The sequence below is a fragment of the Tsukamurella conjunctivitidis genome (assembly GCF_007858475.1).
Taxonomy (GTDB): Bacteria; Actinomycetota; Actinomycetes; order Mycobacteriales; family Mycobacteriaceae; genus Tsukamurella; species Tsukamurella conjunctivitidis.
This window is the reverse complement of the sequence record NZ_VIGX01000013.1, coordinates 53,811-100,523: the sequence shown is the minus strand read 5'-3', so window position 1 is coordinate 100,523 and position 46,713 is coordinate 53,811. Positions and strand designations below refer to the sequence as shown.

Below are 46,713 nucleotides of genomic sequence, written 5' to 3'. Positions count from 1 at the left end.
CTCGGAAACGATGTTCACGAGCAACCATCAGGTGGGGCCAGATCAAACCGTCGCAACACCACCGGCGAGTCGCAAACGGGGCCAGGTCTAGCCGTCGAGCCGGGGCCTCTTCAAGCTGTCATAGCCACCCGATCCGGGTGCGGCGGCGTTGTCGCGAAGGAGGCCTCCGTGCCCGCAACTGTCCTGTCCCGTGTCCTGCTGTTTGCCGAGCCCGCCGACGCCGCCGAGATCGTCGTGGCACTCGCCGCCTTCGCAGGTGCCGACCACGTGATGTGGCTGCCGTACATCCACGGCGACGGCTCCGAGACGAAGGCGACGACGCTGCGTGTTGGTGAGTCCACCGTCGACGTTGCTATCGGTTGCCGGGCCCTGCCGGCGGTGCTTGAGGTGATGGTGCCGGACCTGCCGTGTGCGCTGGAATGCGTTCTCGGGGTGGGGTTCTCGACAGCGACGTGGCCCGCCGCGGGCGCGCTGGAGGAAGTGACTGTCGTCGCCGGCGGCATGCAGATCAGTGCGGTGAGCGAAGCCGCGCTGATCGAACGGCGCGGTGTGTAGGCCGCGACGAGGTAGCTGTCTGGATGCTCTCATCGCTCGACGAGGATGTACTTGTGATGCTCATTGTCGTCGACGATGACCGTGATGGTGGAGCCGACCGCCGGTACCTTTCTCGGCTTGAACCACCAGCCGTAGGTCTTGGTGAAGCGCAGCTGCTCGTGCGTGTTTGGGTGTGTCGCTCGGAATTCGACTTCCCAGGAGGTTTGCTGGTCTCCGTCGACGTTGCGGGATCTCGATTTCGTCAGCTCGCCCGCCGTCGCGGTCAGTTCGAGCCCCGTCAACGCGAGCTGTACCCGCCGCTGCCGTTCGCGGCGTAACCAGAGGAGAACGCCACTCCACAACGCTAGCCACAGCAGTGCTCCGCCGACCATAAGAGTCGGCAGCCACCGTTCACCCCAGTTGTCGAGTGCGGCTCGCGACGGATCATCGGGTGAGTATTTGACTGTCACCCGATCTCCTACCGAGCGGTCCTGCGTGGAGGAGCCCCGCTCGGTGAACCGGTGCACGTGACCGTCGACCTGATACTCGATCACGCGCTGATGCGTCGTAATCTCACGTCCCGTCGTGGATGAGTCTGTTCGGCTGCGCTCGACACGCGACTCGACATCGACGACGCGCCCCTCGACCGTCCGCGCGGACGCCCAGAAGGCCGTCTCCTGAATGCTGAACGCCGCAGATCCGACCAACCACACGATTCCCACAACGAGGAACAGCCACGCCATCGCACCGCCGTCCGACTTGCGGGCAAGGCGGACCGCCTCCTGACGGGCCGGCGACTGCGGGTGCGGGTGCGGGTGCGATTCCATCAAGCTCCTTCGTTGTCGAGGCCTGCTCCGCGGACGTCGCAGCGGTTCAGCGTGAACGACGAGATCACAGCCCATGCCCGATCCGACACGCCGAGCAGCAGGTCAGAGGTGATGTGCAAGTCATCGCCGACGGCGCCGTGGATGTCGATCCACGTGAAGGCGAGCACACCCGAACCCTGCACCTCGTCACGGCATTGCTCGTCGACGGTGACGCGACAGTTCGGGTTCACCGTGAATCCCGTCAACCTGGTGGCCTCTATCGCGGCGAGCAACCGCGGTGACACCAAGTACACGGGGAAGGAGCTGATCAGGTCGTCGCCCTGCCAGTCCATGACCTCGTATTCCAGTCGGGACAGAAGCGGCGGGTGCACTGACGTGTCCAGCACCGATCCCTCACCGAGGCCACCGGCAACTTCGGGCTCAAGTACGTACGGCATCCCGGGGCTCCGCGTCGCGCTCAACCTCCGCACACGGCACGGGCGCCGGCTGCCCCTGCCGTGTGCGCCAGTCGCCGAACACCGCCAGCGACACCGCCCCCAACCCGAACGCCGCCAACACGAAGCCCGTCGCCCACCGCCCATACGCCAGCTCCCAGGCCGCGAATCCAAAGACCGCAACCGGCGTACCAATGAACAACGCACGCCAGGCAGGGGTCCTCGAAGGACGGCCCGACTGGTCCCAGAAACCGGCGCTGACAACCAACGCTATCCCCGCAACCAGAAGCTGCCCCAGAACCAGCGCGAGCACCGCAAGTGAGCCCGCAACAAGAGCAGGCGCCATCCACTGGCTACGGTTTCGCGCATGATTGGTCATAAACACAGGAAGGCGGCCTCCCATCGGACTCGCCCCCAACGCGCGGCGAAGCAACATGTCCCAGAGCGCGACCGGGCCGGTCGGTGTTGCTTTAGTTGACGACCGTGGTCGGAGCGGTGGGCATCACTGCGGGCTCAGACGTGAACACTGCGATCTCCTCGGCGGCGACCGCACGCCGCGGATCGACCCGCGCTCCGCCCTTGTTGGTCGTGGCCAGTCGCAGTCCGCCGCCGGCGCGTGCCAGTACATCCCGCAAGCTCACATACATGGTTGCCTGCCGGGTCGCCGGTACGCGATCATCGGTCGCCTCGGTGGCGATTCCCACTGCTGCGCCATCGGACAGGCGCATCAGCGGGCCGCCGCTGTCACCGGGGCGGGACTTGATGTCGGTCAGAATCCGGTTCGGTGTCACAGCGCGCACCACACCGCAACGCCATCCCGAGCTGATCCCCTGCTGGCACACCCGATCCCCGACCCGGGCGTCGCCAACCACGCTCTGCCGCACAGGCCCGCGCGTTGACACTGTCGGAACCGACGGCAGCAAGTCCACCACCGCCCAGTCCGGCGAGGTGAAGTCGTTCTCTGCCGGGTTCGATGACTGCGACACCACCCCCACCTGGCGCAGCGCACCCGCGCGTCCCGGCATCGGAGCACCCACCAGCTGCCCCCGGCGGCCACAATGCCCCGCAGTCACAGCAACCCGGCGACCATCAGGCCGCTCCGCCACAAAACCCACCGTGCAATCACTCGCGCGAACACGCCCGTCCGCACGCCGCTCCCGCACCACCCCAATCTCCGACCCCGGCCCCACCACGGGCATCGCCACGCGAGCACCACCAGGAGACGGTGCGGGAGCGGCCGACGCCGCACCCGGAACGGCAAGCCCGGCAAGTGCAGACGGAACAGCCACCGCCAGGACGGCGGCGCGAGTCAGGGAACGCATCATCTCTTCTCCAGTCACGATGGGGGCCGAAGCGCCAAGGACACAACGACCGGGCTAATCCCAGCAATCTAGCACTTCAAGAAACTAAATCCAGCAGGTGGTGGTGGTCGGTGGCCGTCGCCCGCGACCGCAACTTGGGTGACCTCGCCCAGCAAGCCCCATGGGAAGGCGGTGACGAACAACCCGACCCCTGAACCAAGCCATTATTCGCGATCACGTATCGTTGATACGCTACCGACATGTCGACTTCTCTGCAGTCTCCCGCGCACGACATGTCGCGGTCGCCCCTTCGGTCCCCGCTGGTCCTGGCGGCAGCACTTGTCTCGGTTTCGTTGCTGCTCGCGGGCCTGATGGCCTGGCATCCCTGGTCCGATGCCCCCGAGGCGCGGCACATCACCGTGACCTCGACCGATCCGTCGGTCACCAGGCACGGTAAGCCGATAGTGACCTTCATCGTCGACTGCGTCCAGGCGGGAGATCAGCTCACGTGCGACTGGGAAAACAACCGCAATCCCGACCGCTACTAGCTCTCGGCCAATCGGTCTCTCCACGCGATCAACTGCGGCAGCACCCAGGCGACTGTGCCTTCAGGCGGGCAACCGTAGCCGGTCAGCCACCGCTCGGCCGCCTCTGCGAGCTGATCGTCGGTGTCGGTCGCGGAGACCGGAACCCGCTGCGCGACGGCGTGGTCAAGGTCGAGCGGCTCCCCGACCGGAACCCATTGCAGCCAGACCGCGTCAGCGGTCTCCCAGGTGCGCATCCGTCCCGGCATCGGGCAGGTCGGCTGGCTGCGCGCGTGCGTCTCGGGCGCAGGCTTGCCGCCGAGGTCGGCCCGCATCGCATACAGCTCCCGGCGCCACGACTGAACCTGCTCCGCGAGACGTTTGTGGACGAGGGCGGCCTGCTCGCGCTGCGCCGCGAGGATCGTGCTCTCGATGTCGAGGTCGGTGCTCGCCGCGGAGACGGTCAACTCGACAGTGCCGCCGCCGCGGACGAGATCGGTCAGGGTTCGGGTCTCGGACACCAAGGCTCCTTGCTCATGGGATCGGCGTCGCGCCAGCGGAGTCCATTCACGAGCCCATGCGCGAGGGCGGGCAGCGCCAGGGCCGGGGTGTAGAGGGACTGCCACTCGGGACTGAGGAGCGCCGCACCGAGGCCGGCGACCGGGAGTAGCGCCGCGGAGACCGCGGAGGCGAGCAGGGCGGTGCGCTCCGCTGCGGCGGTCACCGCTTACCTTCCGCGTCCTCGGGCCAGATGGCGCGGTGCTCATCCTCGGCATACCACGCCGCCGTGGTGTAGCTGCCGCTCTTCGTGTAGACGGAGCCACGACCTCGTAATGCGCTGCCCGAGAGGCGGACCTGTCCTCCTGCCACGCCCCACAGCCGCAGCGCCGCGGTCAGGATGGCCGGACCCTGGGTGCGCCAGTCGTCGAGCGGGTAGATGGTACGACTTCCTGTCCGGAGGGATCAGCCTGGAGGTGATGGCTGATGACCGGGAGCGCGTTCCCTCGCTGCTGCAGTTCGTCACCGCTGACCTCGACACCGCGCTGGAACATGTTCTGGCGGCCGGGTTCTCGGCGCGCACCTGGCCGCGGGAGGGGCAGGCGGAAGACATCGTGATCGAAATCGGCGAGCTGACCGTCTGCGTTGCCCGTCGCGGGTCGAGCTAACGCCTGGGGTGCCGGCGTCGTGATGGCGCCGGCACTTCCGTGGGGGTGGCGTCTACGTGGTGTCCGTCCGGTAGTGGGAGGGGGACACACCGATATGGCGCTTGAAGGTGGTGGCGAAGTGGCTGGGGCTGGAGAACCCGGCTGCGGCGCTGATGTCGGTGATCGTCATCGTGGTGGTCGACAGGAGGTGGCGTGCGCGGCTCAGCTTCCGGTCGCGCAGGTACCGATGTGGAGTGACGTGGAAGGTAGCGGCGAACGCCCGGCCGAATTGATCCACCGTCAGTCCGGTCGTCGCGGCCAGCTCCTGGAGCGTCACGTCGGGATCCCAGGCTTGGTGGAGGCGTTCGAGGACGAGCCTTTGAGATTCGGGGCTCAGTGTGCGCGGCGTGGTTCGCGTCGCCCGCGGCTTCAGGCTGTAGATGTCAACGATGTGCATGTGAGCCGCATTCAACAGGGACTCATGGAGGAGCTTTCCGACGGCGTCGACCCGTGTGGCCGTGCTTGCGATCCGCTCCACGAGGTAGTGCAGGAGCCGATCCTGTGTGCCCGCGGTGGGGCGGAGTTCTGTTGATCGAGTCGTTGGTGGCGGCAAGGTGATGCGGGCGATGTCACAGGCGCAGTGCTGCGCGATCGCTGCGGTTCGGAATCCTGCGGGGATCACCCAGACGTTGCCTGGGGCAGGGGTGATCGCGCCCCGCGGTCCGCTTTCGAACTCGAACTCCTTGGCGTGGGCACTTCCGCGCCGCCATACGAGAATCTCGTGATCGGGCCCGGCGAACTCCCATTCCATCGAGTCGGCGTGTTCGTGACGGACGAACGACACTCCCGCAGCGGTATCCACCACGCAATGCTAACGAGTACACGGAATACGAGCCCTCGCGCAGCCTGGTGCTGAGCGTCAGACAGGGAACCGGCCTCCGGCTCGCACAGGGCGTCTCACTGGGCGTAGGGAGAATTGATTAGCTCCGTCAATTGATTCGCGTTTGCGTCATCACCGCTTCGTGTCGGCCGGGTGATATGCGAAGCGCCGAGTTAGCGTCATGTCCGGAAAGAGGGGGTACACGCATATGTCTGGGGCCGTTTCGGATCGGGAGTACGCGGACGTTCTCGGTCGTCAACGAAGCGCCGCTCACCGTCACAGCCGCTTCGGGTCCGTGGCCCCGCGAAGAAGCGGACGTTCGTAATGGGCGGCGCGAACAGGAGCCGCCGCACGGAGGCGGGATCACTCAGCCCGCGGCGATGGGCCGGGGTGATCGTCGTGACCTTGTTTGTCATTGCCGCCGCGGCCGTGGTGGTGTGGGGGCGAACAACAGAAACGGACTCGCCCGGCGCAGCCGACCCCGCCGCCGTGTCGACACACCAGTACCTGGACGTGCCCGGCGTTGATCCGGAGACGCTGAGCGGTTTCCTGTTCCGGCCGTCAGCGCACAGCGCGACCGGAGCGCGACCGACGATCGTCCTGATCCACGGGGGAGGCTGGATCAAGGGCGCGACCGCTGAGTACGTACGCCCCGCCGCGCAGGCGCTCGCCGCCCGCGGCTTCTTCGTGTGGAGCCTGAACTACCGCCGCGCTGGCGACGGCGGCGGCTGGCCGACCACCTTCACCGATCTTGCCGCGGGCGTCGATCACCTTTCCCGTCTGCAGGAGTCGATACCGGAAATCGACCTCGGCCGCGTCACCGTCGTGGGGCATTCCGCGGGTGGACAGCTCGCGGCGTGGACGGCCGGCCGCGGCACCCTCCCCGATGGTGCCCCTGGGGCGAATCCAGCGGTCCGGCCGCACGCGGTCGTCTCCCTCGCGGGCGTTCTCGACATGCGTCTCTCGCTGACCAAGAACGACCACGTCCTGCGGGTCATGGGCGGCACGCCCGAGCAGTACCCGGATCGCTACCGGCTCGTGGATCCACTCGAGCGCATGGACCCGCGAGTACCGGTCGTGGCGATCACCGGCACCGACGACACCGTCGTGCCGCCCCGCGAGGCCGCCGAGTACGTCGAGGCTCTCCGACGTAAGGGCGGCAGCACCGCGCTGATCGAGATCCCCCAGACTGGCCACGGTGAGGTCATCGACGTCCGCAATGCGTGGTGGCCCATGATCGCGAGCGCTATCGCCACCGTGGCCGAGCACGGGCCGCGGGCCGTACCCGCCGGCACCGGCGCCTGAGTCCACCGAGAGCGGGGATCCTCGAACCAGTTGCCGATCGACACCACATCTCCAAGTCAAGGAAGGGAAACACCATGGTGCGCAAGCGCTCCACCGCAACAATCGCGAGCATCGCCGCGCTCGTCCTCCTCACCGCAGGATGCTCGGACGATTCCGAGCCCGCCTCGAACAGCTCCTCGGCACCGTCGAGCTCCGCGACCGCGACCCACCACCAGGGGCCCGCCGCGGGACAACCCGCCAAGCCCACGACGGGGAACGGCGGCAATGCAGGACCGACGAAAACCGTCACCCAACACCCCGGGACCACGCGCACCGTCACCAAGCCGGTCCCGACCCAGGCACCGGACAACGGTGGCACCTACAACGTTCCGTGCACCGGCCCCGACCAGGGCACCATCTGCACCAACCCGAACCACGGCGCCGGTGACAACCCGGGTGAGAACGGCACAGCGCCGACCACCACCGCGCCCAAGGTCCGCGACGACGACCCGGGCGGGAAGCCCTGCACCACCGGCATGGGCGAGTCCGGGACCTACATCTACTCTGACGACACCAACAGCTGGGTCTGCCAGATCGGTTGACCCGCGGTCGCATCAGCGGCGTACGTGCACTCCGTCCGCGACGACGTCACCGACGTTCACAGGTGCCTGAATCGACTGGATCCGGTTCGCCTGCAATGGAGTCGCGCCGCCGCGAAAGCGGTGAACGAGCCGACAAGCAAGAGCCAAGCAGCCGGGCGAGTGGGAGGTCAGAGCCGGAGAAGGGCCTGACTGCATGCGGCTCTCCATCTGCGTCAGGCCGATTCGACGGTCCTGAAACAGCGAGAAGTGCCTTCATCCGGTCGGACGAAGGCACTTCTCGCTTGGACTGCTATTGAGGCGCGACTTGCGCGTACAGCTTGGTGTCCTGGAACTCTGTGATGGCAGTAGGGCCGCACAGGAGGCCGTAGCCGCTCTGCTTCAAGCCGCCTTCCTCGAACGCCTCGTGAATCACGCCCCAGCAGTTGGTCCACACGAAGCCTGCTCGCATGTTGCGGGTGACCCGGCGGGCGCGCCATTCGTTGGTTGTGAAGACTGCGGCTCCGAGGCCGAAGGCTGTTCCGTTCGCCATTCGGACTGCATCGGCCTCGTCGTCGAAGATCTCGAATGTTTGTACCGGGCCGAACAGCTCGTCCTGGACGAGCGGCACGTCCAGCCGGTCGACTTCGACGAGGCTTGGCTGGTAGTACGCGCCGCCGGGGCGTTCGTCGTCGTCTACGACTCCGCCGCGGACGAGGATCGTTCCGTAGCTCGCCGCGTCGGCGACGATGCCGTCTACGCGACGGGCGCTCGCGGCGTCGATCAGCGGACCGAGATCGCTGGTCGGATCTTCGCTGGGGCCGACTCGAAGGCTGCTGAGCGCCTCGATGACCATTGGCCGCAGCTTGTCGGCGAGACTGCGTTGCACGAGGAGCCGGGATCCGGTGAGGCAGAACTGCCCGTTCATTAGCGTGCATGCCGCCACGATGTTCTGCATGACCACATCGAGGTCGGCATCATCGAAGACGATCAGCGGCGTCTTGCCGCCGAGTTCGAGGCTGAGTCGTTTCAGGGTGTCGGCGCCGGCCTTGGCGATCGCGCGACCGACGTGGGTACTGCCGGTGTAGCTGATCATGTCGACGTCGGGCGAGTCGACGAGCGCCGGCGCGACGGCGTTGCCGCCTTCGGTGAGAATGCTTACCACTCCCTCGGGGATCGACGTGGTCTCGGCGATCACCTCGGCTACGAGGGTGTTGGTGAGGGCGGTCTGGCCCGGCATCTTCACGACCATCGTGCAGCCTGCGGCCAGGGCGGGGCCGATCGATCGCATGGAGAGGATGACGGGCGAGTTCCATGGTGTGATGATGCCGATGACTCCCATCGCCTCACGGCCGGTCTGGAAGTACACGCCGGGCGCGACTTCGGAGGATCGCCCGCCATCGAGGATGATCGAGGAGGCTGCGGCGTAGCGGAGCCAGTCGACCGTGGTGGACACCTCCCATTGGGTCTCTCCGATGCGCTTGCCGTTTTCTCTGGAGAGACTCAGTGCGATCTGGTCGACGCGTCGTTCGAGATTGTCGGCGAGCTCGTTGATGGCGCGAGACCGGCGACGTGGGTCGCGCGACCAATCAGTCTCGTCGAAAGTCTTGCGCGCAGAGTTGATCGCAGCGTGCGCCTCAGCGGTTCCTGCGCTGGCGTACGTGCCGATGCTCTGTCCCGTCGAAGGGTTGATTGTCTCGAGGCGCTCGCCGGCATCACTCCAGCGACCTGCGATGAGATTGCGGCCGACCGACTGAGTCGTCGCGGATATCGAGTCGGTTGTCATTGAGGTTTCACCTTTCAGGTGTCCAGGCCGGTGCTGGGTGCACCGCTCGACTTCGTGGTTCGAGCGCCATCGATGTCGCTCTCGGCAGGTAGCCACTGCTGTGTGACGTGGCACACCCGCCATGTCACGATGGCCTAGTTCAACGTGAATGTCAATAACTCAACAAACACGTTGACAGGTGCGCAGGGTAGGGCCTACCGTTTCGGCATCGCTCGCCGGATGGGTGAGGCGAACAGTGAAGGAGTGGAGCGAGAATGAGTGTTGTGCAGACGCACGCGGGTCGGGTCGCGGTGGTCACGGGGGCCGGTCAAGGTTTCGGCCGCGCCATCGCGCTGGAACTCGCTCGGAGAGGCGCGGACATTGCCGTGATCGACCTCAACGATGCGCACGAGACCGTCGCTGAGGTGCAGGCGCTAGGGCGTCGCGCGATGGCCGTACAGGCGGATGTGTCCCAGCCCGAAGCCATCGGCGCGGCCGGTGAGAAGATCCTCGAATCGTTCCGCTTCGTCGACATCCTCGTCAACAACGCCGGGACCTACCCATTCCGAGACTTCTTCGACGTCGACTTCGACTACTGGCGCAAGATTCAGGCGATCAACCTCGACTCGCAGTTCCTCACCGCGCGTTCGTTCGCACCGTCGATGCGAGAGCGCGGATGGGGCCGAATCGTCAACCTCGCATCCAACTCTCTCGGCTTGGCAGTTCCCGCGCTCTCGCACTACATGGCCAGCAAGGGCGGAGTCGTCGGCTTCACTCGCGGACTTGCAACGGACCTCGCGCCCTACGGCATCACCGTCAACGCCGTGGCCCCGACCGCTTCGCGGACTCCCGGCGGAGAAGCGAACATCGCCGGCGACGTACTCGACGGCGTCGCATCGATGCAAGCAATCAAGCGCGGCGGCGTCGCCGACGACATCGTCGGCACTGTGTGCTTCCTCAGCAGCGACGACTGCGCATTCGTGACCGGACAGACCATCATGGCCGACGGTGGGCTGGTGCGGCTGTAGGTCCACGAGGCTCCCCTCAGGCCACGACAGCGCAGACGGAGTTTCGTTCAACGATGGAGGCAACGCGCAGAATTTCGTTGTGGCTATAGCGCGGCAGGCGTGGTTCTCGGCGTTCGGATCTGTGGAGAGCAACTCACCACCTGTGCCAACAAGCCTCATCAAGTGGAGGTAGGGAGAGGGCCTCGCGCCCGATAGCTATGCCAGAGTGTTGTACTTACTCCGAGGCGAGTGGTGCGACACAGCAAACCACGTGCACTCCGAGCAGAACGCTCGGAGTGCACGTGGCACCGAAAGCCCCCGCCGTATCGCTGACAGCGCATTGCTCCCCCGCGGCTAGTCCGTGGCGAGCTGGTCCCGATGCTGGCGCAACTGAGGTGTGATCCACTCGACGGTGCCGGAGGGCGGGCAGCCGTAGCCGGTGAGCCACTGCTCGGCCGTAGCTGCGAGCTGCTCGTCCGTATCGGTCGCGCTCACCGGCACGCGCACTGCCTCCACATTGTCGAGATCCATCGGCTTCCCGGGCGCAATCCAGCCGAGCCACACCGCATCGAGGGTCTCCCGTACTCGCATCCGTCCCGGCATCGGGCAGAGCGGCGGGCTGCTCGGGCGAGGCTGCGGTGCGGGTTCTCCACCGAGCTCGGCGCGCATCGCGTACAGCTCCCGCCGCCACGATGCGACCTGCTCGGCCAGGCGGTTGTGCACAACGGTCGCCTGCTCCTGCTGCGCCGCGAGCACCATCTCCTCGACGTCGAGGTTGGTCGAGGTCGCGGTGACGGTCAGCGAGACAGTGCCGCCGCCGCGGACGAGATCGGTCAGGGTCTTGGTGTCGGTCACAGTGCTTCCTTGCTCACGGGATCACAGGCGCGCCAGCGCAGTCCGGTCGCGAGACCCTGCGCGAGCACGGGCAGCACGAATGCGGGCGTGTAGAGGGACAGCCACTCGGGGGCGATGAACGCCGCGCCGAGGCCGGCGACCAGGAGCAGCACCACGGCGACCGCAGCGGCGAGGAGTGCGGTGCGCTCCGCTGCGGCGGTCACTGCGTGGACTCCTCGTTCTCGGGCCAGATGGCGCCCTCGGCATCGGCCGCGTACCACGCACGTGCGGTGTAGCTGCCGCTCTGCGTGTAGACGGTGCCGCGCCCGCGCAGGTAGCTGCCCGAGAGGCGAACCTGTCCTCCTGCGACGTCCCAGAGGCGAAGCGCTGCGGTGAGGATCGCCGGACCGCGGGTGCGCCACTCCTCGATCGAGTAGGTGCTCTCGACCAGCTCGGGCCCGCTGCGCTCGACGAGGACGACGCGGTCGGCACGCGCGGCGAGCGCGGCCGGGTGCAGCTCGTAATAGCCGTGCAGCTCGTCGACGGCCTCCATGAGCTCTTCCAGGCGACCGGAGACTCGCATCGAAACGTCAAATCGATGCTCCGGCGCTCCCTTTCGCATCAGGTTCAGCACCTGTTCGTGAACCATAGCCATCTCGGCGTCGACGGCGTCGAGCAGCGCGACGAGGCGGTGGTAGAACTCGGTCTCAGCCATGATCCGCCTCCGACGTCAGCTCGTCCGCGACGCGCTTCGCCTCCGCGACCGCGGCGTCCACCGCAGCCGTGATCCGGGGGATGGCCTCGGCGACCACCAGCGCGGTGAGTGCGCCCCGCTCCCTCTCCGGAATCAGCGCGAGGAGCAAGTCCGCGACCGCCTGCATCTGGGCGTTCGTTCTGATCGCGTGGGCGAGGGAGTACCTGGCCCACGCTGCCCCGGCGCGGTCATCACGCGCCTCGGCGTCGGTGAGCATCTGGCCGAGCTGGGTGACGAGGTCGCCCGGCGAATGCTGCTTGGCCTGCTGTCGGGCGATGTCGTCGAGCTTCGTCCTCAGCCCAGGCATCGGGTGGTGCAGCATCGCTTCCGCCACCGCGGTCATCAGGTCCAGCTCGGCGGGCGACCTCGGTGTCGCGAGCATGTCGATGAGCGCTTCCGCCGCGCGCACAGTGCCCGCTGCCCGGAGCTGCCGGCGCCGCTGCTCGAGCTCCTGGCGTGCCTCGTCGGTGGAGGCGAGGCGGGCGAGCTCGCGGTCAGTGGTCTGCGCGGTGATGCGGCTGTCGTCCGTCATGCGCTGATCCTCTCTTGAGCGGCTGACGAGTTCCACCGGCCATGAGCGGCTGCAGGTTTCGACGCAGGTGCATCCGTAGCCTGCATCGGAAACGCCGTCGACACTGTCAGCCCCTGCGACGATGATCGGGGCATGAACGACGAGGACCAATACCCGGAGTTGACGCCGATCCTGAACCGGATCGCCGAGGCCCGGGGGAAGTACATCGGCGTTGGCCCCGGCTGGCACTCGATCCTGATCGACCTCGACAAGGCGCTCGCCGAGGTCGACCCGGCCTACGTGGTGCACCAGATCAAGCAGGAGTGCGGCGAGCTCGACGTTCGCGTCGACACTGCCCACAGCGACCGCTACCAGGAGATGCGGGCGCTGATCCGGGACGCCGAGCGGCGCGCGTCCCACATCTGCGAGGCGTGCGGCGCCGCGGGCGTGCTGCATGTGTCGCGCGATGGCAACGTGTGCCGGCTCTGCGGTCAGTGCGCCGCCGCAGCGCAGGAGGGGTACGAGGCGGTGAGCAGCGACCTGGAGACCCGCGCGAGTCTGCACCGTGTCGCGATGCAGGCCGCCGCGCTGCATCGCACGCTGAGGTCGCTGCCGCCGGATGCGAACAGGCGGATCACCGGGGGTGACCTCGATGCGGTCTCTCAGCTCGCGTCGCGCGCTCTCTGGTGCTCGACGTCAGACCTGTACGAACGCGGGGAGCACGACTACGCGGCGCAGGTGGTCGAGCACGCGCGGGCGATGGAGCCGGAAGGCATCAGCAAGCTGCGCCTCATCACCAACAGCCTCGCAATCAGCGAGCGGTTCTGGCGCGCGATCTACCCCGACGCGGCGGTGGAACGCGACGGTGGCGGGCTTCGGATCACGCCGCCCGCCGGACCGGCGCTGCTGTTCATCGAGGCGCTCGCTGCGCATCTGATCACCACCGTGGACATGGAGCTCGCCGTGGATGCCGGCGCCGCAGACCGGCTGCGGGAGGCGGGTTTCGACGTATCGAGCGACGGCCGCTATGTCGTCGATGTCAACGCGACGGAGTCGACGGTCCGGATGGAGGTGCGGCCGTGATGACCGTTGGTGAATTGCGCGCGCTGCTCGCCGGTCTGCCCGGTGACATGCCGGTGCTGGTGAGCAGCTACGAGTCAGGGTTCGCCGCGGTGGCGCACGCTGGCGTTGCCGAGGTCCAGGAGCTGGATCGCGGCGCAGCTCAGGCGTACCTCGGCCGGTACGTGACGCCGGCCGACGCCGCCGAGGAGGTCGACGGTCGTGGTTCCGAGTGGACGAACACGGTCGGGGGAATGCGGCCTCAGCTAGTCGGCGAGCCGATCACAGCCGTTGTTCTGAGTCGGGAGGGACGATGAGCGTCGGCAGAGGGGGCGGCCGCTGGTGGAGGAGCTGCGGCGGGACCTCGCCGCAGTCGGCGCGGAGCTGATCCAGGTGAGCGAGAAGTACGGAGTGCTGGATGGCGCGATCGAGCCGTGGAGCCCTGCCGCGCAGGAACTGCTCGACGCGGCGGAGCGGCGCAGCGGCGGGATCTGCGAGGAATGCGGCCAGCCCGGCCGCGAGGTCACGCTGCCGAGCGGCTGGGTGAAGACGCGCTGCGAGGAGCACGCCGCGGTGGAGCGGGATGACAACTACTGGAAGGGCATGAGCAGGTCGGTCGAGCGCGGCGAGTACACCCCCGTCGGCCCGGTCGAGCTGGGACCGGCCGCGGCGATCCAGCGGGGCGAGCACGAGGGCGAACTCGAGCGGGTGAACGAGGAGGACGAGTCGTGAGTGTCCCGTGGCCGATCACGGCGGTTGAGTCCCGCGGCGGCACCGTGGTGCGCCTGCTCCACGCCGACGGCGCGGTGGCGGACCACGACTTCGAGTACCTGCTCGGCAGGCCGGGCATGTTCGCGCACCTGGCCGAGGAGATGATCCCGGAGGCGGCGATCTGCGATGGCGGCACGGTCGGTTGGGAGACGGAGGCCGGCGTCATCGACTTGGCACCCGATGCCCTGTACGAACACGCCGTGCTCGGGTTCTGCCCGGGTGGCGTCTGCCGTGGGTGGACGCCGGCGCACACGGTACTGGTGAGTCGGGGCGGGTGAGTCTGTATACACAGCAGGGGAGGCAGTCGATTCGACTGCCTCCCCTGCGTGCGTGTGTGTACGGCCGATCATGCGGCGCGCGCTGCCGCGATGACCCGATCGATCTCGTCAGCCTCTACCAAGGTTCTGCGCCCGAACTTCACGACCACCAACTCGCCGCGCTGGCGCATCCGGTACAGGTATTCTCGGCTCACGCGAAGGATGTCCGCGGTCTCTTCCATCGTGTACAGCTTCTGCGGCGTGTCAGCCCGCGAGGTTCTCATTCATGCCGCAGATAATCGCTTGGACCGCTGACATCACCAACTGAGACGTCGCGGCACGCCGAAACGCAGAGTGTCGCGGTGCTCCCGGGTCACTGCTGCGTGTGCAGAGTGGCGCGGAATTCGGTGGTCGAAGATTGTCCGCTGATCCTCAGCGAAAGGCGGCGCTGGATCGAGGAGATGCAGTGAAGGTCAGGGCTACAGCGGCAAGCAGCGAGCTGACCAGTGGCAGCGCGCTGATCGAGTGGTTGAGGATTGCCGCCCCAATTGCCGCGCCGCTGGCGATACCCACCTGATAGCAGGTCACGTATACCGACGAGGCGCGGTCCGCGTCTGCCGCCGACGCGCGGATAACCCCGGACTGCAGGACCGGCCCGATTGCCGCGTACGCGGCACCCCACGCGACGACCGCGCAGGCGAGGACTACGTATCGCATGGTGGCCGGGCCGCCGGCCTGGCCGACGGCGAGGAGCACGGCACCGGTGAGGAAGATGGCGAAGGCTGTGATCGCGGTGCTGCGCGGTGACCGGTCCGTGTATCGACCGACCAGGACGGTGCCGATCGCGCCCGCGACGCCGAACAGCGCCAGGAAGGGCACGGTGCCGCCACTGGAACGCGTCACGTCGTCCACGATCAGCGCGAAGTAGGTGAAGCTCACGAAGTGTGCACTGACGAGGACGAGAGTCAGGATGCAAAGGAGCGCGATCACGTTCCACTGGGCGATCAGCGGTGTCGGAGCGCCCGGGGCGGAGACATGGACCGACGCCGCCGACGCCGCCGGACGGGAGTGAACCGCCCATGCGACGCCGATGGTGATCGCGACGGTCGCGATTGCCAGTATCAGCGCCGTGTTCCGCCAGCCGACCAGGCCGCCGAGCAGAGCTGTGCCGGGGCTTCCCAGGATCGCGGCCAGGGCCGGGCCGCCGAATACGATCGCTGTCGCTACTCCGACCTTCTTCGGTGGCACGAGTGCCGCGGCCGCAGGCGCGACCAGCGACCATAGGACGCCGTGCGTCATGGCCGCGACCACGCGGCTGGCGACCATCATCGGATAGTTCACCGCGACGGACGTCAGCAACTCGGCGATCACAAGGACCACCAGTGACAACACCAGGGCCGTGCCCCGCGAGAGCCGGGCGGCGAATGCCACCGATGGAATCGTCACGATCGCAGCCACCACGGCGTAGCCGCTGACGAGGAGCCCGACCCGACTCTCCGGCTGCCCGAGATCGTGGGCGATCTCGGAGATCAGCCCGACCGGGAAGACCTCGAAGGTGACGTAGATGAAGGTTGCACACGCGAGGAGCGAGAGGCGGATCAGTGTTGCTGCGTCCAAGGTTTCCTGGGTCTCGGTGGACGACACGGTTCACGCCCGGGGCGCAGGGCCGGTGGTCTCCGGTCCGAGCGATAGGAGGACTTTTGGGCGCGCCCGCGCCCCGGAGGCCAGGTGCGCGAAGGCCTGATCGACCTCGGCAAGCGGATACACGGTGTCCACCAGGGAGTCCAGGTCGACCGCGCCCGATTCGACGAGCTCGATGAGCGGGTCCCAGTAACCGACACCCGACAGCACGCCGTGCAGCGTCGCGTCCTGGATCACGAGGGTCGCCGCCGGGTATCCGTTCACGTCGTGATGCGGTGTCCCCAGCTGCGCCACCCGCCCGCCGGAGGCGACGAGGTCGACCGCCGTTCGCGCCGCCGCTTCGCTTCCCGAGGCCTCGATGACCGCGTCGAAGGCGCCGGTGTCTGCCTCGCGAGAACCGTCGACAGCGACAATCCCGAGGTCTGCGGCGAGAGCTCGCGCAACGGAGCTCGGATCGAAGAGCAACAGGTCAGCACCGCGGGACAGGACGATCTGCGCCGCCGCTAGACCGAGGGTTCCGGCGCCGAGGACGGCCACCCGGTCCTCGGAACCGATGCCGAGCCGCTCCACCGCGTGCATCCCCGCGGCCGTGGGCTCCAGAAGCGTTGCGGCAGCGTCCGACATGGCGTCCGGAATCCGGCGGAGGCTGTCGACGGGGACGGTGATCCACTCCGCGCCGGCGCCCTGCAGCGGTCCGAGGACGCCGATCTCGCTGCGATCGGGGCAGTATTTGATCCGGCCCCGCGCGCACTCGGTACAGCGCCCGCACGGCCGGAAGTTGTGGCCCGCGACCCGAATCCCTACAAGGTCCCGCGGCGCGCCCTCGCCGACGTCGACGACCCGTCCCACCCATTCGTGACCGGGTACGAAGGGGTAGGACTTGAGTCCGTCGCGGAGGTAGTTGCTGCTGCCGTCGAAGAACCCGAGATCCGTGCCGCACAGCCCGAGGAGTGTCACGCGCACGAGCGCCTCGCCCGGGCCGGCCGTGGGTGGAGGGATCTCGGCGAGGGCCACGGTGTTCGGGGCGGTCAGAGTGATCGCGCGCATGATGCTCCTTCGATTGGGTGCGAGAGCCGGATGCGGACGGCAGAGATGTCGGCCGCGAGTCGTTCGGGCGCTGTGCGGTAGTCGTTCTCGACAAGCACCGAGCGCACTGCTGGCGCGAGCGGCAGGGCTGCGACAGGCCGCGCCTCCGGCCGGGTGACGGCGTCCTTGACGTGCACGCACCGGTGAAGCCGCGGTCCGACAGCGGCGGGGAACGACCACGGGGAATGCCCGGCGTCGAGGAGGTTCCCGACGTCGAGGACCAGGCCGAGCGAGCTCCGCCAGACGGCCTCGGCGAGCGCACGGCTCGCGGGGCCGTCGAGCGCGGACTCGTAGGCGACGGCGACACCGTGAGGTGCCGCGTCGTCGACCAGCCCGCGCAGCACAGACGCCGTGCCGGTGATCCGTGCGGGGGACGACGGCGTGCTCCGGCGGAAGCCCGGGACGTGGAGCACCGGAACGCCGATCGCGACGGCGCTCCGGAGCCCCGCCCGCAGCAACTCCTCGGCGACCGGGTTCGGAGTGCCGTCCTCGGCGACGAGGCCGACGTCGTTCGCGTGGTTGACCGCGATCGCGGTCACGGGGATCGAGGGGGACAGCCGGCGCGCCTCGGCGAGTCGGTCCGGCAGGTCGAGGCGGGGCCCGCGGTGTGCGCCACCGAAGTCGAGCTGCAGACCGTCCGCGCCCGCGGACAGGGCGGCGGCAGCGGCGGCGGCGAGGTCGTCGCTGAGCCGCCACTGCGGTGCGTCGACGGTGATCGGCGCCGACCCGGCGGCCGTCACGATGCTGCCCCGTCGAAGCGCACAGCCGCCTTCAGGACGCGGCGGCCCCCGTGGTCGCGGGTGCCCCGCGAGAGAACGTCGTTGATGAGGCCGGCGGCCCCGTCGAGGTCGACCACGTGGGTGAGGACCGGGGCGAAATCCGCTGGAGCGGTGGCGAGGAGGTCGATCGCTGCGCGCAGGTGCCGGCCGGCGACGCCGCGATGCCCGACGATGTGGATCGGCGCTCCGCCGGGGCGCGGCAGGGTGACGTGGACGGGGGTGTGCGGTTCGCCACCGCAGTTCCCGGCGCGCACCTCCGCGACGTCGACGGAGCCGCAGCGCAGCGGAAGCGGACCGGCGTCGATACCGCCGTGCACGTCGACGAGCAACTCGGTGTCGATGTGGCGGTCCAGGTGGACGAGGGCGCCGGCGGTACCCGACCTGGGCGTGACGAGCACGGCCGCGATCGGGCCGGGTAGATCGTGCAACTGCCCGGCGAGACCGGGATCCGCGGCGCCCGATCGTGAGACCCGGAGCACGCGCAGGCCTGGTAGTGCGCGCGCCCAGAGCACACTCGCCAGCCGCCCGACGATGCCGTCCCCCCACACCACCAGCGACTTGGGCACGGTGACCGACGAGGCGACCTCGAGCCCGTACATCGCCGAGGCTAGCGGTTCCGCCAGGGCGCCGACGAGAGTCGGATCGGGAAGTGTCTCCGTGACGGGCAGGACCAGCCCGGCGGCCACGGCCGACGCGGGGACGACGGTGCGCTCCGACCACAGCCCCGGGACGTTGTGCCCGAGAAGGAATCCAGGGTCGGACGGGTGCGTCGGGTTGACGGTCACGAGATCGCCGACCGCGAACGCGCCCTCCCCGGCAACGATGCGCGCCAGGCCCTCGTGACCGAGGATCGCGGCGGGGTCGGGCCGGTCGCCGCGCAGGATCTGCCAGTCGGTCCCGCAGATCCCGGCGACGACGGGTGCGACGAGCAGGTCGCCGCGGGTCAGGTCGGGGGTCGGTACCGAGGCGACGTCGACGAGGGTTCGGCCCGCGCTGTCGGGGGCGCGGCGGACGAGGGCGCGGTGGCGGGCGGTCATGCCGGAGCCACCGTCAGGAAGTCGTCGCGCATCAACTCGGCGCCGCGCAGGCAGTCGACGTCGCCGGCCGTGCAGAAGACGAGCCGGCGGTCGAGCCACCGCCGGCTGAATCCCCGGTCGGCGTAACCGGTGGCGTTGCCGAGCTGCGCGAGCAGTGCCGTGCGGTACGGCGCCCCGATCCCGTCGACCACGCCTCCGCCGATCCCGATGACATCGAGGTGCGGATCGAGGCACCACGCGGCGCGCAGCAGGCCCGCGATCGGGGCGACCGCGGCGCGGAGGATCCGTTGTGCGCGTGGGTCGTCCGCTCCGAGGGCTGCGGTCAGCCAGCGCGCCGCACCCGGTTCGGCACAGATGCGGCCCGCGAGCCGCTCGATCCCCGGACCGGACGAGTAGGCCGCGACGTGGCCCGCGACGCCGCACTCGCAGACGAGTGGGTCACCGTCGTCGATCGGGGAGGCGGCCGGCAGGTGGCCGACCTCGCCCTGCAGCCCGTTCTCGTCGACGGGGATGGTCCGTTCGCGCAGGTCGGCAGTGCGGAGCGCGATGCCGCTGCTGACGGTGAGGTACGCGGCGCGACGGGCGTCGGATCCGGCGCGCCGGTGGACGAAATCCGCCAGGCCCGCGGTCAGGTCGTTCACGAGCGTCCACGTGACATCGGGTCGGGCCCGCCGCAGCGCTCCGGCGAGGTCGTAGGGCTCGTCCGTCGGGCCCCACAGCGGCCCCGACCCGTAGAGGACCCCGGTGGTGTGGTCGAGGGCGGCGCCGCACGAGATCGCCGCAGTGGCCGCCGGGGGAGCCGCACGGGCGAGGGAATCCACCAGGCGGGCGCGGAGTTCGTCGACGGGGGTGGCGGGGAAGTTCAGCAGGCTCGGCGCGGGCCGCCGCTCGACGGTGCTGTCCGCTCGCCGGCGGATCCGCAGCCACGTGCCTCCGAGGTCGGCGGCGAAGCGAGTCCCCCCGGCCGGCTCGGAGGTGGGCGGCGGGGCCGTGGGCGCGACTGTCACGCGCGGGCCGGCGTGCCGAGGAGGGCGGTCACCAGCGCGGGCGCGGTGAAGTCTGCGTAGCGCTCGAGGTCGGCGTCGAAGTCGGCGAGGGCGCCGATGACGACGGTGCGCGCGCCGCTCGCCCGTCCCGCGCGTACTCCGGCGGGGGAGTCCTCGAAGACGACCGCCGAGGTGATGTCGACGCCGAGCGCGTTCGCCGCGAGGAGGTAGCCTTCGGGGTCCGGCTTGCCGCGCACCACGTCGTCCGCGCTCACGAGCACTCCGGGGAGCGGCAGGCCCGCGGCACGCATCCGGTTCCGTGCGAGAGTCCTGCTCGCCGAGGTCACGACGGCCCAGGATTCCGGGGGAAGCCCGCCGAGAACAGCACGGGCCCCGGGGACCTCGCGGACGCCCTCGGTCGTCGCCTCCTCGTGCGCGACGAGCCGGGCGGTCTCCCGGTCGGCGACATCGGGGTCGCGGAGGAAGTGGTGGACCGTCGCCGCCGTCGGGCGCCCGTGTGCGAAGGCGAGGACGGTGGTGAGGTCGAGGCCGTGCACTGCGGCGAAGCCGCCCCAGGTGTCTTCGACGAGGGCGGTCGAGTCGACGAGAGTCCCGTCCATGTCGAAAAGGAGCGCCGGAGGAGTGGAGTTCGTCATTGGGTCCCCTCAGCCCTGCGTGGTCAGCGGTCGGGACTGCGACAGCGGAATCCCGTCGGAGACGGATGTCCAGGTGCGGTCCTCGTGCACGACGAGCGCTTCCGAGGCGTGGCCCCGCCCGCGGGTCGCGGCGAGATGCGCCGCGAGCGGGCCGAAGTCGGCGGGGGTCATGTACCCGCTGTAGTCGAAGTCGGCGGGACGTCGCGCGCGGATGCCCGGGGAGTCGACCATGCCGACCGGAAGCGTCTGGACGAAGGTGACGTCGGTCGGATCGATCTCCTGGGAGACGGAATCGATGAGGGCGCTGGCCGCGGCCTTGGTGGCGGTGTAGCCCGCTCGGCCCGGGCCCGCGTTGTAGACGACCTCGGACGAGACGTGCAGGAACAGCCCCGGCGCCGCGCGCCGGAGCGCGGGGAGCGTCGCGCGGAGAGTGTGGAACAGGCCGTGGACGTTGATGTCGAACTGGTCGAGCCAGTCGGACTGCGCCACGTCGACGAAGTTCTCGCGCCGAAGCGTGAAGTAGATGGACGAGTAGCACGCGATGTCGACGCGCGCGGGCACCTCGGCATCGAGGACCGTCCGCGCCTCGGTGGGGTCCCGGAAGTCGAGGCGGTGCCACTGGAGTGCCTCGCCGCCGGGCCCCGTGGGCCGCGACCTGCTGAAGACGTGGGTCTCGAATCCCGATGCCGCCCAGGCATCGGCGATCCCGCGGCCGATACCGGTCGAGCCGCCGACGACGACGGCGGTGGGCGTGTTGCTCATGCGTTCTCCTTCGTGGTGCGGGCGACGGCGCCGGCGGCGCCTGCTCGTTGCCGTAGCGCGAACAGCGCGCGCCGGATCTCCTCCGGGGTCACGTCGTTGACGAACCGGTGCTGCCCGATTCCCACGGGGAGGGGCAGCCGCTGCTGGCCGTCGCGGTGCCGCACGGTGTCGGTGAGCGCGTCGACGAGGAGGTCGGGGGTGTCGAGGGAGGGGTCCCACAGCGGCAGGTCGAGGTCCTCCATCACGCGGTAGATCCGCTCGGCCTCGGCCTCGGTCACGTCGCCGCGCAATCGCCCGATCGCGGTGGTCAGCGCCATGTCGACGTTCACGGCCTCCCCGTGGAGCAGTGCGGGGAGAGCGTGCATCTCGACCGTCGGGCTGAAGGTGTGCCCGTAGTCGACGCAGCGCTCCAGCGTGGACTCCCACAGGTTCGGCTGGAGTTCCTCGAGCATGAGGTGGATCGCCTCGGCGATAATCACCGTCGCGGCCGATTCGAGCTCGGTCGTCGAGCCCTGGAACCGGTCGTCGCGCACGGCTCGACCCGCGGTTTCGAGGATGTCGAAGAGCTCGGCCGATTTCACTAGGGCGACCTTGAGGATCTCCGCGAGCCCGTTGCTGAGGTGGCGTGCGTCGACCGTGCGCAGGAACGTCCGGTCGAGGAAGGTCGCCATCGCCGGGGCGTAGGTTCCCAGGCGGTTCTTCCCGGTTCCGTAGTTGACGCCGGTCTTCACGCCGACGCCCGCGTCGACGAGGCCGATCAGCGTGGTCGGGATGCGGACGTACGGCGTGCCGCGGCGGTACAGGCTGGCCGCGAAGCCGACGACGTCGGTGAGGACGCCGCCGCCGATCGCCAGGACGGGTTCGCGCCGGCGGTCGATGCCGAAGGCGTTCATCACATCGACGACGCGGGTGACGCTGTCCCACTGCTTGGCCGCTTCGTGCGCCTGGAGCGGGACGACGGTCGCCGCGATGCCGTGGTGGTCGAAGTAGGCGCGGATCGTATCGCCGTGGAGCCGGTCGACGGAGTGATCGATCACGACGAGGCGGCGGTCGCCGCGCCGGATCTGCGCGTCGGGGCAGGCTGTGAGGAGTCGGTCGTTCTCGGGCCGGAACAGGCCGTTCGCTTCGACAACCTGGTATCGGACCTGTTTGACCGCCTCGACTGTCCACGTGGTCTGATCGACGACGGTGTGGTGGAGCCCTTGCTGGAATCTGGTGCCGTTTCGCATCGCGAAGTCCCATCGGTGTCGGTGACGGAGTTCGGTTCGACGGATGCCGGAGTGCCCCGCTCGACGGTGAGCGGGGACGCACGGGATCGCCGGCCGGCGCAGAGCGCCAGCGGAGCAAGCTGGTTCGAGCAGTGTGGTGTTCACGCGCCGTGCTGGTGGGAGACGTCGCGCGGGAGAAGGAACGGCCGGACGGCTGAATGTCCGATGGCGCGGTCCTGATGGGCTCCAGAGTCGGGCGGGACTCGTGGGCGATGCGGCTATTGCCGCTGCTAAGAGAGTCCTCCACGACCGTTGCGACTGTCAATGTGAGCGGCGTCACGATTGCCGGGATTGCGTGCTCGGCGGCGTTGTGGTTGCGTGGGCCGCGGGAGACGAGTGCGGTTGCACCGCAACGCACGACGGCGATCGCCGTCCGATCCGTTCAGGAGTCTCCCCATGTCGCTGATCATTAACCGCGTCCGAACGATCGCGGCGCGATGCCCCGTCGCAGACCGTCGCACTGACGGAGTGGACGCATGAGGGCCGTCGTCTTCGACCGGCCCGGCCCGCCCGAGGTGCTGCACGTCGTCGACGTGCCCGTTCCCGACGGAGCGGTCGTCGTCGACGTCGTCGCCGCGGCGGTCAACCCCGTCGACATAGCTACCCGTTCCGGCCTGATCCCGACTCCAACTCCGGCGGTGACGGGTTGGGACCTCGCGGGCGTCGTGCGGTCGGCGGATCCGGCCACCGGATGGGTACCCGGCGATCGCGTGATCGGAACCACCGCCCAGCTCGGCACCGGTGTCGGGAGCACGGCGGAGGTCGTGGCGATCGACGGCGGATTCCTCGCTCCGGCACCGGCGTCGGTGCCCCTGTGCGACGCGGCCGCGCTTCCCCTCGCCGGGCTGACGGGCCTGCAAGCGGTCCGGGCCGCCGCCCTCGGGCCCGGTCTGCGGGTGCTCGTCGTCGGGGCGCAGGGCGGAGTCGGGCAGTTCGCCGCCGGGTTCGCCGCCCGGTCGGGCGCGCACCTGTCGCTCGTGGTCCGCGCCGAAGACGTCGCGACGTGGAGCCGCGCGGTGGACGACTTCGGTTACGGGGCGGAGGTGCTCACCGACGCCGACCTGGAGGATCAGCCGTTCGACGTGATCATCGACTGCGCCGGTCGGCCCGAGACGGCGCGACAGGTCGTCGCCGGAGGGAGGTACGTGTCCATCACGACCTTCGCGCTGCCCGAACCGGGTGATTTCGCGCTGCACCACCTCGGTGTCGAGGTCGACGCCGCGGATTTGCGCGAGGTCGTCCGCGCGGTGGATGCGGGCGAGGTCTACGTTCACCCGGTCGCGGCAGTCTACCCGTTCGACGAGGCGGCGGCAGCACATCGCCGGGTCGAACAGGGGAGCCGGGGCAAGGTCCTCCTCGTACCCGATCCCGGAGCGGTGTCGTGACCGCGGCGCCGAGCAGCCCTCGGCCTCGGCTCGATTCGCTGACCGGTCTGCGCTTCTTCGCCGCGCTGTCGGTGTTCCTGTTCCACGCCTCATTGCAGAAGCCCGCCAACTCCGTCTTCGACACGGGAGGCATCGCCGATGCGTTCACGACGGCGGCGCGCTACGCGGGCGGTCTCGGTGTCACCTTCTTCTTCGTGCTCTCCGGCGTCGTCATGGCGTACATCGACCGCCCGGGCGAGCCTAAGGGCGCCTTCTGGCGGCGCCGGCTCGTCAAGATCTTCCCGAATCACATCGTGACCTGGGCGATCGCACTCGTCCTGTTCGCCGCCGCGACCACGACAGTCGCCCAGGCGAGCGTGAACGTGACGCTCCTGCAGACCTGGGTCCCCGATTACGCGACCTTCCTGAGCGTCAACCCGCCCAGTTGGTCGTTGTCAACGGAGCTCTTCTTCTACCTCTGCTGCCCGTTCGTCTACGTGCTGATCCGCCGGCTTCCCGACCGTGCGCTGTGGCCCGCCCTCGCGGCAGCGGTCGGGGCCGTCGGGGTGAGTGTGGCGCTCGCGTACGTCCTGTTCCCCTCGTCGCCGCACACGCCCGACGATCTGCCGTTGTCCGAACTGCAGTACTGGTTCGGCTACGTCTTCCCTCCGTCGCGCCTGTTCGATTTCGTCGCCGGCCTGGTGCTGGGGACGATCCTCGTCCGCGGCCGGTGGCGGCAGGTGCCGATCGCAGTGGTGCTCGCGGCCTTCCCGGCGTTCTACGCGCTCTCGTACGCGACCCCGTACCTGGTCGGCGTCCGGCTCACCATGCTCGTGCCGGTCGTGCTGCTGATCGGCACCGTCGCACATGGTGATCTCAAGGGGCGCTCGAGCCTCCTGCGCGGCCGGCGAATGCAGTGGTTGGGGGAGATCTCGTTCGGCTTCTATCTCGTGCACGCCCTCGTCCTGGTCGAGGGACGGAAACTCCTCGGGCCGAGGACCTTCGAGGCCCCCGCCGCGATCGGCGTCGAGCTGCTGTACCTCGCCGTGAGCGTCGCCGCCGGTGCGGCCCTCTACACGTTCGTCGAGAAGCCCGCCTACGCCCGGTGGTCACGGAGACGGGCGCGCCCCGAGGCAGCGGTGTCGCCGTCCCCATCCGCCCCGCCCGGATCGCACGTACCCGCGCCCGTCGCGAGATCGGAGACGGTGGCATGAGCCGCAGAGCACTTCCCCTCATTCTCGCCATCTTCGCGGTCGGTACGTCGGAGCTGATCCCGAGCGGGATCCTGCAGGGACTCGCCACCCGGTTCGGCGTCTCGCTCGCGACCGTCGGACTGACGGTGACCGTGTACGCGCTGACCATGGCCTTCCTCGGCCCGGCGGTGACCGCGGTGACACTGCGATACCGACGGAGTACGGTCGCCGTCGCACTGCTGCTGGTGTTCGCCGCGGGTACCGCCGTCGTCGCGCTCGCCCCCACCTTCCCGGTGCTCCTCCTCGGTCGGGTGCTCACGGCGTCAATCCACGGCACGCTGATGGCGGTCGTCGTGATCCTGGCCGAGCGCTCGGCTCCGGCCGGCAAGTCCGGTTCCGCGGTCGCGGCCATGCAGTTCGGGATCAACCTCGCCACGGTCGTGGGCGTCCCGCTCGGGACCTGGTTCAGCGGCATCGCCGGATGGCGCTGGACGTTCGCGGTGATCGGCCTGCTCGGAGCCGTCGCGAGTGTCCTGATCGCCATGACCGTCTGGCCGCCCGAGCCGCACGCCGACGGCGGCGGAGCCACGCTCGCCGACGAACTCGCCGTGCTCCGTGCACCGCAGGTGAGCGGCATGGTGGTGGCGACCGCGCTCTATTCGGCCGCGATGTTCGCCATCATCACCTACCTGCAGCCCACCTTGGACGAGGCCGCCGGGATCACCGGACTCGGATTCTCCCTCGCGCTGTTCGGTTACGGCATCGCCTCGCTGGGCGGGAACGTCCTCGGCGGCCGCCTCGCGAACGGCAAGCTCCCGCCGCGCCTTCTCGCCGCGGGTATCGCCTTCGCGGCGAGCTGCGCGTTGGTCGGCCTCGCTCACGGTGTACCGCTCACCGTCGCGGCGCTGGTGTTCTTCGGTGTCGCGACCTTCGCCCTCATCCCGCTGCTGCAGACCCGAGTGCTCACTGCGGCGGCGGCCGCCCCGAACGTGGCATTGACGGCCAACATGTCGGCGTTCGGCGTCGGCGCGGCCGGTGGATCGTTGCTCGGGGGTCGGGTCCTCGAGGCCACGGGCAGTGCCGCGTCGATCGCTTTCGCTGCCGCCGGGCTGGCGTTGGCGAGCTGGGTCTTCGTGACGATCCTCAACGCCCGGCTGCGGCCGGACGGCTCCCCGGAGACGGATGCTGCCGGACCGGGCGCCGTGGACACCGTCGACCGGGCGGAGGCGTCGTGACCGCCGCACCGGACGAGCGGGTGCTCGAGGCCGCGCCCGCCCGCCGGCCCGCCCTCCCGTCCCTCACCGGGCTGCGCTTCGTCGCGGCGACGCTGGTCTTCTTCTTCCACGCGTCGTTCTGGGATCCGCCCCAGAACCCGTTCGCGGACCGGGGGATCGGCGACGCCTATCAGACGGCGTTCAGCAAGGCCGGCTGGATGGGCGTGTCGTTCTTCTTCGTGCTCAGCGGATTCATCCTCACGTGGACCTGGCGGCCGCAGCCCCGAACCGCCTTCTGGCGGCGACGGGCCGCGAAGATCTTCCCGACGCACATCGTGATGTGGCTGCTCGCCATGCTGCTCTACGCGGCGTGGACCACCCCGTGGCCGGCCGCGCTGCTCAATCTGTTCCTGCTCCACTCGTGGAGTCCGGACCACGCCACGTACATCAGCGTCAACCCGCCGAGTTGGTCCCTCTGCAGTGAGCTGCTCTTCTACCTCCTGTTCCCGTTCCTCATCCCGTGGATCCAGCGCCTGCGGGAGGCGCACCTGTGGCCGATGGTCGGCGCGCTGGTCCTCGGAATGGTGATCGCCGAACTGGTCGTGCAGGTGGCGGTCCCGAGCCTGCCGCGCACCCCGGAGGGCTTCCCGATCTCGTCATTGCAGTTCTGGCTCGGCTACAACTTCCCGCCGATGCGGCTCTTCGAGTTCGTTCTCGGCATGGTGGTCGCGCGGATCGTCGTCGCCGGACGATGGCCCGCGGTGCGGCCGGCGGCGGCCGTCGGGCTGCTCGTCGCGGCGTACCTGATCGACCTGCGGGCGCCGTTCCTGTTCAGCCTGACGGCGGTCCTGATCGTGCCGTTGCTGCTCGTGGTCGGGTCGTTCGCCGCGGCCGACCTGTCGGGTCGGACGGGGTTGATGGCGACTCCCGCGTTCCAGTGGCTCGGCGACATCTCCTTCGGCTTCTACATGGCGCAGTACGTCCTCATGTACTCGGTGCGGACCAAGGTCATGGACGCGCGCCTGTACTCCACGCCCGTCGCTGTTCTCATCCTCCTCGGGTTCTTCCTCGCGACCGTGCTCGCGGGATGGGCCCTGCACACCCTCGTCGAACGCCCGGCCATGCGCCACTTCGGCGCTCGCGAGGCTCCTCGTCTGTTCCGCCGCACCTCCCAACCCCAGAAAGGCGCACTATGACCTTCCACGCCACTCCGGCCTCCGAGCTCGACTACTTCGACGACGGGGACGGAACTCCGTTGCTCCTGATCCACGGCACCGGCGCCGACGGCGAGCTCAACTTCGGGCATCTGCTTCCGGCGCTGTCCGCACGCCACCGCGTCGTGCGCCCGAACCTCCCCGGAACGGGGGACGAGCCGGACCTCGAGGGCGTCGACCTCGATGTCATCGTCGATCGGATCGCGGCGCTCCACGACCGGACCCACGACGGCCCCGTCGACCTCCTCGGCTTCTCGCTCGGGGCGGTGCTCGCGGCGGCGTACGCCGGACGGTACCCGGATCGCGTGCGCCGGTTGGTCCTGCTGGCGGGGTGGGCCGGCCCCGACCCGCGCCACGAGCTCTTCATGGGCCTGTGGCGCCGGTTGGCCGATCTCGACGACCGGGCCTACGGCGAATTCCTCGTCCTGTTGCTGTTCAGCCCCCAGTTCGTCGCGGCACTCGGTGACGGGGTCGACGAGGCCGTGCGCGGCACCGTCCCGCACGTCGGGACCTCGCGACAGATCGACCTGAACATCACGATCGACATCCGCGAACTGGCGCCCCGAATCACCGCGCCCACACTGCTCGTGGCGGGAACCGCGGATGCGATCGTGCCGGTCGAAAAGGTGCAGGAGCTCGCGCAGCTCATCGTCGGGAGCACCTACGCGGAGGTCGACAGCGGCCACATGCTGCTGGTCGAGCAGCCGGAGAAGGTCCTCTCGCTGGTGAGCGACTTCCTGGAGTAGGCGTCCGCGGGCGGCGTCCATGTTTCCACCGAGAAGGACGGAGTCGAAGTGGCTATTGTCCAAGGAATGTGGCTCCTGGTTGAGACCCTCTCGGAAGTGCCAACAGTTGTGTCCGAGGACGATCGCGCACGGAACTTCCGGCCGCTGGGAACGTACCTCCGCAGTGGGGTTCGCGTGGCCGCGCTGAAGGCGGTCAGCGAGGTTCAGCGGGCGGGACGGCCCGTCGAGATGCCGATCGGTGATGGCGGTACCGTTCAGGCCGTTCCGGTGTTCGGTCCGTCAAAGCGGGTGCACGCCGTCCAGCTTGGTATAGGTGAGGCGGACCCTAGGGCGAGGCCCTTCGTGGCGGGGTACGAGTGGATCGTGGGCGTGCCGGGGAAGCCGTTGCGGTCCTTCTGGACAGACGATTTCCAGCGGATGTACGGCGTGGAGGAGCGTCGCAGCGTCGCCAGTCCGTTCGGACTCGCGGACGTCTTTCGGCGGGTGCTCGGGCTGGCAGAGGTGACCAAGGCGATGCGGGGAGTCTACGACCCGGTGCCTGGCGACTCCTTCGTCAACGAGTTCCTCGCGCGACACGATGACGGGTCGGATCATTTGATCAGGTCGGTCCGCCGGGTGATCGCCTTGGGAGGGCGCATGGTCATCCGGGGTGTGGACCAGGACATAACCGTGCGCCTGGACCCGTGGGAAGCCACGTTCGCGACCATCGACCACGACGCACTCAGATTGAGCCTCGACCGGTCAAACCGATACGCAGCGATGATCGACCTCCGGCACGGTGGCGTGATGACATGGATCGGACAGGGGGCGCCGCAGGTAGCCCGCCCGGTCTCCAGCGGTCTGGAGCCGTTCATCCATCCCGCCGACGTCGAGCGCGTCGTCACCATCGTCGCCAAAGGAAATCCTGTCGAATCCACCGTGAGACTGAACCTGCGCGCCGGGTGGCGTGAGGTTTCGGTCCAACTCGACCGGATGATCGGCCACGGGCCGACGGTCGTATGTCTTCTGATCGGGGCTGTTTGAGAGGCTGGGAGGGCGGTCTGTCACCTCGCGGTCGGGCGCAGACTGTCGACGAGCACGCGGCCGCGGTGCACCTACCTACGGCCGAGTGCCTGCTTGTGTACTCGCGCGATCTGCCGTGTGGGCGGACTCTCGCGCACCTGCCACAGTTCTGCCACTATCCCGTCCTGCGGCAGCGCGATCAGGCACTCCGAGGTGCACGTCGGGACACTTCAGGTGCGTCCGCTACGATCACGTTTACCCAGTTAGCGGTGACTTGAAAGCGAGCGTGGGTGAAACCACCGGGGGTTCAAATCCCTCCGCTTCCGCAGGTCAGGGGCGGTTTCCAGGAACACGACAGTGGCCCAGGGAACCGCCCGATGGCCCGGATTGACACGTTCTTCCGGGGGAACGGCCTGGGCGTGTCGTTCACTGCGGCTCGGCTCATTCCGCGTCGCGACCGTGGTCGGTCGGGATGGGCGGCTCGGGGAGTACGGGGTACCGGCCGGTGTAGCCGACGCGCTCGGCCGCTGCGGCCATCACCTTGCCGCGCACCGCGTACCAGCCGCCGACGAGCATCGGCACCAGGGCGATGATCGCGTACAGGTTCCAGATGTTCTCGTAACACATCAGGACGATGACGGCGGCGAGGAAGACGAGGGATGCGTAGCTGCTCCAGGGGGACAGGAGCTGTCGGAACGTCGGCCGGGTGACGATGCCCTTGTCGGCCCATCGGTGCAGCTGGATCTGGCACAGCAGGATCATCGCCCACGTCGAGATGATGCCCAGCGCGGAGAGGTCGAGCGCGATGTTGAAGGCCTCCTCCGGGACGAACATGTTGAGCACCACGCCGAGCAGGGTGAGCGCACCGGTGAGGGCGATACCGCCGAAGGGGACGCCGTTGCGGTTCATCGTGCCGGTGAACGCCGGGCCGCTGCCGTTGAGTGCCATCGACCGCAGGATCCGGCCCGTGGAGTACAGGCCTGCGTTGAGGCTGGACAGGGCCGCGGTGAGAACGACGAGGTTCATGACGTCGCCGGCGTACGGTACGCCGATCTTGGAGAAGAAGGTGACGAACGGGCTGGTGCCCTTGGCGAATTCGGTATAGGGCACGAGCAGCGCGAGCAGGATGAGGGAGCCCACGTAGAAGACGGCGATGCGCACGATCACGGAGTTGATGGCGCGCGGCATGACCTTGGCGGGCTCGGCGGTCTCGCCCGCCGCGATGCCGACGAGCTCGACGGCGGCGTAGGCGAAGACGACGCCCGAGACCACGATGACCAGCGGCAGGGCGCCGACCGGGAGCAGGCCTCCGTTGTCGGCGATGAGCGAGGGACCGGTCGTGTGGCCGTCGACCTTCATGCGCGAGGCGAGGATGACGATGCCGACGACGAGGAATCCGACCAGTGCGACGACCTTGATGATCGCCGCCCAGAACTCCATCTCGCCGAAGAGCTTGACGGAGATGATGTTCATGGCCATGACGATCGCCAACGCGATCAGGGCGATCGTCCACTGGGGTATCGCCTCGAAGGCGCCCCAGTAGTGGACGTACAGGGCGATCGCGGTCACGTCCACGATCGCGGTCGCCGCCCAGTTGAAGAAGTACAGCCACCCCGTGACGAAGGCCGTCTTCTCCCCGAAGAATTCGCGCGCGTACGAGACGAAGGACCCCGAGGACGGGCGATGCAGCACCAACTCGCCGAGAGCGCGAAGGATGAAGAAGACGACGAGGCCGCACACCGCGTAGACGAGGAACAGGCCGGGACCGGCATCGTGCAGTCGGCTGCCGGCGCCCATGAACAGGCCGGTTCCGATCGCGCCGCCGATCGCGATCATCTGGATCTGTCGCGGTTTCAGGGTCTTGTGATACCCCTCCTCCTCGTGTGCGAGGACCGAGTTGTCGTAATCCGTTGGTGACGTCATGCCCGGGAACGGTAGGTGCGGCTCGTGACGAGAACGGTGCCGTTTCTGTTACGGCCGCGCTACTTGCCGCCGCGCGACGGTAGCGGCTGCACATCGCGGAGTGCGCGGTAGAGGATCTCTGCGAGTCGCGAGCAGGTTGCGTATCGGTCCTCGGGCCGCTTGGCCAGCGCCTTGCGGAACACGGCCGTGAGGCCGGAGGGGAGCCACCGTCGTACGGAGTCCGGCGGCGGCACGGGGTCGTGGAGTTGCGCGTACCTGATGGCGAAGTCGGTGCTGCGCCGGAAGGGCGGCTGCCCGGTGAGCAACTCGAACGCGGTGGCCGCGAAGGCGTACCCGTCGGTCTGCGGGGACAGGTCCTGCGCTCGCAACAGTTCGGGCGCGGCATACGGGACCGAGAGGAGGAGGTCGCCGTCGTAGAGGACGGTGGCCGGCGGCACGAGGGGTTGTGCCGTTCCGAAGTCCGTCAGGTATCCGCGGACGCCGTGCCGGTCACCGTCGCGGATGAGGACGTTGCCGGGCTTGACATCCCGGTGCAGGATCCCGGCCCGGTGACAGTCGTCGAGGGCGCGGCCGATATCGACCAGTACGGGAAGAACGATCGCCAGGTCCGGCTCGACGGTGCGGCGCGGAACGACGGCGGATGCCGGGCGTCCGTCCACGAACTGCACAGCGATCCACGGGCGGGCCGCGCCGATCACGCGTCCTTCGCGCATCGCGGGAGCCTCGCCGAGCTCGATGGGCGTGACGACGCTCGGGCTGTGGACTGTTCCAGCGGCGTCGAACTCCCGCCGGAAGCGCTCACGCACAGCCTCTTCCGTGCCCGACCGACGAGCCAGTTTCAGCGCGACGGCCTGCTCGCCGGGCCTTCGAGCGAGGAAGACGTCCGCGGTACCACCGTGGCCGAGCCGCCGAAGGAGGGCGTACCCGGCGACGTCGTCTCCGATCTCGGGCATGGTCTCAGCGCGTCTTGATGACGGAGTCGTCTTCGCGGATCGACCGGTGGAGGAGCGCGACGGAACTCTGTCGCACCGTCGCAGGGGACGTCACGTCATCGGCCCTCGGTCGGGCATGCGCGGGTGGCAGGCACACCGGTAACCGTAGCGGTTTGCGCGGGAAGCGTTGGACGATGCTCGGCCCCACGCCGGACACTATCTGACGGGCGCGAGGCTCTCGCGCAGCTCCGCGAGCCACGCACGGTAGTCGTCGTACAACGACGTCAGCTGCGCGGCGGGCCAGTCCGCGGGCAGGAACTCCGCGGGGAGGAGCGGATCGGTCTGCAGGTGGTGCACCGCCGCGACCATCGTCCGGAAGCGGGTGGGCTCGTCGTCGACGGCCGCGATCAGCGCGAGGTACTCGTTGCCGCGCGCGGACCAGGCCGGGAGGTCCCACAGCTGTGCGGCGAGTGCCGCCGGGTCGGAGGTGGGCCGCGACTCGAAGCAGACCGAGACGTCGAGCAGGGCCCGAGGCCAGGGGCGGCGGAGGTTCGCGGGGCGGGTCCAGACGCCCTCCCGGAGCTCGGCGACCCGCTGCCGGCGCATTTCTTCCCGGAGCGCGACCCGGTCCGCGGCGCTACGACCGGTGGCGGTGACGACCGCCATCTCCCAGGTCCCGCTCCACTCCCGTTGCTCCGGCGGTTGCGCGTAACGCTGGCGTTGTGCCAGGCGCTCGGAGAGCGTGTACACGCCGCGATCGCGCGTGAGGTCGCCGTTCGCCACCATCCGGGTGAGGGCGACCCGTGTCGTCGACTCCGCGATGCCGAAAAGATCCATCGCGCTGATGATCTCGCGACTGCTGAGCGTGGGCGGGCTCGCGCCGAGGAGCAGGCTCAGGACAGCGGACCGCGCCGTCACCGGGGGCACGAGAGCGCTGTCCATCATCGGGCAGACTACACCTGGGCAAGCATTACAACATTGCGTTGAGTGATTGAAATATGTAATGTTGCGGGCATGGTGAATCTGACACGCGACGGCGCGGTGCTGATCTGCGACCTCGGGGACGGAGAGAATCGTCTCGACGGGGTGCTGGTCGGGGCACTGCACGCCGTTCTGGACGACGTGGAATCGGCGTCGGGGCCCGCCGCGCTCGTCACCACGGGGAGCGGGCGGTTCTACTCGAACGGCCTCGAGCCGGAGTCCTTCGCACTGGACGGCTATCTGGACGCCGTCCAGAGCCTGCTCGGCAGGCTGCTCGGATCCGGCGTTCCCACGGTCGCCGCGCTCCAGGGGCACACCTACGCGGGTGGTCTGCTCCTCGCGCTGGCCCACGACCGGCGGGTGATGCGCGCGGACCGCGGATACCTGTGCCTGCCGGAGGCGCGGCTGGGCTTCCCGTTCCTTCCGGGGATGAGTGCACTGGTCGCCGCTCGGGTGGCGCCGGCCGTCGCACATGCGGCGATGGTGACCGCCGAACGGTACGACGCCGACGCCGCGGTGAACGCCCGTCTGGTCGACGAGATCGCCGAGCCGGGTGAGGTTCTCGCAACAGCGGTCGATCGCGCTGCGGAACTCGCGCCGCTGCGCGGGTCGAACCTCGCGGCGATCAAGCGGACGCTGTACCGGGACGCACTCGATCGACTCGCGGAGCCCGCGATCCTCCCCGCCGCCTCCGGCGCGTGAACGAACCCGCGCCGCCGCACCGAGGCCGCGTGACCAACCCATCGCCCCAAGGAGAACACGCCATGACCGATATCGGCGCACCCGCCCCGGGATTCGACGAACATGCCGTCCCGCGCGCCCGGCAGGACGAGCATCCCGGTGATCCCGACGGTGTCGACCCCCTGGCTCCCGGCGGATTCGGACGGTGGATCGCGGGCCATCCGCTGGTGCTGCTCTACGCGAACGTCCCCGCCCTCATCATGCCGACGCTGCACCCCAAGATCGCACACGTCCTCAGTGAGAAGGACCGCGCGCTCAACGGGAGCGAGGGGCTGCCCGATCTGCAGGCCACGTCGCGCCGCTTGATCAGCACGTACGAGATGGTCATGGGGATCGTCTTCGCGGGCCCCGAGGCGGACGACGTCGCGCACGGACTGTACGAACTGCACCGACCGATCGCAGGATCGATGCCGGACGGCTCGCCCTATCACGCGTGGAACAAGGACGTCTGGAACTGGACGTGGGGTTCGATCCTCAAGGGAGGCATCGATATCGCGGATGAGTTCGGGCTGTTCCGCACGGGCGAGGAGCGTGCGGAGGCGTATCGCGCCCTCAACGAGATCGGGCGGCGGTACGGCGTCCGAGGTCTTCCCGATACCTATGCGGACTTCGTCGAGTACTGGCAGCCGATCGTCGACGACGTCCTCGCGGTCGGTCCCGAAGTGCGGTTCATCGTCGATCACGCACTCACCCTGCCCAGGCCGCGCGGCTGGGACGCCGTGCCCCTGCCCGTGTGGCAACTGCTCTCGCTTCCGCTGGTGCGGACCATCCGCGTGGGGATCCTCGCGGGCGTTCCGGAGCGCTTCCACGACGAGTTGGGTCTGCGCCCCACGGTGATCGACCGCATGGAGCGCGAGATCCACGGGCTGTTCTGGCGCACTCTGCCACGGCCGGTCGCGGGTCTCTTCGGGCCCGTCTACTTCGGTCTGCGCCGGCGCTTCGGGAATCCCGGCTGGCGCACCTTCTACTCGCGGGCCGAACTCGCGGCGCAGAGGGACGCGGCGGACGAGATCCGCCGGGCAGCAACGGGCCCCGTGCACTGATCCGTCACCACAATCAGGAGATCGCCGATGACCGACGCTGCAGACCGGCCCGCCGCATGGCGGGACCCGCAGACCGACTCCCCGCAGTACGCAGGACGCACTCCCGACGATCGGGAGGTGCGCTACCGGACGCTGATCTACGAGGTGACCGGGCGGGTCGCCCGGATCACCTTCGACCGGCCCGAGCGCGGCAACGCGATCACCGCGGACACGCCGATCGAACTCGCGGACGCGGTGGAACGGGCGGACCTGGACCCGAGGGTGCACGTGATCCTGGTCGCCGGGCGCGGTAAGGGCTTCTGCGGCGGCTACGACCTGTCCATCTTCGCCGAGAACGGTGAGAACCCGGAGGAGCGCGCGGCGGTGGCGGGATCCGTCCTCGATCCCGTGGTGCAGGCGCGCAACCACGACCCGTCGGGCACCTGGGATCCGATGATCGACTATCAGATGATGAGCCGCTTCAACCGCGGCTTCGCCAGCCTGCTCCATGCGAACAAGCCCACCGTGGCGAAGCTGCACGGCTTCGCGGTCGCCGGCGGCACCGACATCGCCCTGTACGCCGACCAGATCATCTGCGCCGCCGACACCCGGATCGGCTACCCGCCCACCCGGGTGTGGGGCGTCCCGGCCGCCGGCATGTGGGCGCACCGCGTCGGCGATCAACGGGCGAAGCGCCTGCTCCTGACCGGCGACACCATCACCGGCGCGCAGGCCGCCGAGTGGGGCCTCGCCGTCGAGGCCCCGGCCCCGGACCGGCTCGACGAGCGGACCGAGGAACTGGTCGCGCGCATCGCGCGGCTGCCCATCAACCAGCTCATCATGACCAAGCTCGCGCTCAACAGTGCGCTCCTCGCGCAGGGCGTGGGCAACTCCGCCATGATCAGCACGGTCTTCGACGGTGTCTCCCGGCACACGCGGGAGGGGTACGCGTTCCAGCAGCGGGCCGCCGCGGCCGGATTCCGGACGGCGGTCGCGGAGCGGGACGGGCCCTTCGGCGACGGCAAGCGATGAGCGGGCACCGCTAAGTTACCGAATGTTCTCGATTCGGGTGCGCGCCGGGGTGTGCGGTTGCATGATAGGGACATGCCCGTCATCGATCAGGTATTGACCCGCTCCCGCCGCGCGCGACAGCCCGAAACGCTCACGGACCTGATGACGATGGTCGGCCTGACGAGCGGCGTCGCGAACATCGTCATGCAGCTCTCGCTGCCCGCAGTCGGCCACGGCGTACACGAGAGCAGGGTCGCCTCCGGGAGCCCGCGCCGGCGGCCGTTCAAGCGGCTGCGGACCACCACGCAGCACCTCGTGGTCTCGGTGGTGGGGAACGAGGCCGACCGGGCGGCTTTCCGGGAGGAGATGCGCGCGGTGCACGCTCACGTGCACTCGACGGAGAGCAGCCCGGTCGGATACAGCGGCAACGCCCGCGACCTGCAGCTCTGGGTGGCGGCGTGCCTGTACCGCTTCTACATCGACCAGTACGAGTTCCTCTACGGCCCGCTCGAGCGGGCCACCCTCGACGTCCTGACGCCCGCCGCCGCCCCACTCGCGACGGGCGTGAACGTGCCGGAGTCCGCATGGCCCAAGGACTGGCAGGAGTTCGAGGACTACTGGAACGCGATGCTGCCGTCGCTCTCGATCGCCCCGGAGGTGCGGGACGATCTGAAGTCGCTCTCCGACTTCATGTTCCTCGGCGAGGCGCTCGGTCCCCCGGGCTGGGTGCTGGCGAAGGTCTTCGGCCCGATCAACCACTTCCTCACGCGGGGCAATCTCCCGCCGCAGTTCCGCGACCTGCTGGGCTGGGAGTGGTCGGCGGCCGAGCAACTCTGGTTCGACAGGCTCCTCCGGCTGCTCCGCGTCGCCGATGTGGTGAACCCGGACGCGATCCGGATCTACGCCCGGGTTCTGCTCCTCGACCTCCGCCTGCGGCTGCGAGTGCGCGGCTCGATCCTCGGGGCGCAGAAGGTTCTCGATGCACCCCTTGCGGAGGAGGGACGGACCCCGGCCGAGCGGCGCCGGAACCGCCGCTAGCCCGATCGTTTCAGACCGGCAGCCATTCCGGGGCGCTCGAGCCGCGAGGCACGAGAACGGTGCGGTACGCGCCGGGCGTCGCGGACATCCGCACCTGGTCGGTCACGCCCTGGTACTGCCCGAGGGGCGTAGCGGCGGTGAAGGTCTCGGGTGGCAGGTACTCGTGCTCGCCGGGCGTTCCCGCAATCGCGTGCGCGTACTCGCGGTCGAAGACACCCAGCGAGAGGACCCACAGCGCGGCGCGCACCAGCGAGACGTGCACGCGGTAGCTGCCGCCGTCCACGGCGCGGCGCGCCAGCGCCTCCGTGATGCCCGCCGCCATGAGCCAGGAGACGATGTAGTCGTTCACCACCAGGATCGGTGGCAGTGCCGGAGCTCCCTCTCCGCCCTCGAGATTCATCATGCCTACGAGGCTGCCCGCGGTCTGGTCGAAACCGACGCGGTCGGTCCACGGGCCGCCGGTGCCGAACAGCGACGCGGTGGCGTGGATGATGCCGGGGCGGCGTTCCGCCAACTGCTCGGCGGACATTCCGACGGACGCCAGGTAGCCGGGCCGCCGGTTCGCGTAGAAGACGTCGGCGTCGCCGGCCAATTCGCGCAGGCGGGCGGCTCCGTCCTCGCGGTACGGACTCAGGACGCACGAGCGCACCCCGACGTTGGCGGTGACGTAGGTGGTGTCGTGCTCGTGCTCGCCCGGCCGCCAGACGTTGAGCACGTCGGCGCCGTGCAGCGCGAGCGAACGCCCGGCGCCGGCGCCGGCGATGACATGGCCCATCCCGAGGGCGCGGATGCCGGAGAGGGGTTGCTCGCCCGCCGGAAGCGGCTCCGGTTCCGAGTCGCCGATCCTCGTGATCTCCACCAGGGGCGTGCCCGCCACCCCCTCGAGGTACTGCGGATGCGCGAGGAACTCCTCGACGGTGCGCAGCATCGGCAGCACGACCCCCGCGGCCGCAGCCGACTCCTCGAGCTCGAGGCCGTCCCGCCGTGCGATCGCGGCCGCGACCGCATCCTCGTCGTCGGGGACCCCCAGCAGCTTCTGCGCCGCGACCTTGATCTTCGGGTACGGGTTGAGCGGCATCACCCACCGCCCGTCGCGCGTGGAGTAGAAGCGGAAACCGAAGGCGTTGGTGGCATTGGCCGACGACGCCGCGGGGTAGCCGTTCACCAGTTCCCAACGGCGATCGTAGAAGGGGCACAGTCGGTGCGGCGTCGGGCGCAGGTCGATGTCGATGTCCTGGCCCTGCCCCCCGCGCAGCCGCCACAGCTTCGCGACCGCCGCGGACTTGGCGGCGAGCGCGATCGACGTGGCGCCGCCGATGCGCAACGTACTGGGCACCACGGGATCCGCGCCGCGGAACCGGATCGCGCCCCCGGTGTCGGCCGCCGACATGCCGAGGCCGGAGAGCACCTCGTCGAGAGCGGCATTCAGGTCGAAGGCGGCGTCGGTGGCCGGCGCCGCGACGGCGGCGCGGATGCGGTCGGCGAGGGGATCGGTCATCGTCGGGTCTCCGTATCGGTGGTGGTGAGAACGGACTCGGGCACGGGCACGATGCGGGAGCGGAGGTACTCGCCGACGGCCTTGCCCACCTGGTCGATCCGATCGTTCGAGGAGCCGCCGGTACCGAGCAGTCCCCGGAAGACGAAGTGCACGGCCCGGATCTCCGGGAATTCGTGCCGCACGATGTCGAGGTCCTTGGCGTCCGGGAACAGGCGACGCATCTCGTCGGTGCTGAGGAAGCGCCGCAGCCAGGGCCACGCCGCCGCATCCGGCGCCCAGATGCCGACATTGCTGTTGCCGCCCTTGTCGCCACTGCGGGCGTGGGCGACCTCGCCGAGCGGCATCGAGACCGTCGGAACCGATTCCGGAGCCTCGGCGGGCTCCGGATGGACGGGCTGCGCGGGAACCAGCGTCCGCTGCGGGGGTGCGATCTCGACGCCGGTGCCGTCGGCGAGGACGGCACGGTGCACGAGCACCGCGGTCGGCAGGAGGCCCGGCCAGTAGTCGACGGTCGGCACGGGCTTGCCCTGCAGCACCGACGCGCCGTCGTGGAAGATGCCGGGGAAGCTCTGCAGGTAGAGGCTGCCGAGCCGCCGGATCAGGTTGTACTCGGCAAGCGTTTCGGCGGCCGGAGCGGTGGCCAGGACGCGCAGTGCGACGGTGGCCTCCCACTGGGTCTCGGGATCCTCGGCCGGCACGCCGACCTGGGTGACGGTCACCGTGACGCCCTCGGGCCGATCCAGCTCGAGCTGCGAGCGCAGCAACTCCACCTTCGCGGGAACGTCGGTGCCCGTGGCGAAGACGGTGCCCACCACGCGGTGGCCGACGACGCCGAAGGCGGCGACCTTGGTCGTCGCCGGGGGAGGCGCGCCGGCGGCGCCCGCGACCCGCACCCGGTCCGGCGCATCCTGCTCCAGCCGGACGTGCTGCAGGTCGACGGTGACGTCGGGATTCAGGTACTGCGGGCCCTGGATCTCGTAGACGAGCTGTGCGGTGACGGTGTCCACGGTGACGGCTCCGCCGTCGCGGGCGTGCTTGGTGATGACGGCGGTGCCGTCGGCGGCGATCTCCGCGATCGGGAAGCCGGGGCGGCGCAGGTCGCCGAGGGCGGTGAAACCGGAGAAGTTCCCCCCGACCGCCTGCGGCCCGCACTCGATGATGTGCCCCGCGACGACGGCACCGGCGAGCGCGTCGAAGTCCTCGCGCCCCCAACCGTGCCACCAGGCTGCGGGGCCCGTGATCAGCGAGGCGTCCGTGACGCGCCCGCACACCACGATGTCGGCACCCGAGGCCAGGGCGGCGGTGATGCCCCAGCCGCCGAGGTAGGCGTTCGCCGCGACGGGCCGGGCCCGCCACGAGGAGATCGGTGCGCCGTCGTCGAGGTTGTCCAGCCGATGACCGGCAGCGGCCAGCTCCTCGAGGCGGTCGAACACCGCATCGCCCTCGACGTGCGCGATCGTCAGCGCGGCCCCGGCGAGCCGTGCCTCCCCGCGGAGGGTCGCGGCCAGCGCGGCGGGATTGAAGCCGCCCGCGTTCGTCACCACCTTCAGCCCTCGTTCGGCGAGGACACCGAGGTGCGGGCGGACCTGGTCGACGAAAGCGGGCACGTACCCCGCGCTCGGGTCCGCGCGGTGCGCGGCGACGAGACCCGCCAGGGTGATCTCGGCCAGATAGTCCCCCACCAGCACATCGACAGGGTCGCCGGCGATCACCTCGGCGATCGCCGTCGCGCGATCGCCCAGATAGCCCGAGAAGTTCGCGATCCGCACCGGTCGCTGGTCCATATCCGCCTCCTGGCTCACGTCGTCTCCGTCCGACGGTAGGCCGCCGGGCATCGTCGGACCAGGACCGTTCCGGCCGGTGAACCGGACCGCTGCGGTCCGGTGCGGGCTAGGCTGCGGTCGTGGAGATCTGGCACCTGCGGTACTTCGTGGCCGCCGCCGAGGAGGGCACCGTCGCTCGCGCGGCCGACCGCCTGCACATGGCGGCGTCGCCCCTGAGCCGCCGGATCCGCGACCTGGAGCGCGAATTGGGGGTCGCGCTGTTCGTCCGGGCGCACCACCGGCTGGAGCTCACACCGGACGGTGCCGACCTGCTGCCCCGCGCCGCCGACGTGGTGGCGCGATTCGACGCGATCGCCGAGTCGGCGGCGCCGGCCAGGATGACCGTCGGCATCGCGCCCGATGTCTCAGCGGCGTCGCGGGACCTCGTGCTCGCCGCGATCGCCGAGGCGTGCCCCGGCGTCGAGGTCGTGCTCGCCCCTGCCCACACCGGCCCGTTGCTCGCGAGTCTGCGTGCCGGGGATCTGGGGTTGGCGGTCGCGCACGGCCCGATCGAGGAGCCGGGCGTGGACTCTGTTCTGCTCGAGCGGCGGCGCAGCTATGCGGTGGTCGGTCGCGGCACAGCCCTCGGTGATCGGACGTCCGTGCACCTGTCGGAGCTCGCCGACCTCGCCTTCGCGTCGATCGACGCGACAGCGGCCCCGGCGCTCTACGGACGCCTCGATGAAGCGCTCCGCGCGGCCGGGGTGCACCGTCGCGCGACTGTCGCGGACTCCAACTTCGCCGGCGTCGCACAGCTGGTCGCGGCGGGGCAGGCCTTCACCTTGTCGACCCGCGACACGGGGACCGCCGCGCGGCTCCTCCGGGACGAGGACGTCGTCTTCCTCGAGGTCGACGGTGCCGGCGCGCTCTCCACCCACGCGGTATGGGGCACGGCGCGGATCATCGCCGATCCCCGGGTTCGTGACGCCGTCGCCGCGATCCGCCGCGCGGCCGCCGGGGGTTCGGCGGAGCCGTGACGGTGGTGCGTCGCCCCCGCGGGACGGGAAGTGAGACGATCGAAGCATGTCGTCGGAACCGTCGCCCGGAACACCTGCGAACCCCGCCCTCGCGGCGGAGGCTCGGGTCGCGCGGACGGCGGTCACCGTCTTCCCGCTCCTGGTCCTCGTGGCGGGCGTGGTCGGCTACCTGACGCCGAGCACGTTCACGCCGCTGGCGCCGTCGGTGCCGTACCTGCTGGGCGTGATCATGTTCTGCATGGGGCTCACACTGACGCCGCCGGACCTGGCGTCGGTGGCGAAGCGTCCCTGGGCGGTCGTGCTGGGCATCGTCGCGCACTACGTGATCATGCCGGGCGCGGGCTGGGTGATCGCCCACGGGCTGCAGCTCGAGCCGGAGCTGGCGGTCGGCGTGATCCTCGTGGGCTGCGCACCGTCGGGTACCGCGTCGAACGTGATGGCCTTCCTGGCCAAGGGCGACGTGGCGCTGTCGGTGGCGGTCGCGAGCGTCTCGACGCTCATCGCGCCGGTCGTCACGCCGCTGCTCGTCCTCCTGCTCGCGGGCTCCTACCTGCCGATCGACGCCGGCGGGATGGTGCTCGACATCGTCAAGACCGTTCTCCTGCCGGTGATCCTCGGCGTGCTGGCGCGACGGTTCGCGAAGGATCTCGTGGCGCGGGCGCTCCCGGTGCTGCCCTGGGCATCCGCCATCGTCATCGCGTTCATCGTCGCGATCGTGGTGGCGGGCAGCGCGAGCAAGCTCGCCGCGGCGGGCGGCATCGTCTTCCTCGCGGTGGTGCTGCACAACGGATTCGGCCTGGGTCTCGGCTACCTGGCCGGCAAGGTCGGCCGCCTCGACGATCGCGCCCGCCGCGCGCTCGCCTTCGAGGTCGGGATGCAGAACTCCGGTCTTGCGGCCACGCTGGCGACGGCCCATTTCTCACCGCTCGCAGCGCTGCCCTCGGCGGTCTTCTCGCTGTGGCACAACGTCTCCGGTGCGATCGTGGCGGCGTGGCTCGCCCGCCGGCCCATCCGAGAGGACTCCCGCGCGACTACCTCGTGATCGGCTCCAGGCACAGCACGTACTTCTCGCTCCTGCGCGTTTCCGCGAAGCTCTTAGTGGTGCTCGGGTAGGCCTCGCACCCCGCCGGGTCGACGGTGCCGGGCAGCCTCCCCGCGACGCGGTAGTCGGCGCGCGGCTCGTTGCAGCCCACGACCACCGTGAGCCTGTCGCCGGAGGTGGCCACGCACTCTCCCGCGCTCGCGCCGGTCGCGTCGTACTCGTGCACGATGAACTTGTTGTAGAGGAGCCAGCCGAGGACGGCGAGCGGAATCAACAGGCCGAGCATCCCGAGTCTCCGGTACAGCGGCCTGCCCTCGTCCATCGAGGCGACGGGGCCGGGCTGCTGGACGGCGGGCAGGCGCTGCAAGCGGATCCGGATCACCAGGTTCCACAGGAGCGTGAGTGGATTGATCAGGACGGAGAAGAAGCTCGTCCACCCCTGCCACAGGCTCTTCGCGGACATCTCGCGAACCGTCGCGATGCCGCAATCGCGGCAGTACGGTCCCGGCTGCTTGAGGAAGCGCATCAGGATGAGGAAGCCCTGGTGGCCGCGGACCGTTGCTTCTGTGATGACTAATGCAGTATCCGTTGTCAGATCGCGCGATGGCGGCGCACGGCCTCGCGGCTGCCGCACCGGGGTGAGCAGTACCGCTGGCGGCCGTTGCGGGAGACGTCGGCGAAGACGGCGTCGCAGTCCGAGGACGCGCATCGCCCCAAGCGGTTCATGCCGCGCGTGGTCAGGTGCAGCGCCGTGCCGGTGAGGATGAGGACCGCGAGCTGGCCGGTCAGCGTGGCGCCCGACTCGCGGTAGTGGATGTGCCAGCCGGAGCCGGCGTGGTCCGTCAGGCGGGGGTGGGAGGCGTGCTCCGCGAGCAGCGTGTTGAGGCGCTCGACCCGCGTACCCACGTCCTTCGCGTCGACGACGGTGAGCCACTGCCCGATCAGCGCGCGACACCCGTCGAAGTCCTCCGGCCGTACCGCTTCGGCCACCATGTCGTGCGTATCGCACCGTCGAAGCAGGTCGTCGAGGTCGACGGCCGGATCGTTCGCCAGCTCGACGGCCAGGAGTACCGGCCCCTCGCCGTAAGGGTTGATATGCACAAGGCCATTACAGCACGATCGTTCGGTGCCCGACATCACCACGACCACCCTGCTCCTGCTGCTGCTCGCGGCCCTCGCCGCGGGGTGGGTGGACTCCGTGGTGGGCGGCGGCGGCCTGATCCAGCTGCCCGCGTTGCTGATCGCCTTCCCCTCGGCTGCGCCGATCCACCTGCTCGCGACCAACAAGATGGCCTCGATCGCGGGCACGACGACCAGCAGCATCACCTACTGGCGACGCGTACGCCCGGACTGGCGCACCGCCGTCGCGCTCGCGGTCCCGGCGTTCGCGGGCGCGATCGCGGGATCCCTGATCGCCTCGCACATCCCGCGCTCGGCGTTCAACCCGATCATCCTCGCGGCGCTGATCGCCGTCTTCGCCTACACGCTGCGGCAGCCGGATCTCGGCGACGAGACCGCCCTGCGCTACCGCGGGCACCGGCACCTCGTGACGGCCGGACTGGCCGGGTTCGCGATCGGGGTGTACGACGGTGCGCTCGGGCCGGGGACCGGGTCCTTCCTCGTCTTCGCGATGGTCGGCCTCATGGGGTACGCCTTCCTCGAGGCCTCGGCGAAGGCGAAGGTCGCGAACTTCGCGACCAACCTCGCCTCGCTCGTGGTCTTCCTGCCGCAGGGCGCGGGCTACTGGAAACTCGGCGCCGCGATGGCGTGCGCGAACGTCGCGGGCGGATACCTCGGCGCGCGAACCGCGGTCGCCAAGGGCAGCGGCTTCGTCAAGGTGATCTTCCTCGTCGTGGTCTCCGCGTTCATCTGCAAGATCGGCTACGACGTGGTGCTGCAGTTCGCGCGGTGAGCGCGGGGCCTCAGGCGTTGATGACGCCGTGCATGACGATCTTCTCGGCGGCCTCGCTGATGTCGGGTGCGTCGGCGCCGTCGGGCGAGCCGCCGATGAGCGTGGTGGAGAGCGTGACCAGGTGCTCGTCGTCCTGCGAGTACATCTCGTTGCGGATGGTGACCATGTCGTAGCCGCCGACGCGGCGGTGCTTGTCCACGTGCACGTGGATGGTCAACTCGTCGCCCGCGAGCACCGGCCGGTGGTAGACCATGCTCTCGTCGGCCTGCATCAGCTGGCTCGCGCCGTACCCGATGATCGAATCGTCGAACAGCGGGCGGTTGGAGACGATGCCCGCCACACTCACGAGCATCGGCGGCGCGATGAGGTCGGCGTACCCTGCGGCGCGTGCCGCCTCGACGTCGAAGTGGACCGGAGCGGTGAACTGGGACGCGAGGGCGTACTCGCGGACCTTCTCCCGGCCCACGAGGTAGGTGTCGCGATGCACGTAATGGTGGCCGACGGCGCTCGCGGTGCGCTCGCTGATCTCTTCGGGGGTCAGCGGGGCGGCAGGAGCGGATTCGTTCGGCATGCCGACCAAACTATCGGCGCGATCGATCCGGGGACTTGTCCGATCCTCCAAGAATGCCCGTGCCGCCTTGGTCCCGTCCGCGCCGAGGTGTGGTCGAGTTCACGTCGAGGTCGACGGTTTGCGTTGTAGCCCATGGATAGCCGAAACTGGGAGGGTGAGCGAAGCCGGTGCTGCTGCCCCCGAAGACCCGATCGACCTCGAAGCCTGGCGCACCGCCAACGAGCTGTCCGTGCCCTTCTCCGAGGCGCTCGATCTGTGGGCGGAGACGGCCCACGCCGCCCTCGTCGAACTCGCCGGACGGTACGGATCCTTCATCAGTTACGCCGAACTCGCCGCTCGCGCACAAGCCGACGCCGGCGTTGCCACCCGCGCGCCCGTCCGCCTCTGGGTGGCCGCGCTGCAGCGCCGCGTCACGGACCGCTGTCAGGCCGCCGGTGAGCCGCCGCTGGTCGCTCTCATGGTCGCGCACGACCAGACCGTCGGCGAGGGCTACGCCTACGCCGTCGCCGCCGCGGACCTGCCGGTCCCGGAGAACCTGGATCAGCACGCGGCCGCGGCCCGGTTCGCCTGCTACCTCCACTTCGGTGCGACGGTGCCCGCCGGCGCGGCCCCGCAGCTCACGCCGAAGCTCGAGGAGGCCCGGCGGGCCGCCGCCGCGCGCGCCGCGAAGATCAAGCCCGCGAAGGCCGCCTCGAACGGCCGGGTCGTGAAGGCCCGCACCCCCGCGGCCCCGCGGGCGGCGAAGGCACCGTCGGCCCGGGCGACGAAGACGGCGGCGCCGGCCAAGCCCGAGCCCCGTCCGGCGAAGCTCTGCCCCAACTGCTTCACCCAGCTCGCCGCCAACGGCGAGTGCGGCTTCTGCTGAATCTTGTATCCCGCGTGCGGTCTTCGCTAGACTGAACACAGGTACACCGGGCCCCGGGGCCTTCGCGCCGCGGTTCGTCCATCGCCCGGTGAAATGACGTGAACACTCCGTCGTCGTACGACGATTCCCTGCTGTACGTCCACATCGACACCTGGGAGTACCAGTGCTGCGGCACGGCTCCCCGCGTCGGCGCCGAGCTGAGCGGCACGCTCACCGTCTACCGGAGCGAGCTCCCCGGCCATCGAGCGCCCGAGGTCACCGGCTTCGACCCGCGCACCGGGTTGGTGCACCTCGGATCGACCGTCGCGCAGCTCGGCCACGGTCTCTCGGAGCCCGACGGGGAACTGCTTCTCGCGCTGGGCTGGCACGAGAGTGACGCGAGGCCGGCGGTGACCGGGATCATCGAGCGCGTGGTCGAGGAGACGGGGCGGTTCCTCCCGATCGGCGAGGACCGGACGCTCCTGGTCGACCCGGATTCGCGGGAGTTCCACGACGTCGACGAGGCCACGCGCTGGCCCGAGGAACAGCTCGAGAGCGGCGGCGCGGCCACGATCGGTGTCGTCGTCGGGCTGCGCGTGACGGAACTGCGGATTCCGACGGATGCCGAGATCGAGGAGCGGCTCGCCGACGAGGAGCGCGCCGAGAGGACACTGCACCTCACCGGCCCGACTGAATGCTTCGGCAGCGCGGTGCCGCGCGAGGGCGACTGCATCGTCGTCGACCTCAGCGATCGACGGCTCGACAAGGGCGGCGTCCTCGCCCACCTGACCCGCGTGGTGCGCGGTGAGGTCCTTCAGGCCAGCGCGATGAGCGCGTTCGGGCGTGACGCGGAGATCTTCGGGGTGTTGTACACGGAGCCCGATCCGAACGATCCGCCGACCGAGTTGATGGTGCGGCTGCTCGTCGAGCCGGACGACGTCGAGACGGCCTGACCGTCGAGCCCGAGCGACACGGGCGCTCTCGT

At 69.5% G+C, this 46,713-nt stretch carries 54 protein-coding genes; 26 read left to right on the top strand and 28 right to left on the bottom strand.

What is annotated here, in order from left to right; genetic code table 11:
* The first annotated feature begins 168 nt into the window (after positions 1–168).
* On the top strand, positions 169–555 hold the full coding sequence (locus tag FK530_RS18600; RefSeq protein WP_146488471.1) for a hypothetical protein: 387 nt from the start codon (positions 169–171) through the stop codon (positions 553–555).
* Between the two features lie 29 nt (positions 556–584).
* On the opposite strand, the gene FK530_RS18595 is transcribed toward FK530_RS18600, so the two are convergent.
* The 3 genes from FK530_RS18595 to FK530_RS18585 form a co-directional block, all read right to left on the bottom strand.
* Entirely contained in the window at positions 585–1,361 is a 777-nt protein-coding gene (locus FK530_RS18595) for a DUF3592 domain-containing protein (protein WP_158645144.1), read from the bottom strand.
* Positions 1,361–1,822, bottom strand: coding sequence for a hypothetical protein (locus FK530_RS18590; protein WP_146488469.1), 462 nt, complete (start codon positions 1,820–1,822; stop codon positions 1,361–1,363). Before FK530_RS18590 ends, FK530_RS18595 begins: the two co-directional genes overlap by 1 nt.
* A 443-nt stretch (positions 1,823–2,265) precedes the next feature.
* Positions 2,266–2,901, bottom strand: coding sequence for a S1 family peptidase (locus FK530_RS18585; protein WP_331456362.1), 636 nt, complete (start codon positions 2,899–2,901; stop codon positions 2,266–2,268).
* 455 nt (positions 2,902–3,356) lie between these two features.
* Here FK530_RS18585 and FK530_RS18580 point away from each other — a divergent pair, with 455 nt between their 5' ends.
* Positions 3,357–3,644: a hypothetical protein gene (locus tag FK530_RS18580; RefSeq protein ID WP_146488467.1), complete on the top strand. Its 288-nt coding sequence runs from the start codon at positions 3,357–3,359 to the stop codon at positions 3,642–3,644.
* Here the strand turns inward: FK530_RS18580 and FK530_RS18575 are convergent.
* A complete protein-coding gene (locus FK530_RS18575) occupies positions 3,641–4,141 on the bottom strand; it encodes a hypothetical protein (protein ID WP_146488466.1) in 501 nt (166 codons plus the stop codon). The two genes, FK530_RS18580 and FK530_RS18575, sit on opposite strands and share 4 nt — an antisense overlap.
* Positions 4,120–4,344: a hypothetical protein gene (locus tag FK530_RS18570; protein ID WP_146488465.1), complete on the bottom strand. Its 225-nt coding sequence runs from the start codon at positions 4,342–4,344 to the stop codon at positions 4,120–4,122. The genes FK530_RS18575 and FK530_RS18570 overlap by 22 nt, the downstream gene beginning before the upstream one ends.
* Positions 4,345–4,597: 253 nt before the next feature.
* Here FK530_RS18570 and FK530_RS18565 point away from each other — a divergent pair, with 253 nt between their 5' ends.
* Entirely contained in the window at positions 4,598–4,786 is a 189-nt protein-coding gene (locus FK530_RS18565; RefSeq protein WP_146488464.1) for a hypothetical protein, read from the top strand.
* 52 nt (positions 4,787–4,838) lie between these two features.
* Here the strand turns inward: FK530_RS18565 and FK530_RS18560 are convergent, their stop codons facing one another.
* Positions 4,839–5,627 carry a helix-turn-helix transcriptional regulator gene (locus FK530_RS18560; RefSeq protein ID WP_146488463.1) on the bottom strand — a complete coding sequence of 263 codons (789 nt, stop codon included), beginning with the start codon at positions 5,625–5,627 and terminating at the stop codon, positions 4,839–4,841.
* A 417-nt stretch (positions 5,628–6,044) separates the two neighbouring features.
* Here FK530_RS18560 and FK530_RS18555 point away from each other — a divergent pair, with 417 nt between their 5' ends.
* Both FK530_RS18555 and FK530_RS18550 read left to right on the top strand, forming a co-directional pair.
* Entirely contained in the window at positions 6,045–6,950 is a 906-nt protein-coding gene (locus FK530_RS18555) for an alpha/beta hydrolase family protein (RefSeq protein ID WP_158645143.1), read from the top strand.
* 74 nt (positions 6,951–7,024) lie between these two features.
* Positions 7,025–7,531 (top strand): hypothetical protein, encoded by a 507-nt coding sequence (locus FK530_RS18550; RefSeq protein ID WP_146488461.1) that lies wholly within the window; start codon positions 7,025–7,027, stop codon positions 7,529–7,531.
* A 289-nt stretch (positions 7,532–7,820) separates the two neighbouring features.
* Here the strand turns inward: FK530_RS18550 and FK530_RS18545 are convergent, their stop codons facing one another.
* Positions 7,821–9,293: an aldehyde dehydrogenase family protein gene (locus tag FK530_RS18545; RefSeq protein ID WP_146488460.1), complete on the bottom strand. Its 1,473-nt coding sequence runs from the start codon at positions 9,291–9,293 to the stop codon at positions 7,821–7,823.
* Positions 9,294–9,547: 254 nt separating this feature from the next.
* On the opposite strand from FK530_RS18545, the gene FK530_RS18540 reads away from it, so the two are divergent.
* Positions 9,548–10,300, top strand: coding sequence for an SDR family NAD(P)-dependent oxidoreductase (locus tag FK530_RS18540; protein WP_146488459.1), 753 nt, complete (start codon positions 9,548–9,550; stop codon positions 10,298–10,300).
* Between the two features lie 333 nt (positions 10,301–10,633).
* On the opposite strand, the gene FK530_RS18535 is transcribed toward FK530_RS18540, so the two are convergent.
* The 4 genes from FK530_RS18535 to FK530_RS18520 are packed head-to-tail and all read right to left on the bottom strand — an operon-like array spanning position 10,634 to position 12,399.
* Entirely contained in the window at positions 10,634–11,134 is a 501-nt protein-coding gene (locus FK530_RS18535; RefSeq protein WP_146488458.1) for a hypothetical protein, read from the bottom strand.
* Positions 11,131–11,337, bottom strand: coding sequence for a hypothetical protein (locus FK530_RS18530; protein ID WP_146488457.1), 207 nt, complete (start codon positions 11,335–11,337; stop codon positions 11,131–11,133). The genes FK530_RS18535 and FK530_RS18530 overlap by 4 nt, the downstream gene beginning before the upstream one ends.
* Entirely contained in the window at positions 11,334–11,828 is a 495-nt protein-coding gene (locus FK530_RS18525) for a hypothetical protein (RefSeq protein ID WP_146488456.1), read from the bottom strand. Before FK530_RS18525 ends, FK530_RS18530 begins: the two co-directional genes overlap by 4 nt.
* Positions 11,821–12,399, bottom strand: a complete 579-nt coding sequence (locus tag FK530_RS18520; RefSeq protein ID WP_146488455.1) for a hypothetical protein — start codon at positions 12,397–12,399, stop codon at positions 11,821–11,823. The genes FK530_RS18525 and FK530_RS18520 overlap by 8 nt, the downstream gene beginning before the upstream one ends.
* A 132-nt stretch (positions 12,400–12,531) precedes the next feature.
* Between FK530_RS18520 and FK530_RS18515 the strand changes: the two genes are divergently transcribed.
* Genes FK530_RS18515 through FK530_RS18500 form a run of 4 tightly spaced genes read left to right on the top strand, consistent with a single transcriptional unit; the run spans position 12,532 to position 14,486 of the window.
* Positions 12,532–13,461 carry a hypothetical protein gene (locus FK530_RS18515; protein ID WP_146488454.1) on the top strand — a complete coding sequence of 310 codons (930 nt, stop codon included), beginning with the start codon at positions 12,532–12,534 and terminating at the stop codon, positions 13,459–13,461.
* The gene (locus tag FK530_RS18510) at positions 13,461–13,754 is read left to right on the top strand and encodes a hypothetical protein (protein WP_146488453.1); all 294 of its coding nucleotides are present in this window, start codon (positions 13,461–13,463) and stop codon (positions 13,752–13,754) included. The genes FK530_RS18515 and FK530_RS18510 overlap by 1 nt, the downstream gene beginning before the upstream one ends.
* A 25-nt stretch (positions 13,755–13,779) precedes the next feature.
* Positions 13,780–14,169, top strand: a complete 390-nt coding sequence (locus FK530_RS18505; RefSeq protein WP_146488452.1) for a hypothetical protein — start codon at positions 13,780–13,782, stop codon at positions 14,167–14,169.
* On the top strand, positions 14,166–14,486 hold the full coding sequence (locus FK530_RS18500) for a hypothetical protein (RefSeq protein ID WP_146488451.1): 321 nt from the start codon (positions 14,166–14,168) through the stop codon (positions 14,484–14,486). The genes FK530_RS18505 and FK530_RS18500 overlap by 4 nt, the downstream gene beginning before the upstream one ends.
* A 68-nt stretch (positions 14,487–14,554) precedes the next feature.
* Here FK530_RS18500 and FK530_RS18495 read toward each other — a convergent pair whose 3' ends face one another.
* The 9 genes from FK530_RS18495 to FK530_RS18455 form a co-directional block, all read right to left on the bottom strand.
* On the bottom strand, positions 14,555–14,707 hold the full coding sequence (locus tag FK530_RS18495; protein ID WP_231706695.1) for a helix-turn-helix domain-containing protein: 153 nt from the start codon (positions 14,705–14,707) through the stop codon (positions 14,555–14,557).
* A 190-nt stretch (positions 14,708–14,897) separates the two neighbouring features.
* Positions 14,898–16,109 carry an MFS transporter gene (locus FK530_RS18490; protein WP_146488449.1) on the bottom strand — a complete coding sequence of 404 codons (1,212 nt, stop codon included), beginning with the start codon at positions 16,107–16,109 and terminating at the stop codon, positions 14,898–14,900.
* Between the two features lie 3 nt (positions 16,110–16,112).
* A complete protein-coding gene (locus FK530_RS18485) occupies positions 16,113–17,153 on the bottom strand; it encodes a zinc-dependent alcohol dehydrogenase (RefSeq protein WP_146488448.1) in 1,041 nt (346 codons plus the stop codon).
* Positions 17,135–17,932, bottom strand: coding sequence for a sugar phosphate isomerase/epimerase family protein (locus tag FK530_RS18480; protein ID WP_146488447.1), 798 nt, complete (start codon positions 17,930–17,932; stop codon positions 17,135–17,137). The genes FK530_RS18485 and FK530_RS18480 overlap by 19 nt, the downstream gene beginning before the upstream one ends.
* On the bottom strand, positions 17,929–19,008 hold the full coding sequence (locus FK530_RS18475; protein WP_146488446.1) for an alcohol dehydrogenase catalytic domain-containing protein: 1,080 nt from the start codon (positions 19,006–19,008) through the stop codon (positions 17,929–17,931). The genes FK530_RS18480 and FK530_RS18475 overlap by 4 nt, the downstream gene beginning before the upstream one ends.
* On the bottom strand, positions 19,005–20,015 hold the full coding sequence (locus FK530_RS18470) for an ROK family protein (protein WP_146488445.1): 1,011 nt from the start codon (positions 20,013–20,015) through the stop codon (positions 19,005–19,007). The genes FK530_RS18475 and FK530_RS18470 overlap by 4 nt, the downstream gene beginning before the upstream one ends.
* On the bottom strand, positions 20,012–20,650 hold the full coding sequence (locus FK530_RS18465; protein WP_205124222.1) for an HAD-IA family hydrolase: 639 nt from the start codon (positions 20,648–20,650) through the stop codon (positions 20,012–20,014). The genes FK530_RS18470 and FK530_RS18465 overlap by 4 nt, the downstream gene beginning before the upstream one ends.
* A 9-nt stretch (positions 20,651–20,659) precedes the next feature.
* Positions 20,660–21,412, bottom strand: a complete 753-nt coding sequence (locus FK530_RS18460) for an SDR family NAD(P)-dependent oxidoreductase (protein ID WP_146488444.1) — start codon at positions 21,410–21,412, stop codon at positions 20,660–20,662.
* A complete protein-coding gene (locus FK530_RS18455) occupies positions 21,409–22,449 on the bottom strand; it encodes a sedoheptulose 7-phosphate cyclase (RefSeq protein WP_231706694.1) in 1,041 nt (346 codons plus the stop codon). The genes FK530_RS18460 and FK530_RS18455 overlap by 4 nt, the downstream gene beginning before the upstream one ends.
* On the opposite strand from FK530_RS18455, the gene FK530_RS26720 reads away from it, so the two are divergent.
* The 7 genes from FK530_RS26720 (at position 22,420) to FK530_RS18425 (ending at position 29,434) form a co-directional block, all read left to right on the top strand.
* Positions 22,420–22,860, top strand: coding sequence for a hypothetical protein (locus tag FK530_RS26720; protein ID WP_231706693.1), 441 nt, complete (start codon positions 22,420–22,422; stop codon positions 22,858–22,860). The genes FK530_RS18455 and FK530_RS26720 overlap by 30 nt on opposite strands.
* Positions 22,861–23,156: 296 nt before the next feature.
* On the top strand, positions 23,157–24,065 hold the full coding sequence (locus tag FK530_RS18450) for a zinc-binding dehydrogenase (RefSeq protein ID WP_146488442.1): 909 nt from the start codon (positions 23,157–23,159) through the stop codon (positions 24,063–24,065).
* A complete protein-coding gene (locus FK530_RS18445) occupies positions 24,062–25,258 on the top strand; it encodes an acyltransferase family protein (RefSeq protein WP_146488441.1) in 1,197 nt (398 codons plus the stop codon). Before FK530_RS18450 ends, FK530_RS18445 begins: the two co-directional genes overlap by 4 nt.
* Positions 25,255–26,472 carry an MFS transporter gene (locus FK530_RS18440; protein WP_146488440.1) on the top strand — a complete coding sequence of 406 codons (1,218 nt, stop codon included), beginning with the start codon at positions 25,255–25,257 and terminating at the stop codon, positions 26,470–26,472. Before FK530_RS18445 ends, FK530_RS18440 begins: the two co-directional genes overlap by 4 nt.
* Positions 26,469–27,647, top strand: coding sequence for an acyltransferase family protein (locus FK530_RS18435; protein ID WP_146488439.1), 1,179 nt, complete (start codon positions 26,469–26,471; stop codon positions 27,645–27,647). The genes FK530_RS18440 and FK530_RS18435 overlap by 4 nt, the downstream gene beginning before the upstream one ends.
* Positions 27,644–28,411: an alpha/beta fold hydrolase gene (locus tag FK530_RS18430; protein WP_158645142.1), complete on the top strand. Its 768-nt coding sequence runs from the start codon at positions 27,644–27,646 to the stop codon at positions 28,409–28,411. Before FK530_RS18435 ends, FK530_RS18430 begins: the two co-directional genes overlap by 4 nt.
* A gap of 66 nt (positions 28,412–28,477) precedes the next feature.
* On the top strand, positions 28,478–29,434 hold the full coding sequence (locus FK530_RS18425; protein WP_158645141.1) for a GAF domain-containing protein: 957 nt from the start codon (positions 28,478–28,480) through the stop codon (positions 29,432–29,434).
* A gap of 420 nt (positions 29,435–29,854) precedes the next feature.
* On the opposite strand, the gene FK530_RS18420 is transcribed toward FK530_RS18425, so the two are convergent.
* The 3 genes from FK530_RS18420 to FK530_RS18410 all read right to left on the bottom strand — a co-directional run bounded on the left by FK530_RS18420 (position 29,855) and on the right by FK530_RS18410 (position 33,210).
* Complete coding sequence (locus tag FK530_RS18420) at positions 29,855–31,336, bottom strand: amino acid permease (RefSeq protein WP_146488436.1); 1,482 nt, start codon at positions 31,334–31,336, stop codon at positions 29,855–29,857.
* Between the two features lie 59 nt (positions 31,337–31,395).
* On the bottom strand, positions 31,396–32,289 hold the full coding sequence (locus FK530_RS18415; RefSeq protein WP_146488435.1) for a serine/threonine-protein kinase: 894 nt from the start codon (positions 32,287–32,289) through the stop codon (positions 31,396–31,398).
* 195 nt (positions 32,290–32,484) lie between these two features.
* Positions 32,485–33,210, bottom strand: a complete 726-nt coding sequence (locus FK530_RS18410; RefSeq protein ID WP_146488434.1) for a PaaX family transcriptional regulator C-terminal domain-containing protein — start codon at positions 33,208–33,210, stop codon at positions 32,485–32,487.
* A 72-nt stretch (positions 33,211–33,282) separates the two neighbouring features.
* Here FK530_RS18410 and FK530_RS18405 point away from each other — a divergent pair, with 72 nt between their 5' ends.
* The 4 genes from FK530_RS18405 (at position 33,283) to FK530_RS18390 (ending at position 37,061) form a co-directional block, all read left to right on the top strand.
* Entirely contained in the window at positions 33,283–33,951 is a 669-nt protein-coding gene (locus FK530_RS18405) for an enoyl-CoA hydratase/isomerase family protein (RefSeq protein WP_146488433.1), read from the top strand.
* 62 nt (positions 33,952–34,013) lie between these two features.
* Positions 34,014–35,033 (top strand): oxygenase MpaB family protein, encoded by a 1,020-nt coding sequence (locus tag FK530_RS18400; protein ID WP_146488432.1) that lies wholly within the window; start codon positions 34,014–34,016, stop codon positions 35,031–35,033.
* Between the two features lie 27 nt (positions 35,034–35,060).
* Positions 35,061–36,044 carry a crotonase/enoyl-CoA hydratase family protein gene (locus tag FK530_RS18395; RefSeq protein WP_146488431.1) on the top strand — a complete coding sequence of 328 codons (984 nt, stop codon included), beginning with the start codon at positions 35,061–35,063 and terminating at the stop codon, positions 36,042–36,044.
* 72 nt (positions 36,045–36,116) lie between these two features.
* The gene (locus FK530_RS18390; RefSeq protein ID WP_166443313.1) at positions 36,117–37,061 is read left to right on the top strand and encodes an oxygenase MpaB family protein; all 945 of its coding nucleotides are present in this window, start codon (positions 36,117–36,119) and stop codon (positions 37,059–37,061) included.
* A gap of 10 nt (positions 37,062–37,071) precedes the next feature.
* Here the strand turns inward: FK530_RS18390 and FK530_RS18385 are convergent, their stop codons facing one another.
* Positions 37,072–38,559: a CoA transferase gene (locus tag FK530_RS18385; RefSeq protein WP_146488429.1), complete on the bottom strand. Its 1,488-nt coding sequence runs from the start codon at positions 38,557–38,559 to the stop codon at positions 37,072–37,074.
* The gene (locus tag FK530_RS18380; RefSeq protein WP_146488428.1) at positions 38,556–40,343 is read right to left on the bottom strand and encodes an acyclic terpene utilization AtuA family protein; all 1,788 of its coding nucleotides are present in this window, start codon (positions 40,341–40,343) and stop codon (positions 38,556–38,558) included. Before FK530_RS18380 ends, FK530_RS18385 begins: the two co-directional genes overlap by 4 nt.
* Positions 40,344–40,462: 119 nt before the next feature.
* On the opposite strand from FK530_RS18380, the gene FK530_RS18375 reads away from it, so the two are divergent.
* Entirely contained in the window at positions 40,463–41,359 is an 897-nt protein-coding gene (locus FK530_RS18375) for a LysR family transcriptional regulator (protein ID WP_146488427.1), read from the top strand.
* A gap of 46 nt (positions 41,360–41,405) precedes the next feature.
* Positions 41,406–42,401, top strand: a complete 996-nt coding sequence (locus tag FK530_RS18370; protein WP_146488426.1) for a bile acid:sodium symporter family protein — start codon at positions 41,406–41,408, stop codon at positions 42,399–42,401.
* Here the strand turns inward: FK530_RS18370 and FK530_RS18365 are convergent.
* Together FK530_RS18365 and FK530_RS18360 are read right to left on the bottom strand one after the other, a co-directional pair.
* Positions 42,391–42,864, bottom strand: coding sequence for an LppU/SCO3897 family protein (locus tag FK530_RS18365; protein WP_146488425.1), 474 nt, complete (start codon positions 42,862–42,864; stop codon positions 42,391–42,393). The genes FK530_RS18370 and FK530_RS18365 overlap by 11 nt on opposite strands.
* A gap of 128 nt (positions 42,865–42,992) precedes the next feature.
* Entirely contained in the window at positions 42,993–43,502 is a 510-nt protein-coding gene (locus FK530_RS18360; protein WP_146488424.1) for a CGNR zinc finger domain-containing protein, read from the bottom strand.
* A 25-nt stretch (positions 43,503–43,527) separates the two neighbouring features.
* Between FK530_RS18360 and FK530_RS18355 the strand changes: the two genes are divergently transcribed.
* Positions 43,528–44,313, top strand: coding sequence for a sulfite exporter TauE/SafE family protein (locus tag FK530_RS18355; protein ID WP_146488423.1), 786 nt, complete (start codon positions 43,528–43,530; stop codon positions 44,311–44,313).
* Positions 44,314–44,323: 10 nt separating this feature from the next.
* Here FK530_RS18355 and FK530_RS18350 read toward each other — a convergent pair whose 3' ends face one another.
* Positions 44,324–44,884, bottom strand: a complete 561-nt coding sequence (locus FK530_RS18350) for a MaoC family dehydratase N-terminal domain-containing protein (RefSeq protein ID WP_146488422.1) — start codon at positions 44,882–44,884, stop codon at positions 44,324–44,326.
* A 154-nt stretch (positions 44,885–45,038) separates the two neighbouring features.
* On the opposite strand from FK530_RS18350, the gene FK530_RS18345 reads away from it, so the two are divergent.
* On the top strand, positions 45,039–45,749 hold the full coding sequence (locus FK530_RS18345) for a hypothetical protein (RefSeq protein WP_146488421.1): 711 nt from the start codon (positions 45,039–45,041) through the stop codon (positions 45,747–45,749).
* Between the two features lie 98 nt (positions 45,750–45,847).
* Positions 45,848–46,681 (top strand): DUF6578 domain-containing protein, encoded by an 834-nt coding sequence (locus FK530_RS18340; protein ID WP_146488420.1) that lies wholly within the window; start codon positions 45,848–45,850, stop codon positions 46,679–46,681.
* Positions 46,682–46,713 lie beyond the last annotated feature (32 nt).

Coding starts and splice junctions, on each gene's coding strand:
- FK530_RS18420 (WP_146488436.1), bottom strand. CDS start 31,336: ATGACGTCACCAACGGATTACGACAACTCGGTCCTCGCACACGAGGAG.
- FK530_RS18370 (WP_146488426.1), top strand. CDS start 41,406: ATGTCGTCGGAACCGTCGCCCGGAACACCTGCGAACCCCGCCCTCGCG.
- FK530_RS18485 (WP_146488448.1), bottom strand. CDS start 17,153: ATGCGCGCGATCACTCTGACCGCCCCGAACACCGTGGCCCTCGCCGAG.
- FK530_RS18550 (WP_146488461.1), top strand. CDS start 7,025: ATGGTGCGCAAGCGCTCCACCGCAACAATCGCGAGCATCGCCGCGCTC.
- FK530_RS18595 (WP_158645144.1), bottom strand. CDS start 1,361: ATGGAATCGCACCCGCACCCGCACCCGCAGTCGCCGGCCCGTCAGGAG.
- FK530_RS18465 (WP_205124222.1), bottom strand. CDS start 20,650: ATGACGAACTCCACTCCTCCGGCGCTCCTTTTCGACATGGACGGGACT.
- FK530_RS18405 (WP_146488433.1), top strand. CDS start 33,283: ATGGTGAATCTGACACGCGACGGCGCGGTGCTGATCTGCGACCTCGGG.
- FK530_RS18545 (WP_146488460.1), bottom strand. CDS start 9,293: ATGACAACCGACTCGATATCCGCGACGACTCAGTCGGTCGGCCGCAAT.
- FK530_RS18385 (WP_146488429.1), bottom strand. CDS start 38,559: ATGACCGATCCCCTCGCCGACCGCATCCGCGCCGCCGTCGCGGCGCCG.
- FK530_RS18395 (WP_146488431.1), top strand. CDS start 35,061: ATGACCGACGCTGCAGACCGGCCCGCCGCATGGCGGGACCCGCAGACC.
- FK530_RS18430 (WP_158645142.1), top strand. CDS start 27,644: ATGACCTTCCACGCCACTCCGGCCTCCGAGCTCGACTACTTCGACGAC.
- FK530_RS18400 (WP_146488432.1), top strand. CDS start 34,014: ATGACCGATATCGGCGCACCCGCCCCGGGATTCGACGAACATGCCGTC.
- FK530_RS18410 (WP_146488434.1), bottom strand. CDS start 33,210: ATGGACAGCGCTCTCGTGCCCCCGGTGACGGCGCGGTCCGCTGTCCTG.
- FK530_RS18365 (WP_146488425.1), bottom strand. CDS start 42,864: ATGTCCGCGAAGAGCCTGTGGCAGGGGTGGACGAGCTTCTTCTCCGTC.
- FK530_RS18520 (WP_146488455.1), bottom strand. CDS start 12,399: ATGACGGACGACAGCCGCATCACCGCGCAGACCACTGACCGCGAGCTC.
- FK530_RS18475 (WP_146488446.1), bottom strand. CDS start 19,008: ATGACCGCCCGCCACCGCGCCCTCGTCCGCCGCGCCCCCGACAGCGCG.
- FK530_RS18515 (WP_146488454.1), top strand. CDS start 12,532: ATGAACGACGAGGACCAATACCCGGAGTTGACGCCGATCCTGAACCGG.
- FK530_RS18380 (WP_146488428.1), bottom strand. CDS start 40,343: ATGGACCAGCGACCGGTGCGGATCGCGAACTTCTCGGGCTATCTGGGC.
- FK530_RS18460 (WP_146488444.1), bottom strand. CDS start 21,412: ATGAGCAACACGCCCACCGCCGTCGTCGTCGGCGGCTCGACCGGTATC.
- FK530_RS18525 (WP_146488456.1), bottom strand. CDS start 11,828: ATGGCTGAGACCGAGTTCTACCACCGCCTCGTCGCGCTGCTCGACGCC.
- FK530_RS18450 (WP_146488442.1), top strand. CDS start 23,157: ATGAGGGCCGTCGTCTTCGACCGGCCCGGCCCGCCCGAGGTGCTGCAC.
- FK530_RS18540 (WP_146488459.1), top strand. CDS start 9,548: ATGAGTGTTGTGCAGACGCACGCGGGTCGGGTCGCGGTGGTCACGGGG.
- FK530_RS18425 (WP_158645141.1), top strand. CDS start 28,478: ATGTGGCTCCTGGTTGAGACCCTCTCGGAAGTGCCAACAGTTGTGTCC.
- FK530_RS18495 (WP_231706695.1), bottom strand. CDS start 14,707: ATGGAAGAGACCGCGGACATCCTTCGCGTGAGCCGAGAATACCTGTAC.
- FK530_RS18565 (WP_146488464.1), top strand. CDS start 4,598: ATGGCTGATGACCGGGAGCGCGTTCCCTCGCTGCTGCAGTTCGTCACC.
- FK530_RS18415 (WP_146488435.1), bottom strand. CDS start 32,289: ATGCCCGAGATCGGAGACGACGTCGCCGGGTACGCCCTCCTTCGGCGG.
- FK530_RS18510 (WP_146488453.1), top strand. CDS start 13,461: ATGACCGTTGGTGAATTGCGCGCGCTGCTCGCCGGTCTGCCCGGTGAC.
- FK530_RS18440 (WP_146488440.1), top strand. CDS start 25,255: ATGAGCCGCAGAGCACTTCCCCTCATTCTCGCCATCTTCGCGGTCGGT.
- FK530_RS18390 (WP_166443313.1), top strand. CDS start 36,117: ATGCCCGTCATCGATCAGGTATTGACCCGCTCCCGCCGCGCGCGACAG.
- FK530_RS18350 (WP_146488422.1), bottom strand. CDS start 44,884: ATGCCGAACGAATCCGCTCCTGCCGCCCCGCTGACCCCCGAAGAGATC.
- FK530_RS18580 (WP_146488467.1), top strand. CDS start 3,357: ATGTCGACTTCTCTGCAGTCTCCCGCGCACGACATGTCGCGGTCGCCC.